Genomic DNA, 55,832 nt, shown 5'->3' on the forward strand with positions numbered 1-55,832 from the left:
CAGCACGCCGGCCCGGAGCGGCGCTCGCACGGGCGCGCCCGCGCGGTCGGGTGCCCGCGCGGCCGCGCCCGCTCGACCGGCCCGCGCGGCCTCCGGCACGGGCAAGGCCACCTACCGCCGTCGGCGGCTCCTCGCTCTGACCCTCCTGCTCGCGCTCGTCGTGGGCGTCGCCTTCGGGGTGCGGGCCGCGACCGACGCGCTCGCGGCGGCCGACGAGACGTTGCCCCGCCTCGTCAGCTCGACCCCGATCGCTGCCGAGGACCTCGAGGAGGCACCGCCCGGGCCTCCGACCGAGGAGGAGCTCGCGAACCCGGTCGACTGCCGCCCCAGCGCCATCGGCCTCACGGTCGATCTCGCCAGCACCACGGTGGCGGCCGGAGGCACCACCGCCATGCCCGTCACCGTGACCAACACGGGCCAGGTGCCCTGCCTCGTGGACGTCGGCGCCCAGCTGGTGCTGACGATCTACTCCGGGGAGGACATGGTGTGGACGTCGCAGCACTGCGCCTCCGCCGGCGCGCGACGCATCCTGCTGGACGTCGCGAGCGAGGACGTCACCAGCTTCCGCTGGACCGGGACCCGCAGCGCCTCCGGGTGCCCCGACGGGCAGCCGGTCGCGGCCGCCGGCACCTACCGCGCGGTCGTCACGCTGATGAGCGTCGACGAGGCGCCCGAGGTCGTCGCGACCGTGGAGCAGCCCTTCACGATCGTCTGAGCCGGTGGCTCAGGAGAAGCGCTCCAGCAGGCTCGACTCGGCCTGGCGGGACAGCCCCTCGCGGACGGAACGGGCGCGCTGGGTGCCCACGCCGTCGACGACCTCGAGGTCCTCGATGGTGGCCGAGAGCATGCGCTGCAGCGAGCCGAAGTGCGTGACCAGCGCCGTGACCACCGTGGAGGGCAGCCGGGGGATCCGCATCAGCATGCGGTAGCCGCGAGGAGCGATCGCCGAGTCGAGCGCCTCGCCCTGGCGCCCGCCCAGGCCCAGCACCCGCGAGATCAGGGACAGGTCGAGCAGCTGCGAGGAGTCGAGCGCCGCGAGGTCGCCCAGCACGTCCGCGAGCGTGCGTGCCGAGCGCTCGTCGAGGTAGTCGCGCACCACCAGCTCCAGCCCGGAGCCGATGCCGCCGCTCATCTCGTCGAACTGCAGCTCCAGCAGCCGGCCGTTGGTGCCCAGCTCGATGACGTAGTCGTCGATCTCGACCGAGATCCGGCGGACCATCTCCAGGCGCTGCACCACGGCGGCGACGTCGCGGACCGTGACGAGGTCCTCGATCTCCAGCGCCGAGAGGGTGCCGGCGACCTCGTCGAGGCGCTCCTTGTATCGCTCGAGCGTGGCGAGCGCCTGGTTCGCGCGGGACAGGATCGCGTCGGAGTCCTCGAGCACGTAGCGCTGGTCGCCGACGTAGAGCGCGACGATCCGCATCGACTGGCTCACCGAGATCACGGGGAAGCCGGTCTGCTTCGCGGCGCGCTCGGCGGTGCGGTGGCGGGTGCCGGACTCCGTGGTCTCGATCGCCGAGTCCGGGAGCAGCTGGACGGCGGCACGCAGGATCCGCGTGGCCTTCGCGTCCAGCACGATCGCGCCGTCCATCTTCGCGAGCTCGCGCAGCCGGGTCGAGGAGAACTCCACGTCGAGCTCGAAGCCACCGGTGCAGATGCTCTCGACGACGGAGTCGTACCCCAGCAGCATCAGCGCACCCGTGCGGCCGCGCAGGATCCGCTCCAGCCCGTCACGGAGCTCGGTGCCAGGGGCGACCCAGCCCAAGATCTCGCGCAGCGACGGCGTGGGCAACTCCGCACTTCCTTCCTGCGTCCAGCGGCTGGTCTGGGCGAGAGTCTAGGCGGGACTCCGAGCTGTGCCCTCCACCTCGTGGATGATCTCGCCTCAGCCCTTCGCCGCCAGCGCAGCCCCGACGGCGGCGCGCAGGTCGGGTGCCTCGGTCACCGACATCCCGGCGGGCGGGCCGCCGAGCAGCTCCGAGCGGGCGGGCACGATCGCGCGCGTGAAGCCGAGCCGCCGCGCCTCCGCCAGCCGCCGGCCGGTACCGACCACGGGCCGCAGCTCACCCGCCAGCCCGATCTCGCCGACGGCGACCAGGCCCTCGGCGAGCGGTTCGTCGCGGCGCGAGCTCACGACCGCGAGCGCCACCGCGAGGTCGACGGCGGGCTCCTGGGCCCGCGAGCCGCCGACGGTGGAGACGTAGGTGTCGAACCCCGAGGCGTCGAGACCGAGTCGGGCGGAGAGCACCGCGAGCGTCATCGCGACCCGTGAGGAGTCGAGCCCGTGCGTGGCGCGGCGGGGCTGCGGCGCCGTGGTCTTGGCGAGCAGGGCCTGCACCTCGATCGGCATCGGGCGCCGGCCGTCGAGGGTGACGGTGACACAGCTGCCCGGCACGGCGTCGCGCCCACCGGACAGGAACAGCCCCGAGGGATCGGGCAACCCGTGGATGCCGGCCTCGTCGAGCGAGAAGCAGCCGACCTCGTCGACCGACCCGAACCGGTTCTTGACGGCGCGGACCAGCCGCAGCTGGGCGTGCTTGTCGCCCTCGAACTGGCACACGACGTCGACGAGGTGCTCGAGCACGCGCGGCCCGGCGATCGCGCCATCCTTGGTCACGTGGCCCACCAGCACCACCGGGAGCGCGGTGCGCTTGGCCACCGAGATCAGCGCCGCCGCGACCTCCCGCACCTGCGAGACGCCCCCGGCCGACCCATCGACCTGGGCCGACGCGATCGTCTGCACCGAGTCCACGACCAGCAGCTCGGGCTGCTGCGCCTCGATGTGGCCGAGCACCCGACCCAGGTCGGTCTCGGCGGCCAGCATCAGCGTGGGCCGCAGCGCTCCGATGCGCTGGGCGCGGAGCCTGACCTGGGCCGCGCTCTCCTCGCCCGTGACGTACAAGACCTTCGCTCCGCCGTCGGCGGCTCGGGCGGCGACGTCGAGAAGGAGGGTCGACTTGCCCACGCCGGGCTCGCCGGCGAGCAGCACCACGGCGCCGGGCACGATGCCGCCCCCGAGCACCCGGTCGAACTCGCCGACGCCCGTGGGGCGGTAGGCGGCGGCGTGCGCATCCACGTCCGCGATCGCCTGCGCGGGTGCGCCCGGCCGGGTCGTCGCGGTGCGGGGGCCGGTGGCCTCAGGTCCGCCGGCCTCGACCAGCGTGCCCCACGCCTGGCACTCGCCGCAGCGACCCACCCACTTGGGCGCGTTCCAGCCGCACTCGGAGCAGGTGAAACCCGCACGGGCGGGCTTGGCAGCGGTCTTGGCACTCACCCGGCGAACCTACCCGCCGCCCCCGACAGGACTACTCGGCGAGCCAGGCGGCGAAGGCGTCGACCGAGTAGGGGCGGCCGAGGAAGTCCGCGACCAGCTCGGCGGCGTCCTTCTGACCACCGGGCGCCAGCACCACGTCGCGGTAGCGGTGGGCCACCTCGGGGTCGAACATGTTCGACCGGTCGAACGCCGAGAACAGGTCCTTGGCGATCACGAGCGACCACATGTACGTGTAGTAGCCCGAGGAGTAGCCGTCGAGGTGCCCGAACGAGGCGGCCATGTGGGTGCCATCGATGAACGGGAACAGCGAGTAGGCCTCCTGCAGCTCCTTGGTGCGCGCGGTGATGTCGGGCGTCTGCTCGGCGTGCAGGTAGTACGAGAGCGCCGCGTAGAACATCTGGGTACGGGCGTCGGAGCCCTTGCCGAAGTCGTTGGCGGTGCGCATGCGCGCCACCAGCTCGGCCGGGATCGGGTTGCCCTCGGCGTCGGTCGCGAACGAGCGCAGCACGTCGGCGTCCCAGGCCCACTCCTCCAGGAGCTGGCTCGGAGCCTCCACGAAGTCCCACTCGGTCGCGACGCCCGAGAAGCGCACGTACTGCCCACGCCCCGCCAGCACGTGGTGCACCAGGTGCCCGAACTCGTGGAACAGGGTCACGACGTCGTCGTGCTCGATCAGGCCCGTGCCCACGTTGCAGCCCAGCACGCCCTCGGCCAGCTGGCGGCCGGCGACACCCGGCTGCAGGTCGAACTGGGCGGCGTGCTTGTACTTGCCCTCGCGCGGGTGCAGGTCGAGATAGATCCGCCCGACGCGCTCGCCGTTCTCGGTCAGGTGCACGTCGTAGGCGTCGACGTCCTCGTGCCAGAGCACCGCGTCAGGTGCTGGCCGGTAGTCCAGCCCGAGCAGCCGCCCGGTCACCTCGAGCAGACCGTCCCGCACGCGCGTGAAGTCGAAGTAGCGCCGCACGTCCTGGGCGTCGACGTCGAACCGTTCCTTGCGGATCTTCTCGGTGTAGTAGCCGGCGTCGGCGCGGTCGATCGTGGTGGCCTCGGGGCGGTCCTGCTGCAACCGCTCCAGCAGCAGAGCCACGTCGCGCTTCCCGCTCTCGGCCGACGCCTCGGCGATCTGGTCGATGAACTCCGCGACGGCGGAGCCCGACCCGATCATCTTGACCTCGGTGTCGTAGTCGGGCCAGCTGGCGTACCCCACGAGCGCGGCGAACTCCCGGCGCAGCCCCAGCAGCTCCTGGAGCAGCGCGTCGTTGTCGGGCCACGCGCGGCTCAGGTAGGCGATCGAGAGCCGACGGCGGGACTCGGCGTCGTCGGCGAACATCATGAACGGCACGTAGTCGGGGTAGTCGGTCGTGACCTCGACAAGCCCGTCATCGCCGACAGGGTGCGCGTCGATCCAGTCCTGCGGCAGCCCGGCCAGCCGGTCCGGCGTCACCCGGATCGAGCGGACGTCGTCGCGGATGTTCTTTCCGAACTCCTGGCTCAGCTGCACCATGCGCTCAGAGATCTCGGTGACGCGGGCGCGGCTGGCCTCGTCGCCGTCGACGCCGGATCGGCGGAAGTCACGCACCACGCGCACGAGCAGTCGCGCCGCGAGCGGGTCCGTCGCCGCGACGGCCGCCGGGTCGAGGGCGCTGAACACCTCGAACAGGTCGCGATCGAGCGAGAGCTCGGTCCGCAGCCGCTCGACCTCCTGCACGGCGTCGTCACCACGCGCGCGGGTGGCCTCGTCCGGATGGAGCTCGGACATCGTGTGGGCCGGCGCCGCGAGGTTGGTCAGCGTCAGCTCGAGGTCGTTCCAGCGGGCCGCGGCCTCGGCGGGATCGGTGGGGCGGTCGCGCTTGAGCGCAGCGATGCCCTCGCGGGCCTGCGCGAGCAGGGTCGTGGTGCGCTCGGCCAGCCAGTCGGCCGCGCCCTCGGGGGCGGGGAGGTTCAGCGGTGCGGGTCCAGCGGGTGCGTCGGTCACGGCCGCAAGCCTATGCGCCCCATCCGACACCACTATCGTTGCCCGGGTGACCGATCCGTCCCCCCTCGATCCCGTCGACACCGGCGAGGAGGGCGAGACCAGTCGTCGATCCCGGCGCTCGCGCGCCGAGACCGACGGCGGAGCCTCGCCCGGCCTGTGGGGTCGCCGTCGTCTCGTGATCCTGCTGGGCGCGGCCGTGGCGGTGCTGGTGATCGTGGCTGCGGCGCTGCTGCTGACGCAGGGGCGCGGGCAGCAGGAGCCGCTGACGGTCGAGACGACCACCGTGGTGGGGCCGCCGCCGACCCCGGCGGAGGACCCGATCGAGCGCGACACCTCGACCGCGCTGCTCGCCGCGCTCCCGGGCGCGGTGCTCGGCTACGCCGTGAGCGAGCAGGTCGAGTCGGCGGCGATGCTCGAGCTGGAGGCGCTCGAGGGGTGGCAGCTGACCTACTCCAGCACGGGCTCGGAGGTCGTGCTCCAGGTGGGGCAGTGGTCCACGGCCGCGGAGAGCTCCGCCGCGGCGACCTCGCTCCTGGGCGATGCCACCGCCACCGAGTCCGGCGACGTGCTCGTGGCCGGCGAGGCCGTGGGCACGTTCACGACGGTCGCCGTCGACGAGACGACCGAGCGCACGATCTGGACCAACAGCACGCTGGCGTTCGTGATCGAGGGCCCGAGCGGGTCCACGCGCACGTTCTACGACGCGTTCCCGCTGTGAGCGCAGGACCGATGGCCGAGCGAGACCAGCCGACCGTCGCCCTCGTGGGCGCGGGCGTGATGGGTGAGGCCGTGCTGGGCTCGCTGGTGGCGGCGGTGGGCGCCGAGCGGGTCACCGTCACGGACGGACGCGAGGAGCACGGTCGCGCCGTCGCGCAGCGGCACGGCGTGCGGTGGGCGGCCGGCAACGCCGAGGCGGCTGCCGGCAGCGACGTCGTCGTGCTCGCCGTCAAGCCGAAGGACGTGCCCGGGGTCTGCGCCGACCTGGGCCAGACGTTGTCGCCGGACGCCCTGGTCGTCAGCGTCGCCGCCGGGATCACGACGGCGGATCTGGCCCGCCGGCTGCCCGCCGGCACCCGCGTGGTGCGGGTGATGCCCAACACCCCGGCGACGATCGGGCGCGGTATCGCGGCCCTCAGCGCCGGTGGCGCGGCGCAGCAGCGCGACCTCGATCTCGTGGCCGGCCTGCTCGCCGGGACCGGCGAGACGGTCCAGGTGCCCGAGGCGCAGCAGGACGTCGTCACCGCGGTGTCGGGCTCCGGGCCCGCGTACGTGTTCTACCTGCTCGAGGCGATGCGTGACGCCGGCGTCGCCGGAGGGCTCGAGCCCGAGCTCGCGCTCCGGCTCGCCCGGCACACGGTCGCAGGCGCGGCCGAGCTCGCGCTGGCGTCCGACCAGGATCCCACCGTGCTGCGTGAGCGGGTCACCTCACCAGGTGGCACGACCCTCGCCGCGATCACCGAGCTCGACGAGCGAGGGGTGCGTGACGCCGTCGGGCACGCCGTGCGCAAGGCGTGGGAGCGCGCGGCCGAGCTGGGCAGGACCGACCCCTCCTGACCTCAGGGGCGGCTCGCGAACTTCTCGAGCAGCGTGGTGTCGCCGGAGAGGATCAGGGTGTCCTCGGCGTCGATGCGGGTCTCCTGCGTGGCGTACTCGAACGGCTTGCCGGGGGCCTTCACGCCCACGACCATGATCCCGTAGCGCGACCGCAGGTGCAGGTCGCCGACGGTGAAGCCCCACGTCTCCTTCGGCGGGCGCATCTTGACGATCGTGAAGCCGTCCTCGAGCTCGATGAAGTCCAGCATCCGGCCCGAGACCAGGTGCGCCACCCGGGTGCCGGCGTCCCACTCGGGGTAGACCACGTGGTGCGCGCCGATGCGCTGCAGGATGCGGCCGTGCTCGGCGGAGATCGCCTTCGCCCAGATCAGCGGTGTGCCGAGGTCCACGAGGTTGCCGGTGATCAGCACGCTGGCCTCGATCGAGGTGCCGACGCCGACCACCGCCACCGGGAAGTCCTTCGCGCCCACCTGGATCAGCGCCTCGGGGTTGGAGGCGTCCGCCTCCACCAGCGGCAGCCGGTCGGACCACTGCTGGATCAGCTCGGCGTCCTTCTCGACGCCGAGCACGTCGCGGCCCAGCTTGTCGAGCGTGAGCGCGATCGCGGCACCGAAGCGGCCGAGGCCGATCACGAGCACGCCGGAGTCGGCGGTCGGCTCGGGGCCTTTCGTGGGGTTGCCGCGGGGGCGGTCGTCAGCCAATGATCGGCCTTTCCTCAGGCAGTCGGATCACGCGGCGCCGGTTGCGCAGCGCGAGCGCGGCCGCGAGTGTCATTGTTCCCGTGCGTCCCGCGAACATCAGCGCGATCAGCACGTACTTCGCCGAGTCCGGCAGCGACGCGGTGATACCCGTGCTCAGGCCGCATGTGGCGAACGCGGAGATCACCTCGAACAGGATCACATCCAGGTGCAGGTCGGTCAGGATCAGCAGTGCGAGCGCTGCCAGACCCACGAAGGTCGCCCCGATGAAGGCGACTGCGATCGCGAGCCGGACCACGCCGCCCTCGACCCGTCGCCCGAACGCCTCGATGTCGCGGTCGCCGCGCGCCTCCGCGAAGATCGCGAGCAGCATGACGGCGAACGTGGTCACCTTGATGCCGCCACCGGTCGAGGCCGAGCCACCTCCGATGAACATCAGCGCGTCCTGCATGAACCAGGTGGCCTCGCTCATGTCGGCGATGTCCACGGTCGAGAACCCGGAGGAGCGGGGCGTCATGCCGGCGACCATCGCGGCGAGCACGCGACCGTGCAGGGGGAGCCTGCCGAACGTCTCGGTGTTGTTCCACTCGAAGGCGCCGATCAGCAGGACGCCGAGCAGCCACAGCCCCAGGCTCGTGGCGATCGTGAGCTTGGCGTGCAACGACCACCGGCGCGGGTTCCGCCAGCTCGAGGCGACCGAGAGGATCACCGGGAACCCGACGGCGCCCACGAACGTGCCGACGATGATCGGCAGGCACATCCACCAGTCGCTGACGAACGGTTGCAGCCCGCCGTCGAGGATGAGGATGCCCGCGTTGTTGAACACCGACACCGCCATGAACCAGCCCTGCCACAGCGCCTCGCCCAGCCCGAAGCCCTCGGCGAGGAACCGGGGCACGAAGATCAGCCACAGCCCGAGGGTGAGGACCAGGCTGGCGCCGATGACCGCCCGCACCAGCGAGCCCACCTCGCCGAGCCGCGTGAGCTTGGTCTCGGCGGCGGCGAGGAGCTTCGTCGTCAGGCCCATGCGGCGCGAGACCGCCAGACCGAGGATCGAGGCCAGCGTCATCACGCCGAGACCGCCGACCATCATCCCGAACATGATCACGACGTGGCCGAACTCCGACCAGTACGTCGGCACGTCGGTCGTGACCAGACCCGTGACGCAGACGGCGGAGGTCGCCATGAACAGGGCCTCGACGAAGGGTGCGCGCTGGCCGGAGGAGGTCGCGATCGGCAGCGAGAGCAACGCCGTCTCGATCGCGACGACGCCGAGGAAGACGAGCAGCGTCAGCCGGGCGGGGGAGCGCCGGGCGACGGCGTCGATCGAGTCACGCACGCGCGAGACGAACGCCGGCAGCTCACGCGCCACCTCGTCCCCTCCCGCTCGACCCGACCGCGCCATCCACGCCGGGAGTTGTCGGGCATTACTGTGCCACCTCACCGGGGCGTCGGGGCGATAGCGTGGCCCGCATGGCGGCAGACGAGCGCGCGATGCTGCTGTGGACCCCGGAGCTGCTGAGCTACGACTTCGGTCCCGGCCACCCGATGTCTCCGCTGCGGCTGCGGCTGACGATGGAGCTGGTCTCCGCGTTCGGGCTGCTCGACCGGCTGGACGTGGTCGCCCCCGAACCGGTCGACGACGCCACGCTGCGCCTCGTCCACGAGCAGGAGTACATCGACCACGTCCGCGCCGAGGACGCCGGCGACCCGCCCTCGCGCTGGGGGTTGGGTGGGCCCGACAACCCGGTGTTCGCGCACATGCACGAGGCCAGCGCGCGGATCGTGGGCGGCACGGTCGCCGCCACCCGCGCGGTGTGGCGGGGTGAGAAGGTGCGCGCGGTCAACCCCGCCGGCGGCATGCACCACGCGATGGCGCGCTCGGCCTCGGGGTTCTGCGTCTACAACGACGTCGCGGTCGGGATCGCGGCCGCGCTGGCGGAGGGTGCTGAGCGGGTCCTCTACGTCGACGTCGACGCCCATCATGGCGACGGCGTCGAGCGCGCCTTCTGGGACGACCCGCGGGTGCTGACGATCTCGGTCCATCAGACCGGCCAGAGCGTCTTCCCGGGGACCGGGTACGCGCAGGACGCCGGGGGACCACGGGCGCGCGGCTTCGCCGTCAACGTGGCGCTGCCGCCGCGGACGGCGGACGCCGCGTGGCTGCGGACGATCGAGGCGATCGTCGAGCCGCTGGCGCAGGAGTGGCGACCACAGCTGGTCGTCAGCCAGCACGGGGCCGATGCGCACGGGCGCGACCCAATCACCGATCTCGACATCTCGGTCGACGCCCAGCGGGCTGCCGCCCTCATGGTGTGCGACCTCGCCGAGCGGTTCGCCGAGGGCCGCTGGGTCGCCACCGGGGGCGGCGGCTACGACCTCGTCAGCACGGTGCCGCGGGCCTGGACCCACCTGGTCGCGGTGGTCGCGGGGGCGCCGATCGACCCCGGGTCGCCGACACCGCCGGCATGGCTGGAGTACGTGGGGGACCTGCTCGGCCGTGACGGCCCGGCGACGATGACCGAGGGTCGCCCGGCGACCTTCCGGCCGTGGGAGGAGGGCTACGACCCCGAAGACCCGGTCGACCGGGCCATCCTGGCGACCAGGCGTTCGGTCTTCCCCGAGCACGGCCTGGACCCGCTGGTCCGGTAGGGTCGCAGGAAGCAGCACCCGCGAGATCGCCGTCGATCGCCGGAGCCAGGAGCCGTGGGCTTCCTGTTTGTCGGTGGCAGGCCCTAGAGTTCTGCTCACGTCGGGGACAGGGAGTGGCACGAACGAACGTGCCGTGGAGGGAGTGGACGCATGGCTCAGCCCGGTGCGCCGCGATTCCTCACCGTCGCCGAGGTCGCCCAGCTCGCCCGGGTCTCCCGCATGACGGTGTATCGCATGGTCCACGCAGGTGATCTCCCGGCGATCCGTGTCGGGAAGTCCTTCCGCGTCCCTGAGGCCGCTGTCGACGAGATGTTGTCCGAGGGTTTGCCGTTGCCGGAGTCCTCGGCAGAGGCTCGCTGAAGGCACCGGTAGACTGGTCCGCTGGTGGGCGGGCGTCTCGTCTGCGTCCGCCGTCCTAGTCATCTATGTCAGTGAGGTCCCCATGGGTTCCGTCATCAAGAAGCGCCGCAAGCGCATGGCGAAGAAGAAGCACCGCAAGCTGCTCCGCAAGACGCGCCACCAGCGCCGCAACAAGAAGTAGCCGTCCGCACGGAGCGTTCGCCGCTCCCGTGCTCACCCCGAAGGCCCGCGTGGTCGACCCCTGAGGTCACCTCGCCGTCGTCTCGGGGCTCGCTGAGGCCGGACCCGCCAGGGTCCGGCCTTTCGCATGCCGGCGGCCGCTGCCGCTGCCTGGCCCTCCGCCAGCACGCTGCCGCTGCCTGGCCTTGCCGCCAGCACGCTGCCGCTGCCTGGCCCTGCCGCCAGCATGCCGCCGCTGCCTGGCCTTGCCGCCAGCATGCCGCCGCACTGCTCCTTCCGCCCCGCGCCCTGCCGCCCTGCCCCTCCCTGCCCCGGCCGGATCATCCCCGCGGTTGCTGCCCTGCCCTCCCTCGGGCCCGATCCCTCCCGCGGAAAGCGCTTTGGGGTGGTCGCGGTCTACCGGATGGACCGAGGTGACCCCGAACCCCATCTCGGCTTCGGCGTCAAGCACTCTCCTCGTGCCCAGCTGGCCGTCGGTGCGCTGTGGGGTCACCTCGGTCCACGGGATGGCCCCAGCCGACCCCGAACCCGCGCCTGCTTCGGCGACAGCACATCACCCTCGTGCCCGGCTGGCCGTCGGTGCCACTGTGGGGTCACCTCGGTCCACGGGATGGCCCCAGCCGACCCCGAACCCGCGCCTGCTTCGGCGTCAGCACATCACCTCGTGCCCGGCCGGCCGTCGGGCCACTGTGGGGTCACCTCGGTCCACCGCATGGCCCCAGCCGACCCCAAAGCGCTTTCCGCGCGGGAGGGGCGGTGGCGGGAGGGCGGTGGCGGGGGATGGGGTCGGGGTCGGGTCGGGGGACGCGGGGGCGGGGAGTGGTGGGTTGTCGAGGGCACCGCGGCGCCTCGGGTCCCGGCCTTCGCACTGCCGCTGTCGTAAGGTCGGTCCCATGGCTGCTCGAGTCCAGCTCCTCGGCCGGCAGGGGTGCCACCTGTGCGACGCCGCACGACGGGTGGTCCGCTCGGTGTGCGACCCCGACGGGATCGCGTGGGAGGAGATCGACATCGACGCCGATCCCACGCTGCAGGCGCGCTACGGCGAGCTGGTGCCGGTGGTCCTCGTCGACAACGTCCAGATCGGGTACTGGCGCATCGACGCGGCGAAGGTCCGCGCCGCGTTGCGGTGAGCGAACGGGGCGAAACACACAAGTGCGGCAGCCCCCGGTCGGGGACTGCCGCACTGGGCGCTCAGCGGTTTGCTGGCGCGACCGTGGGGGCCGGTTCAGGCCTGCTTGACGGCCGCGACCTCGATCGAGATCTTGACGTTGTCGCCGACCAGGAGGCCGCCACCCTCGAGAGCGACGTTCCAGGTCAGGCCGTAGTCCTTGCGGGAGATCTGGGTGGTGGCCGAGAAGCCGACGCGCTGGGCGCCGTCGGGACCGGCAGCCGCACCGTTGTACTCGACCGCGAGCTCGACCGGCCTGGTCACGCCGTTGATGGTGAGATCGCCGTTCACGGTGAACGTCTCGGACTCGCCGTCGCCCTCGACCGAGGTCGAGGCGAAGGTCCAGGTCGGGTTGTTCGCGGCGTCCCAGAAGTCGGGGGAGACGAGGTGACCGTCGCGCTGGTCGTTGCCGGTGCTCACCGAGGCGGCGTCGATGGTGACGCTCACGTTCGAGCTCGTGAAGGGCTCGCCGATCGTGATGGCGCCCTCGACGCCCGTGAAGCGCCCGCGCACCTTGGCGATGCCGGTGTGACGCACGGTGAAGCCGAGCTCGGAGTGGACCGGGTCGATGTCGTAGGTGCCGACGGGGATGCTCATAGAGGTCTTCCTTCTGGTCGAGTGTGGTCTGCGTAGACAACTAGTACAACATTCAATTAGGATGGTGTCAAGGAGGTATCGATGACCCACTGGCTCGACCTGGAGCAGCAGCGTCACTGGCGTTCCCTGCTCACGGGCACCAGCGCGCTGTTCGCCGCGCTCAACCACGACCTGGAGGCAGGCTCCGACCTCGCCCTCAACGAGTACGAGGTGCTGGTCAGGCTCTCGGAGAGCCCGGACCGCACGCTGCGGATGTCGGTGCTCGCCGAAGGGCTCGTGCACTCACGCTCACGGATCACCCACACCGTCTCGCGGATGGAGCGGCGTGGTCTGGTCCGCCGCCAGGCCGCGTGCGACGACGGCCGTGGGGTCGACTGCACGATGACCGACGAGGGGTACGCGGCGCTGGTCGCGGCAGCGCACGTGCACGTCACCTCGGTGCGCGCACGCCTGGTCGACGTCCTCACGCCCGCTGAGCTCGCGGCCATCGGTGAGGGCTTCGAGAGGGTGACGGCCAGGATCGTCGAGGACCGACCCGTCTGACCCCTCAGGGCCCGACGGCGCAGCCCTGGTCATGCGGTCCCAGGAACCTTTGCGAGACTACGACCATGCCGGCAACCCGCGTCCACCTCGTGCGCCACGGCGAGGTCAACAACCCCCTGGGCGTCCTCTACGGGCGGCTCCCGGGGTACGGCCTGTCCGACCGTGGGCACCGGATGGCGGAGCGGCTGGCCGAGCACTTCTCCCGCGCGGACGTCACGCACCTGGTCGCCTCGCCGCTCCAGCGTGCGCAGGAGACCATGGCCCCGCTGGCGCAGACGCTCGACCTGCCCGTGCACACCGACGAGCGCGTGCTCGAGGCCGACAGCGTGTTCGAGGGCCTCGACCTCGGCCCGAACCCTGCGCAGCTCGCCCACCCCAGGTACTGGCGCCACCTCGTCAACCCGTTCAAGCCCTCCTGGGGTGAACCGAATCGCCAGATCGTCGCCCGCATGACCGAGGCGATCCGAGCCGCCCGCGCCGCCGCCGAGGGGCACGAGGCGGTCATCGTCTCCCACCAGAACCCGATCTGGACGACCCGGCTCGCGCTCGAGGGCCGCAGCTTCGTCCACGACCCGCGCCGCCGCCAGTGCACGCTGGCCTCGGTCACCACGCTGTCGTTCGACGGCGGCACCCTCGTGGGCCTCGACTACTCCGAGCCAGCGGGCGACCTGCTGCCGGGCGCGAAGGCGATCACGTGAGCGCCTCCCGCCGCGCGGTGCTGCTGGGCGCCGTCGGGCTGCTGGGCGCCGGCGCGCTCGCGGCCTGCAGCAGCGACGAGGCGCCAGAGGACTCCGACGGCGTCGACACCAGCTACGTCTCCGGTGACGGCACCGCCACCGAGTGGGCGCCCGACCAGCGCGAGGACCCGGTCGAGCTGGCCGGCCAGACCATGGCGGGGGACGCCGTCGACCTGGCCGACTGGCGCGGGGCGCCGGTCGTGCTGAACTTCTGGTACGCGACGTGCCCGCCCTGCCGCAAGGAGGCGCCGGACCTCGCCGCTCTCTCGACCGAGCTGGAGCCGGAGGGTGTGCGCTTCCTCGGCGTCAACCACACCGACGAACCTGCGACCGCGCTCGCCTTCGAGCGGACCTTCGCGATGCCGTACCCGACGCTGCACGACGCCGATGCCTCCGGCGTCGCCGCACTGCAGGGACTGGTGCCGTTGCAGGCGATGCCGAGCACCGTCGTGCTCGACGCCGAGGGTCGCGTGGCCGCCCGCATCATCGGGCTCGCGGAGAGCAGCACCCTGAAGGCGATGATCACCACGGTGCTGGCGGAGTCGTGACCTGGGTGACCAACCTCGGTGAGTGGTTCGCGAACACCGCGTTCTCGGGTCCGATGCTGGCCGCGATCCCGGTCGCGCTGCTGGCCGGGTTCGTCTCGTTCGCGTCCCCGTGCGTGCTGCCGCTGGTGCCCGGGTACCTCGGCTACATCGGAGGCATGGTCGGGAACGAGCAGTCGGCCCCGCAGGGCACGACGGCGACCCGCGCCACCCGTAGCCGTCTCGTCCTGGGCGTGGCGCTCTTCGTGCTCGGGTTCTCGCTGGTGTTCGTGCTCGTGACGGCGGTGTTCTCGTTCGGCGTGGCCATGCTCCAGTGGCAGGACGTGCTGTACCGCGTGCTCGGTGTGGTGGTCGCCGTGCTCGGGCTGGCGTTCATGGGGCTGATCCCGTTCCTGCAGCAGGAGCGCCGGATGCACCTGCGACCGCGCGCCGGGCTCTGGAGCGCGCCGATCCTCGGGATCACCTTCGGCCTGGGGTGGACGCCGTGCATCGGCCCGACCCTCGCGGCGGTCCTCGCCCTCGGTGCGTACGCCCCCGAGCGCAGCATCGCGCTCACGGTCTGCTACTGCCTCGGCCTCGGCCTCCCGTTCCTGCTGGTGGCCCTCGGGCTGCGGTCCTCGGAGCGGCTGCTGGGCTTCCTGCGCCGCCACCGCCTGGTCATCATGCGGGTCGGTGGAGCGCTGCTGGTGCTGATCGGGCTCGCGATGGTGAGCGGGCTGTGGGCGCGACTGATGAGCGCGTTGCAAGGTCTCGTCCTCGGCAGCACCACGGTGATCTGATGGCGCGCTACGTACCCGAGGGTCTGAAGCAGGAGGGGGCCGACGCGCCCGCCGCCTCCGAGGGGCCGCGCGGTCCTGCACTGGGCGTCCGCGGCTGGCTGCGCTGGGGCTGGCGGCAGCTGACGAGCATGCGGGTGGCGCTGATGCTGCTGCTGCTCCTGGCCGTGGTGGCCCTGCCCGGCTCGTTCTTCCCGCAGCGTCCGCAGAACCCCGAGGCGGTCGCCCAGTACCTGCAGACCAACCCCGACCTCGGCCCGTTCCTGGACCGGATCGGGATGTTCGACGTGTACGGCTCGCCCTGGTTCTCGGCCGTCTACCTGTTGCTGTTCATCTCGCTGATCGGCTGCATCGTGCCGCGCACGTTCGCGCACGCACAGGCGATGCGGACCGGCCCGAGCCGGGTGCCGCGCAACTTCTCGCGGTTCCCGGTGCGTGCGCGGCTGCGCACCTCGGCCCCGCTGAGCGCGGCCGTCACGGCTGCGGAGTCGGTGCTCGGACGCGGGTACAAGCGACAGACGACCGACCGCGACGGCGTCGTCGAGATCTCCGCCGAGCGCGGCTACGGCCGCGAGACCGGCAACCTCGTGTTCCACCTCGCGCTGGTCGGGCTGCTGGTCGTGACCGCGTGGGGTCAGCTCGTGCAGTACCGCGGCCAGGCGGTCGTGGTCGAGGGCGACAGCGCGGTCAACTCGGCCGTCGACTACGACTCGTTCACCTCGGGCGCCTGGTTCGACTCCGGCAGCCAGGAGCCGTTCCGGATCCGGCTGGAGGAGTTCACGTCCCGCTTCACCGACGCCGCGCGACCGGACGAGTTCATCGCCGACGTCACCCTCACCCGCGGCGACGGCGAGGTCTCGACGGCGCGGATCGAGCCCAACAGCCCGCTCAGCGTGGGCAGCGCCCGGGTGTACCTCACCGGCAACGGCTACGCCCCGGTGATCACCGTGACCGACGCGAGCGGCGAGGTCGCGTTCTCCGGGCCGGTGCTGTTCCTCCCGCAGGACACCGCCTACACCTCGACCGGTGTGATCCTCGTGCCCGACGCCAACCGCGGTGAGCCCCAGCTCGGCTTCTCGGGCCAGCTGTACCCCACGGCGCTGCGCGCCGAGGACGGCACGGTGCTCGGCTCGACCTTCCCGCTGCCGCAGGACCCGGTGCTCATCCTCAACCTGTGGACCGGTGACCTGGGGCTCGACGACGGAGCACCGCAGAACCTGTTCACGCTCGACATCGCCGGGCTCGAGCAGGCGATGGACGTCACAGCCGACGGCTCCGAGTTCCCGCTGGAGCTCGAGCTCGCCCCGGGGGACACGGTCGAGCTGCCCGACGGGCAGGGCGCGGTCACCTTCTCCGAGCTGCGCAGGTTCGCTGCCCTCGACGTGCGGTGGGACCCCTCGGTGCCGTGGATGGGCGTGTTCGCGGCGCTGGCGTTCCTCGGCCTCGCGGCGTCGTTGTTCATGCCCCGACGCCGGATCTGGCTGCGCATCGAGGAGGGCGCGAGCGGTACCGTGGTCCACGCCGCGGCGTTGGCGCGGGGCGACGACCCCGGCCTGCAGCGTGAGCTCGACCGGGTCACCGGCGCGTTCGGGAAGAGACGGACAACGGCGGAGGCCAAGAACGATGAGTGAGATCAGCACAGCTCTGGTGCTGGGTGCCGTGGTGGTCTACCTGATCGCGATGGTGAGCTTCGCCGTCGACATCTCGGGGCTGGGCCGCCGCGCCCCGCAGCGCCCGGTGCGCAAGGCCGCCAACATCGGCATGGCGCTGAGCTGGCTGGGCGTCGGCCTGCACGCGGCGGGGCTGGTGCTGCGCGGCCTGGCTGCCGGCCGCGTCCCGTGGGCGAACATGTACGAGTTCAGCCTGACGTTCGCGCTCGTCGCGGTGCTCGGCTTCCTGCTGATCCAGCGCAGCCGCGACATCCGTTATCTCGGTGTCTTCGTCACGTTCCTCGCCGTCGCGGTGCTCTACGTGGCGTTCTGGCACCTGTTCGTCGAGGCCGACGGTGTGCAGCCGATCCTCGACTCCTACTGGCTGATCATCCACGTCTCGGTCGCCGCAGCCTCGACCGGTGTGTTCTCGATCGCCGCCGGCGCATCGATCCTGCAGCTGGTCCAGCACCGGCAGTCTCGCCACGTTCCTGCTGCCCAGCAGCCGGTGCGGGTCGGGGCGGCCGGGGGTGCCGGTGACGCGGCGGTCGAGAGCGACGCGGTCGCCGAGCCCGCCCCTCCGTCCAGCTTCGTCGGCCGCGTGATGGCCCAGCTCCCGGGCGCCGAGTCGCTGGAGCGGTTCGCCTACCGGCTCAACGCCGTCGCCTTCGTCGGCTGGACGCTCACGGTGGTGGCGGGCGCGATCTGGGCCGAAGCCGCCTGGGGTCGGCCGTGGGGCTGGGACCCGAAGGAGACCTGGTCGCTGGTGATCTGGCTGATCTACGCCGCGTACCTGCACGTGCGCGCGACGGTCGGCTGGTCGATCAACCGGTTCGCGTGGTTCGCCCTGATCGGGTTCGTGGCGCTGCTGGCGAACTTCTACATCGTCAACGTGTTCATCCCGGGGAACCACTCCTACAGCGGGCTCTGAGCCCGAGCAGGTCCAGCGAGTCGGCCGAGCGAGGCTCGGCTCAGCGGGGCTCGGTGGGTCCGGGCTCGTCCTCGACGGCGTCGCCCGCGTCCGTGCTGTCGTCGGCCGGCTTCTGCTGGTTGTTCTGCTGAGCCGCGCGACGGCGTCGCTCGAGCTCACGCAGGAACTCCGGGTCGTCGTCGGGCGCGACGGGGCGGCTGCGAGGCACCTCGGGGCCGGGCTTGCCGAGCCGGGACACGACCAACCAGATCACGGTCCCGAAGAACGGCAGCAGGATCATCAGGGCCACCCACACCCAGAGCGGGAGGTTGCGGCGGGTGCGGGCGTCGGCCTGCGCGCAGTCGACGATCCCGTAGATCACGGTCGCGAGGACCAGCAGAGCGAGCACCTGACGCATGCCAAGAGCCTACGTCGTGCCCGCCCTGTCTCCGTACGGCGCGGGCCTCCGGGCGCCGGCTGACCGTCCCCGCCGGAGGCGTGGAGAGCCCCCGGGTGATGGACGACCTAGGCTGGCCGGGTGCCGTTGCTGATCTACACGCTGCTCCGCGTGCTGCTCGTCGTCGTGGCGGGCGGTGCGCTCTACCTGCTGGGGATGCGTGGCCTGCTGCTCGTCGTGGTGGCCGTCGTCGTGGGGGCGCTGCTGTCGTTCCTGCTGCTCAAGGGGCCGCGGGACCGTGCGGCCCAGACGTTGCAGGGGTTCGCCGAGCGCGAGCCGGCGCCGACCCGGCCCGATGCGGACTCGGTCGCGGAGGACGAGGACCTGGACAGGGGCTCAGCCGAGCCAGAGGACGAGTCCCAGCGCGACGCCGAACGCTAGCTCCAGCAGCCCGGTGCTCTTGAGCACCGCGATCAGGTCCGGGCCGGTGGCACCCCGCAGCACCTTCCGGCTCAGCAGCACCACCGGCGCGGCGAGCACCGCCAGGGCGGCCGCAGCGGCGCCGCCGTCGCCGGCCACCACGGCCGCGACCGCCAGCACCAGGGCCGCCCCGAGCATCAGGGCATAGCCGAGCCTGGCCCGCCGGTCGCCGAGACGGACCGCCAGCGTGCGCTTGCCGGAGGTGACGTCGGTGGCGATGTCGCGGATGTTGTTCGCCATCAGCAGCGCGCACGCGAGGAGTCCGATCGCCGATCCCGCGAGCACGGACGCCGCGGTGACCTGCAACGCCTGCGTGTAGGTGGTCCCGACCGTGGCGACCAGGCCGAAGAACACGAACACCGCGACCTCACCGAGCCCGCGGTAGCCGTAGGGGTTCTTGCCGCCGGTGTAGAACCACGCCGCGAGCACGCACAGGGCTCCGACGGCCAGCAGCCACCAGGTCCCCGCCCACAGGCACAGCGCCAGCCCGAGCACCCCGGCGACGCCGAACGCAGCGAACGCCGCCCGCTTCACGGCACCCGGCGCGACCGCTCCCGATGCGGTGAGCCGCTGCGGCCCCACCCGGTGGTCGTCGGTGCCGCGGATGCCGTCGGAGTAGTCGTTCGCGAAGTTGACCCCGACCTGCAGCGCCAGCGCGACGCCCGCGGCGAGCAGCGCACGGCCGACATGGGCGCCCCCGACGGCGGCCGCGGCCCCGGTCCCGGCCACCACCGGCGCGACCGCGGCCGGCAACGTCCGCACGCGCGCGCCGGTCAACCAGTCGCGCAGTCCCGGTCGGGTCGGTGACGAGGGTCCGGTCGGATCAGGCACCGCACGAGGCTACCCCCGGGCGGCACGCCCGATCCGTGTCCGGGCCGGGAGGCGGCGGTGACCTGGCGCCCACGCTGGCGGACGGGCGGTGACTTGGCGCCCACGCTGACGCACGGGCGGTGACTTGGCGCCCACGCTGGCGCACGGGCGGTGACTTACCGCCCACGCTGGCGCACGGGCGGTGGCTTGGCGCCCACGATTGCGCACCGGCGGTGGCTTAGCGCCCACGAGTGCGCACCGGCGGTGACCTAGCGCCCACGGTGTCGCGTCCTGTGGGCCCTATCTCACCGCCGGCGGCGTCAGGTGGGCCCTATCTCACCGCCGGCGGCGTCAGGTAGGCCCTATCCCACCGCCGGTGGGGGTGGGCCCCAACTCACCGCCGGTGGACTCCTGTGGGCGCTGTCTCACCGCCGCCAGGGCGGGGAGGGCGCTGTCTCACGCCGGCGACGTCGAGGCGTCCTGGTCACCGAGTGCGGCGGTGGCGAGGGTGAGGGCGGCGCGGCGGTCGGGCTTGCCGGGCCCGCGGGTGGGCAGGGCGTCGACGACCACGACCGCGCGGGGCGCGTCGGGGCCATGGCCGACGGCGTCGCGCAGCTCGCGCAGCGAGCACGGCCTGGTCACGACGGCGGTGAGCGAGGAACCCCACTCCGGGTCCGGCACGCCGACGACGATCACCTCGCCGACCACGGGCTGCAGCAGGCGCTCCACGTGCGCCGGGTGCACCTTGACGCCACCGCTGATGATGACGTCGTCGACGCGGCCGAGCACCGTGAGCCGCCCGTCCGGTGACATCTCGCCGGCGTCGGAGGTGAGGAACCAGCGGCCGTCGGCGTCGCGCTCGAAGGGCTGCGGGCCGTCGTCGAGGTAGCACTCGGCGAGGGTCGGGCCGCCGAGCAGCACCCTGTCGTCGCGGATCCGGACCCGGACCCCCTCCAGCGGGAGGCCGTCGTAGACGCAGCCGCCGCTGGTCTCCGTCATGCCGTAGGTGGTGACCACCGGGACACCGGCGGCCCGTGCCCGCGCGAGGTCGGTCGCGGACGCCGCCGCACCGCCCAGCAGCACGGCGGAGCACCGGGCCAGCGCCGCCAGCGCAGCCCCGCCGGCGGCGAGCACCCGGTGCAGCTGCGTGGGCACCAGCGAGAGGTACAGCGGGGCATCCATGGGTGCGGCCCGGAGCGTGGTCGCGAGCACCTCGGGCTCGAACGGCCCCGGCGGGACCACCACCGGCTCGAGCCCTGCGCGAACCGACCGCACCAGCACCTGCACCCCCGCCACGTGCACCGGCGGCAGGTTCAGCACCCAGCGTCCCGGACCGGACAACCGGCGGTGCGTCGCGTCCGCGCTCGCGAGCAACGCCTGCGCCGACAGCGCCACCGGCCGCCCCACGCCCGTGCTCGAGCCGGAGGTCCGCAGCACCAGCGCGACGCCGTCGGGGACCACGGCCCGGACTGGCTCGCCCAGCACGACCGGAGCTCCGCCGTCGAGCGCTGCGCTCAAGGACGCGCGCAGCGCGAGCGGGTCCGGGGTAGCCGACACGCGGTCACGGTAGCAACGCCGGCAGGGATGAAAGAGGCCCGGCAGCGTAGGGGATGCACCGCCGGGCCACCCGGCTCAGCCGGGGTTCGCCAGCTCGTCGGACTCGCAGGGGGGACTGTCGAAGATGAACGACTTTCAGTGCTGGCGAACAGCATGTGACGCTAGCAACGCCCCCTGGCCGGGTCAAGCAGATCGACGGCCCTGACGGCGACTTCTTCATCAACTGTCGGACATCTGGCGGACGCCCCCGACGAGGGGTCGGAGGCTCACGTCTACGATGGCCGCGTGAGACGGACGAGCGCGCGTACCCGCGCACTGACTGCGGTGGTCGCGGCGCTGTTGCTCCTGGTGGGCTGCTCGGCGCCGGCCGGCAACAAGGTCGTGGTGGTCAAGGTCTTCTCCTCGGAGCCCGTGGTCGTCGACAAGGGCGAGGCTCCCGAGCCCGCGATGCCGCTGACGTGGCCGCTGACGGGCGTGCCGACCGATGAGGTCGCCGCGCGACCCGCGATGAGCGTCAAGATCGAGAACTCCGCCGCCGCGCGCCCCCAGACCGGTCTCGGCGCAGCCGACGTGGTCTGGGAGGAGATGGTCGAGGGCGGCATCACGCGGTTCAACGCGGTCTTCCACTCGCAGGTCCCCGAGGTCCTCGGCCCGATCCGCTCGCTGCGTCCGATGGATGCCGCGATCTCGGCACCGTTCGGCGGCCTGTTCGTGTTCTCGGGCGGTCAGGCGCGGTTCGTCAGCCAGGTCGCCGACACCGGGCTCACGATGCTCTCGCACGACGGCGGCGACGCCGGCTTCTACCGGACCAGCGACCGGCGGGCGCCCCACAACGTCTACGGGGACACCGAGGCCTTCCTGGCCGCGGGCGCCGGGCAGAGCGCGCCGCCTCCGCAGTTCCAGTTCGGGCGCACCGCCGAGAACGCCAGCGCGCTCACGGGGACCCCGGTCAGCACGATCGCGGTCAACTTCCCCGCCGCCAGCCCCGGGTGGAGCTGGGACGGCGAGGTGTGGAACCGCAGCGAGGACGGCCGGGCCGCCACCACCGCCGACGGCGGCCAGATCACCGCCGTCAACGTGGTGGTGCTGCGCGTGCAGGTCCGCAACAGCGGCGCCCGCGACCCGGGCGGCAACCCGGTGCCGGAGACGATCCTCACCGGCACCGGCGAGGCCACCGTGTTCGCCGGCGGTCACCAGCTCGAGGCGACCTGGAGCAAGGAGGAGGTCGGCTCGGTCATGACGCTGACGACGGCGGACGGCGAGCCGGTGCTGCTCGCGCCCGGCAACGTCTGGGTCGAGCTGGTGCCGGTCTCCGGCTCCTCCGTCTCGACATCCTGACACCGCGGTCGCACGGCGCCACCGCCGGCCCGCCGAACGTAGGCTGGTCGTCATGACCTCTTCCGAGCGCCGCGTCCGCATCGCCGTCCAGCTCCAGCCCGAGCACGCACACGACTACGCCCTCATCAGGGACGCCGTGCTGCGCGCCGAGGATGCCGGCGTGGACGTCGCCTTCAACTGGGACCACTTCTACCCGCTCAACGGCGACCTCGACGGCGAGCACTTCGAGTGCTGGACGATGCTCGCTGCCTGGGCCGAGCAGACCGAGCAGATCGAGATCGGCGCGCTGGTGACCGGCGGCGGCTACCGCAACCCCGACCTGCTGGCCGACATGGCGCGCACCGTGGACCACATCAGCGGCGGACGCCTCATCCTCGGCATCGGTGCCGGCTGGAACCAGAAGGACTACGACAACTTCGGCTACGAGTTCGGCACGCCCGGCTCCCGCCTGAAGCTGCTGGGGGAGTACCTGCCCCGCATCGAGCACCGGCTCGCGGCCGGCAACCCGGCACCGCGTCGCGACATCCCGGTGCTCATCGGCGGTGGTGGCGAGAAGAAGACGCTCCGGCTGGTCGCGCAGCACGCGAACATCTGGCACGCCTTCGGCGACCTCGAGACCGTGACGCGCAAGTCGGCCATCCTCGCCGAGCACTGCGCCGCCGTCGGCACCGACCCTGCCTCGATCGAGCGCTCGACGTCGTGGCCCGGGGCTGAGGCGGCCCAGTCGTTCGTCGACGCCGGGGTCACGCTGTTCACCATCGGCACCCCCGGCCCGGACTACGACTTCAGCACGCTCACCGACGCGCTCGCCTGGCGCGACGCGCAGGGCTGAGACCGGTCACCGCGGCGGCGTCATCCCCCGGGTGGACGCCGCCGCGCCGGCTCATCCCGGGGGCGGGTGCGCGGTTCGGGCTACCGCCCGATGCGGTGAGCGCGGCGCGAGAGCAGTGTTGAGGCATGACCTCGATCACCGCTCACGCCATCGTCCGCCGCCCCCGTACCGCCGCCCCGGCTCGTCCGACCGAGGTGCCGGTCGAGGACAACCACCTCCCGACCAACGACGTCCCCGGTCCCGACGAGCGCACCCTCGCCCGGACCACCGCTGCGGTCGTCACCTCGCTCGTGCTGCTGATCGGCACCATGGTGGTCCTCGCCCTCGGCGTGGGCACCGTGGCGAACGCCGTCACCGAGTGGTTCCTCAGCCGCTGACACCACGCCTCAGAAGTAGTGCGGGAAGCCTGACCAGTCGGGCTCGCGCCGCTGCAGGAAGGCGTCGCGGCCCTCGACAGCCTCGTCGGTCATGTAGGCCAGCCGGGTCGCCTCGCCGGCGAACACCTGCTGGCCGGCCAGGCCGTCGTCGACGAGGTTGAACGCGAACTTCAGCATCCGGATCGCCTGCGGCGACTTGGTGGCGATGATCGCCGCGTAGTCCAGCGCCACGCTCTCCAGCTCGGCGTGGGGGACCGCCTCGTTGATCGCCCCCCAGCGCTCGGCCTGCTCGGCGGAGTACTCCCGGGCCAGGAAGAAGATCTCCCGGGCGCGCTTGTCGCCGACCTGACGGGCGAGCAGGCCCGATCCGTAGCCGGCGTCGAAGGAGCCGACGTTGGCGTCGGTCTGCTTGAACCGCGCGTGCTCGAGGCTGGCAATCGTGAGGTCGGCGACCACGTGGAGCGAGTGCCCGCCCCCGGCGGCCCACCCCGGCACGACGGCGATCACCGGCTTGGGCATCGTGCGCATCAGTCGCTGCACCTCGAGGATGTGGAGGCGGCCGGCGCGGGCGGGGTCGACGTCGTCCGCGGTCTCTCCCTCGGCGTAGCGGTAGCCGTCACGGCCGCGGATGCGCTGGTCGCCGCCGCTGCAGAACGCCCAGCCGCCGTCCTTGGGGCTCGGGCCGTTGCCGGTGAGGATGACCGCGGCGACGTCGCTGCTCATGCGCGCGTGGTCGAGCACCCGGTACAGCTCGTCGACCGTGTGCGGGCGGAAGGCGTTGCGCACCTCGGGCCGGTCGAACGCCACGCGCACCACCGGGAGGTCCTCCACTGTGTCGCCGCTGCGGCGGACGCCGCGGTGATAGGTCAGGTCGGTCAGGTCGAACCCGTCGATGTCGCGCCAGCGCTGCGGGTCGAAGATCTCCGAGACCTGCTCGGGTACCGGTACGTGGCTCACCGGGCCAGCGTAGGGCGCTGCGCGACGCGCGTGATCGTGCTCGGTAGGGTGCCGGCGTGGCCGACCGCATCGCGATCATCTCCGACGTCCACGGCAACCTGACCGCGCTGGAGGCCGTGCTCGCCGACATCGCCGACCGTGGCATCGAACGGATCCTCAATCTCGGCGACGTGGCAGGCAAGGGCCCGAGGGGGTCGGCCGCCGTCGACCGGTGCCGGGAGGTCTGCGAGGTGACGGTGCGCGGGAACTGGGACGAGTTCCTGCCCGCGATCGCCGACGATCGCGGACCCGATCTGGTGTGGTGGCGCGACGAGCTCCGGCAGGACCAGCGCGACTGGCTGGTCTCGCTGCCGCTGAGCCACGACCTGCTGGTCAGCGGGCGGCGGGTGCGGCTCTTCCACGCCTCCGCCCAGAGCCCGCACGTGCGGGTGCACGTCCGACACACCGACGACGAGTTCGACGGGATGTTCCTCGCGACTGAGATGACCGGCGCCGGACCCGGCCCCGATGTGGTGCTCTACGGCGACATCCACGCCGCCTACGCCCAGACCCGGGAGGGTCGCACCCTGGTGAACGTCGGCTCGGTGGGCAACCCGTTGGACGAGCCGACACCCAGCTACGGGGTGCTCGAGGGTGTGATCGACGGCGTGGACCCGGCACCGTTCGGGATCTCCTTCGTCCGCGTCCCCTACGACGTCGACGCCGAGGTCGCGGTGGCGCACGAGCGGGGGATGCCGACCGCCGACGTGTGGGAGGTCGAGCTCCGCACGGCCCGCTACCGCGGCCGGCAGTAGGTCAGGACTGCTCGCGGCTCTCGCCGCTGACGGCGCGCACGAACGTCTCGACCTCCGCGAACCGGCCCGGGTCGGCCTCCGTGCCGCCGTGGTACCACCACTCCGACGCCCAGGCGATCAGGTCGGCCCACTCCGGCAGCCGCGCCAGCCCCCAGGAGCCGGCCTGCCGCTTCGACACCTGGTCACCGACCTCGAGCAGGTGGAGCGCCCGGCACAGCGTGAGCACCGCGTACGCCTGCGCTCCGGGGCGTCCGCGGGCGTCCTGGACCCACTCCGGCCAGCTCGCGACGTGCTCCCGGACCACGGGGAACAGCACCGCCGCGGGGACGCGCGGGAGCAACGAGGCCAGGGCCGGGCCGTGCAGCGTCTGGCCGTCCTCACGTGCCGAGACGATGTTGATCAGATAGTGCCGCGTCCCTTCGAACAGGTGCAGCGGCTCACCCGGGCTGATCCGCATCATCGGGCCCGGCCGCTCGGTGAGGGTGCGGAGCGTCGTCAGCGAGAGGTAGTCCACCTCGATCCTGTCGGCCCAGCCGGGGTGCTCGACGGCGACGCCGGCGTGCAGCGGACGCACCAGCTCCAGGCTGGCTGGGTCCGGGTGCCGGTGCAGCACCGCGAGCAGGTCGAGGTCGCTCCGGGCCGGCTCGAAGTCGCCGGCCACGTACGAACCGTGCACGTACAGCCCCACCAGCTGGTTGCCCAGCGTGGTGACGATCGCCTCGGAGAGCTCGTGCAGCAGCAGGTCCGGTGGGGTCACGCCCCCAACCTAGGCAGATCGTGCCGGCGGCGCGGCTCGTTCGAGACCCTGCGCGGACGCGCCGCTGGGTGGGAAGGTGAGACATGGCCAGGTACGAGGTGAATCCGGACGCGGTCGAGCTCATCCGATCGAAGATCGCGGCCCGCCAGTACGTGCTCGACAGCGACTGGGGCGGCTCCCAGCCCGACGCGGAGGCGGAGAACGCGTTCCTGGAGCGCCACGGCTGGGACGCGTACGCCGCCTGGCACCTCGGCCTCACCGTGGGCGCCAACGACGGCACCAAGGCCAGGTACGCGTTCGTGGTCGGCGACTTCCGGCGGGTGCACCGATCAGGGCTGATCGCGTGCGTCTACCGCGCGTCGGAGTGGCGGCACAAGGCCGTGGAGCGCGCCGCCCACGACCTCCTGCAGGACCTCGACGAGCGCGCCGGCATCAGCTGAGCCGGAACCGGCTCAGCTCGCCCGACAGGTCACACGACCGGCGGCGGGTCCTGGCGGTCGGTGGTGCGCTGCTCGGTGATCCGCGAGCCGTCCGAGGCGGTGGTCGTGGCCGTCGTGGTGGACCTGCGCCGGGCGTTGGCCTGGATCGCCGTGATCAGCACGATGACGGCGCCGGCACCGGCCAGGATCCACCCGACGAGGGTGAGGTCGACCGCCTCGATGCGGTCCTGGACCGCCAGGGCGAGAATCAAGCCGGCGGCGATGAGGAAAACGCCGAGTCCGTATCCCATGTCTGCTGCTCCTTGTCGGGGCGACGGCCGTGTCGGCCACGCGGCGAGCCTAGGGGAACCGCGCGACCGCCGGGCGCCGAACGCGCCGGACCGGCCTGGCGCGGACTGACCGTAGGCTGACGTGCGTGTCCTCCCTGCCGCGTGCGTTCGTGTGGTCGACGCCGATGCGCTCCCGGTTCCGCGGGCTGCAGCAGCGTGATGGCGTGCTCGTGCGCGGCGCTGCGGGATGGGGCGAGTTCTCGCCGTTCTGGGACTACTCCGACGCCGAGGCGAGCCGCTGGTGGGCGGCGGCCCGGGAGGCGGCCGACGAGGGCTTCCCGGCGCCGGTGCGCGACCGGGTCCCGGTCAACGTCACCGTGCCCGCGGTCGGTCCCGACCGCGCCGCCGCGATCGTCCGGAGCTCCGGCGGCTGCACCACCGCCAAGGTGAAGGTCGCCGAGCCGGGCCAGTCGCTCGCCGAGGAGCAGGCCAGGCTCGAGGCCGTGCGCGAGGCGCTCGGACCGACCGGCAAGATCCGCGTCGACGCCAACGGCGCGTGGGACGTCGAGACCGCGCTCAGCCACCTCCGCCAGCTCGACCACGCCGCCGGTGGGCTGGAGTACGCCGAGCAGCCGTGTGCCGCGGTCGAGGAGCTGGCTGCGGTGCGGCGAGGCCTCGACGTCCCGATCGCTGCCGACGAGTCGATCCGCCGCGCCGAGGACCCGATGGCGGTGGTCCGCGCCGAGGCGGCGGACATCGTGGTGCTCAAGGTCCAGCCGCTCGGGGGCGTGCGGGCGGCCCTGCGCGTCGCCGAGGAGACCGGGCTCCCGGTCGTGGTGTCCTCAGCCCTCGAGAGCTCGGTGGGCATCGCCGCCGGGGTGGCGCTCGCCGCCGCCCTCCCCGAGCTGCCCTACGCGTGCGGGCTCGCGACCGTGCAGCTCGTCGAGCGCGACGTCACCGACGACCCGCTGCTGCCGGTCGACGGGCACCTCCCTGTGCGCGCCGTGACACCGAGCAGCTCGGCGCTCGCGGCCGTGGCCGCCGATGCCGACACCAGGCGCCGGTGGCATCGCCGCATCGAGGCCGTGAGCGGAGGCTGGTCGTGAGCGAGCACGCCGCCGCGCTCGCGGCCCGCGAGGTCGTCTCGGCGTTGGTCAGCCACGCGGTCCAGGACGTGGTCCTCGCCCCCGGCTCGCGCAGCGCCCCGCTCGCCTACGCGCTCGCGGCCGCCGAGCAGGGCGGCTGGCTACGCGTCCACGTCCGGATCGACGAGCGGGTGGCCGGGTTCGTCGCGCTCGGCATCGCCCGCGCCAACCGCCCCGCAGCCGTGGTCACCACCTCCGGCACCGCTGTCGCCAACCTGCATCCCGCGGTCCTGGAGGCGCACCACGCGCGACTGCCCCTGATCGTCGTGTCCGCCGACCGCCCGCACGAGCTGCGGGGCGTCGGTGCCAACCAGACCACGGACCAGCCCGGCATCTTCGGGGCGGCGGCGCGCTCCGCCGTCGAGATCCCCGCCTTCGACGGCACCCCGCGCGGCGTGCGCGCGATCGTCGGCAGGGCGGTCGCGGCGGCCACGGGGGTCCGCTCGGGCCACCCGGGACCCGTCCAGGTCAACGTGGCCTTCCGCGACCCGCTGACGCCCGCCGAGGCGTGGCAGCCGGGGGCGCCGCCGGAGCCGCGCCCGCGGCTGTCTGCACGCGCCCCGGCGGATGATCCTGTCGAGCTCGCCGGGCGTGCGCGCACCGTGGTCGTGGCCGGTGACGGCGCCGGCCCGGAGATCGCGCACCTCGCCGAGGCGGGCGGGTGGCCGCTGCTCGCCGAGCCCACCTCCGGTGCTCGGCAGGGTTCGACGGCGGTCCCCGGGTATCGGGGCGTGCTCGCCACCCTGGGGGCCGAGGTCGAGCGGGTCGTGGTCGCCGGCCGCCCGACCCTCAGCAGGCCGGTCTCGCAGCTTCTGGCACGCGAGGACGTCGAGGTGATCGTGCTCGAGCCCGGGCCGGACTGGGTGGACGTCGCGGGGACGGCGAGCACGATCGCCACACGGGCGGTGGTGACCGAGCCGAGCACCGACCCGACGTGGTTGTCCCGGTGGCGGGAGGCGGGCGCAGCCGCGCAGGCCGAGGCGCTCGCGTCGGCGACGCTCACGGGCCCGCAGGTCCTGCATGCCGTGCTCGGGCCGGACCGGCGAGGTCCGGTCGTGCTGGGCTCCTCGCTCACGATCCGGCACGCGGATCTGGCGGCCGGCGTCGGGGCGGGCTTCACGCCGGCGCGTGTGGTCGCCAACCGCGGGCTCGCCGGGATTGACGGCACGATCTCGACCGCCACCGGGTTCGCGCTCGCGACCGGCGAGCCGGTGCGGGTCGTCGTCGGGGACCTCACGTTCCTCCACGACGTCGGCGGCCTCGCCCACGGTGGCCACGAGCCGGAGGTCGATCTCCAGGTGATCGTCCTCGACGACGCCGGCGGCGGCATCTTCGGCACCCTCGAGCACGGCAGGCCGGAGCACGCGGACGTGTATCCGCGCTACTTCGGCACCGCCCAGCAGATCGACATCGGCGCGCTCGCGGCGGGTCTCGGAGCGACCCACCATCTCGTGCGCACGACGCCGGAGCTCAGCCGGGTGCTCGACGTCCCCGTGAGGGGTCGCTCCGTCGTCGAGATCTCGCTCGCACGGGATTGACCAGGACACGGGCAACCGCACGTTCGTCCGCGCACACGGGGTGCCACTGTGACAAGATGCTGGTGACTTCAACAATAAAGATCTCCACAACTATCTGATGCGTGCGCGCTGTCTCTGTGTTCGGTGAGGGTGCTGGTCAGTGAGCGTGGAGGGGGGTTTCGCTTGCAGAGGGTCACCGAGTGGTACCTCGCGGCGCTGCGTCGCCTTCACGCGCGCGGGGGCTTTGCGCGGTCAGCACCGCAGGCGGCCGTCGATCTCGTTGTCTGGCTGCTCGCGGTACCGCTGGCGGTCTGGCTCCGCTTCGATTTCGCAGTTCCCGCGTCGAGTGCTGCCGGAGTGGTGCTCGTGGTGCTCGCAGTGCTGGTCCTGCAGGTCGTCTTCGGCTTCTCGTTCTCGCTGTACCGGGGACGGTACAGCTATGGCAGCTTTGACGAGGTCATCGGGTTGACGCGCAGCGTTGCTGCCACCGCGATCGCTGTGGGTGTGCCGTTGCTCTTCCTCGGCCCGACCCTGAGCGTGCCACGCAGCACGATGATGATCGCCACGCCGCTCGCGTTCGTGTCGATGGCCGCCAGTCGTTACCTCAAGCGGCTGGCGTTCGAGCGGGGTCAGCGACCGGCGGACGATGCGGCGCCCACACTGGTGTACGGCGCCGGTCGCGTGGGGTCCCAGCTCGTCCGCAGCATGCGGACCGATCCCGGTGCGAGGTTTCGTGCGGTCGGGATCATCGACGACGCGCCAACGCTGCACGGTGCCGTCCGCCACGGCGTGCGGGTGCTGGGATCGTTGAACGATCTTGAGTTCGCGGTGGCGCTGACCGGGGCGACCCGTCTCGTGGTGGCGATCGCACGCGCCGAGGCGTGGCTGCTGCGTCTGGTCAACGACCGGGCGACGGCGTGCGGAATGCAGGTGCTGGTGATGCCGCCCTTCTCGGAGGTGCTCGAGGGCCGGTCAGGCATCACGGATCTGCGCTCCATCAGTATCGAGGATCTCGTCGGCAGGAACCCGGTCGAGACCGACGTCGCCTCGATCGCGGGATACCTGCGGGGCCGCCGTGTGCTGGTCACCGGGGCCGGTGGATCCATCGGTGCCGAGCTGTGCCGCCAGGTGGAGCGGTGGGCACCGAGCGAGCTGATCATGCTCGATCGTGACGAGAGCGCGTTGCAGCATGTGCAGCTGATCGTGCATGGGCACGGACTCCTCAGCACCCCGGATGTGGTGCTGGCAGACATCCGCGACGCCGAGGTGATCCGCTCGCTGTTCCTGGAGCGTCGGCCCGACGTGGTGTTCCACGCCGCGGCGCTGAAGCACCTCCCGATGCTGGAGCAATATCCGGCGGAGGCCTGGAAGACCAACGTGCTGGGTTCGTTGAACGTGCTGCGTGCCGCGGAGGCGGCGGGAGTGGAGACGTTTGTGAACATCTCCACCGACAAGGCCGCGAACCCGACGAGTGTGCTGGGGCACTCGAAGCGGGTGGCGGAGCGGTTGACGGCGAGCTTCGCGGAGTCGACCGGCCGTAGGTATCTGTCCGTGCGGTTCGGCAACGTGCTGGGCAGCCGCGGCTCGATGGTGCCGACCTTCGCCGCTCTGATCGAAGCGGGGGGGCCGCTCACGGTCACGCATCCGGACATCACTCGGTACTTCATGTCGATCCCTGAGGCCTGCCAGCTCGTGGTGCAGGCTGGCGCGATCGGCGATCCGAGCGAGGTGCTGATCTTGGATATGGGCGAACCGGTTCGGATCCTCGACATCGCGAAGAGGATGATCGCGATGTCGGGCAAGGAGATCCAGATCGTGTTCACGGGACTGCGCCCGCACGAGAAGCTGCACGAGGAGCTCATGAGCGTCGGCGAGGCTGCACAGGCGCGCGTGCATCCGAAGATCTCGCACGCCACCGTGCCGCCGCTGCCGCCCGCCGCGCTGGATCGGCAGTGGTGGGATGACCACTGGCGCCGCGAGCACACTTCGGATGCCTCCCGCCGGCGCAGCGATACGGGCGAGGCGACCGCCCCGATCGGGCCCCTCTTCGTGGCCAAGGCACCGGCCCGATGAGTAGCCGGATCTTTCTGTCGGCTCCGGACGTGGGGCAGGTAGAGCAAGAGGCCGTGCTGGCCGCCATGCAGTCGGGCTGGATCGCCCCGCTCGGGCCCGATGTGGATGCCTTCGAGGCCGAGATGGCAGCTCGAGTGGGCGTGGCGCACGGAGTCGCACTCTCCTCCGGCACGGCCGCGTTGCATCTGGGCCTGCTGGCGCTGGGTGTCGGCGTGGGTGACCTCGTGCTGACATCGACGATGACCTTCGCCGCCACGGCGAACGCCATCACCTATACCGGAGCGCAACCGGTCTTTGTGGACAGCGACCCGACCACCGGCAACATCGATGTGGTGCTGCTCGAAGAGGCCCTGGCGAACCTGGCCGCAGCTGGCACACCAGCAAGAGCGATCGTGCCTGTGGACCTGCTCGGCAAGGCGGTGGATTACACAGTGATCGAGGAGCTGGCTGCCCGGCACGAGGTGCCGGTACTGGCTGACGCGGCAGAATCGCTTGGTGCGACGCACCGGGGCCGCGCTGCAGGCTCGTTCGGCGCAGCCTCGATCGTGTCCTTCAACGGCAACAAGATCATGACCACCTCCGGCGGCGGCATGCTGTTGACGGACGACCGCGCGATCGCGGACCGGGTGCGCTACCTCTCCACCCAGGCGCGGCAGCCCGTGGTCCATTACGAGCACACCGAGGTGGGATTCAACTACCGGCTGTCGAACCTGCTGGCTGCGCTCGGGCGGGCGCAGCTGCGTCGACTGGACGACATGATCAGTCGGCGTCGTGACCATCGGGAGCGGTACCGAGCGTTGTTCGCCCAGGTCCCAGGAGTCACCCTTCTCGGGGGGCACGAGGACGTCGAGGACAACTGCTGGTTGACAGCCGTGTTGATCGATCCTGACATCGCCGGCTTCTCGGCCGCAGATTTGCGGCACGCTCTCGACGGGGACAACATCGAGTCCCGGCCACTGTGGAAGCCGATGCATCGACAACCGGCATTTGACGGGACGCGGCGGTTTATCACAGGCGCCAGCGATCAGCTCTTCCGTATTGGCGTGGTTCTGCCAAGTGGCTCCGTTCTCGACGACAGCGAGACCAACCGTGTCGTAGCGCAGATAGAGGAGTTCACGGGGTCCCAGAGGTGAGTAATCACTCGTCCGCCAGGCGATACGACGTGGTCAAACGGATCCTGGATGTCGCAGCTGCGGGTTCGGGACTGGTCCTCCTGTCGCCCGTACTCATGGGTGTCGCGATCGCGGTCCGCCTGAAACTGGGTCGACCCGTGTTGTTCCGTCAGCTACGGCCCGGCAAGGACTGCACGCCCTTCACGCTCCTGAAGTTCCGCAGCATGCATGGCGTGAATCATGTCAAGGGGCTCGTGTCTGATGCTCAGCGCCTGACGCCTTTCGGCAGGGCATTGCGAGCCGCCAGCCTCGACGAGTTGCCGACTCTATGGAACGTGCTCTGTGGCGACATGAGCATGGTGGGCCCCAGGCCGTTACTCATGGAGTACGTAGAGCGGTACACGCCCGAGCAGGCCCGGCGGCACGAGGTGCGACCAGGCATCACAGGGCTTGCGCAGGTTTCCGGCCGCAACCGTCTTCCCTGGCAGGAACGCCTCATCCTCGACGCTCGCTACGTCAGTGAGCGGTCGCTCCTCCTGGATGCGTGGATCATCTTCAAGACTGTCGGCGTCGTCATCAGACGCGAGGGCTCGTCCGAGCCTGGCCACGTCACCTCAAGCATCTTCAACGGGAACACCACGACATGACCGATCTCGTCGTTGTAGGCGCCGGTGGGTTCGGTCGTGAGGTGCTCGACGTGGCGTACGCATGCGGACTGACAGACTGCGTTGTCGTCGACGACGCCCCCAGCGCGGACAACATCGAGCGCCTGGGCCGGATGGGCGCCCGCCACCTCGGAACCATCGATGACTGGCTGACCGCCGATATCCGTGCGCCGTATCTGATCGGCGTAGGTCATCCCACGACGCGCTCCAAGATCGCCCAGCGCATTGGTGGCCGGGCGAGTGCCGCGACACTTGTCCACCCGAGCGCGACGATCGGCCGCGCGACGATCCTCGGAGCCGGATCAGTCGTCTGCGCCGGTGCTGCGCTGTCCAACAACGTGGAGCTCGGACGGCACGTCCACGTCAACCCGAACGCCACGATAGGACACGACACGGTGTTGGGGGACATGGTCTCTGTGAACCCGGGCGCGGTCGTCTCAGGTGCATGCACGGTCGACACTGGTGTCCTGCTCGGTGCCGGCTCGGTCGTGCTCCAGGACGTGGTCGTCGGCCGGTTCGCCACGGTGGGTGCTGCCGCCTGCGTGGTCAGGGACGTGCCACCGCGCGCCGTCGTCAAGGGGGTTCCGGCGCGGTGAGCGACCGCCGCCCCCGGCGCCCGGACGCCCCGAGCCGAGCCCACGCTCCAAGGCGCGAGTCAGGCGAGGCGCCTGACGTCGCCGGACCACATGACCAGGTCATCGAGTCACTTCCCGACGGTGCTCGCGCTATCGCGCGGGTCAGCCTGACTCGCTACCTCACGATGGCGCTGTCGGTGGTGATCGGTGTCGTGCTTGCGCGGTCGTTGGACCCGGCCGAACGCGGTGTGTATGCCGTGGCGCTCACACTGACAGCGGTACCGGCGATCGTCGCGAGCGCTGGCCTCGAGACGGCGGCCCTGCGCACCGCGAAGTGCGATCAGGTCGCCGACGTGCTCGGACTCGTCGTACGGCGTCTCGTCGTGGTCACGGGCGTCGTACTCGCGCTGGTCGTCGTAGTCCTCCTCGCTCCGATCGCCGTGCTGGGGCTCAGTGGCCCGCAACTGATCATCTGTCTCGTCTCGATCCCGCCCGTGGTCGCCGTCCAGCTCTACGGCAACGCGATCCTGGGCCTTCAGCACTGGTGGGTCTGGGTAGCCGCAACCATCACGAACGCCGTGACCTACCTCACGGTGACCGTGGTGCTCGCGACCACGGGATGGGCTGGCGTCGCCAGCTATCAGCTGGCGTTTCTCGCTGGCTACCTGGTCGCTCTGGTCTGCCTCTTACGGGCGGTCCGCGGCCACCCGCACAACCTGCGCGCCGGCCGCACGTCCGCTGTGGCGAACACGGCCTCCCGAGCCCGCTCGATCACCATCTCGCAGGCGTTCTTCATGCGTGTACAAGTGCCGCTCCTGCAACTGCTGTCGAGTACCACAGCCGTTGGGCTCTTCGCGGTGGCATCACCCGTGGCCGATCTTCTGCTCGTTCTGCCGGTCGCAGCGGGGACCATTCTCCTACCCCGGTACTACAGCGTCGAGACGACACCGGCCGCCGTTCGCCGCAACGGGCTCCGCATCGCGGTGCTCACCGCGGCCGTCGGCACGCTCACTGCGCTTCTGGCCCCATGGCTCGTCCCGCTGCTGTACGGAGCCGACTACTTCGGCGCGGTGCTGGTGCTGCAGATCATGGTGCCGGGCGTCGTGCTCTTCGCCTACGCGCGGGTCATGCAGAGCTATCTCATCTCCCGATCGCGGTACTCGCCCGTACTGTGGGCGAGCGTGCTCGCGGTGGTCGTCAGCGTCGGCGTGCAGCTCGCTGCAACCCCGGCTCTGGGAGCCGTCGGCGCCGCGCTCGCCGTCTCCGCAGGTTTCGCGACGATGTTCGCCGTCATCTGCTCCGTGCGAGTACGCGATGAGAAGTGCGAATGAGCGTCGCCACGGAGCCGCTGCGCGGATCGCGTTCGCTGCCACGGCTTCTTCCGATCGTCCTCGTGATGGCGACGGCAACGATCGCCGGGAACTCTACGGCTGGCCCCTATCTGGCAGCCGGTCTGCTCGTGGCGGCCGGTCTCGGTATGGCGCTGGCCTCGCGCCCCAAACCTGCCATCAAGCCGCGGATGCAGGTCGTCGTTCTTCATATTCTGGTGCCGCTGCAGATCATGGTGACCGCCTACCTGGCTCCCGCCGATCTCGACGTGCTCGTGCTCCTTGGGGTCACGGTGCTCACTGCCTGGATCACCACCACCGAGGTCGCGCGCCGTCTCTGCCCGCGCAGCGTCGAGCGCGCGCTGTTGGTCGCCACTGCGACGCTTGCCGTCGCCTATATCTCCTACGCACTGCCGCGGCTCGGGGCGCAGCCGGGGTATGCCTGGGTGGGCGTGTCGGCGGGTGGCCAATGGCTCAATGCGAACGCTCTCGCTCTGCTCTTCCTCGTGGGTCTCGCGGTCGCCCTCGCCGGGGCGTTCTCGAAGACCTCGTCAGTCCTGCACCTGGCCGCTGGCGGTTTGGCCGCGGGAGCCTTGCTGCTGACCTTCTCCCGCAGCGGATACTTGGCTCTCGGGGCTATGCTCCTTGTCCTCACGGTGGTGAGACGCAGGGCAGTCATCGCAGTCGGAGCCCTCGTAGCGCTGTTGCTGACGGTTGTACCCGGCTTCGTGCGCGACCGCATCGAGTTCACTACCGCAGGCGGTCTAGACCCTTCCTCATCCGTCAGGCTCAACCTGTGGGAGTCTTCGCTCGGCGTCATCTCCGACCACCCCCTACTTGGCAGCGGGATACATGCTCTGTCGTCCGCCATCGAGCAGCAGGGTGGACCGACCGGGTACACGTTTGTGCACAACACCTATCTGTCTCTGCTCGCCGGCTTCGGTCTCCCGATCGGCCTCTTGGTCCTCGGCACGGTCGTGGCTGCATCTCTTCGCCGCATCCGAGCCGCGTACCGCGGAGGCTCCAGCTCTGATCTTGCCGTCGTACTGGCGCTCACCGCGACCGCCGTCTGCTCGATCTTCGGCGAACCGCTCCTGACGCCGGTGACGATCGTCCCGCTTGCGACCCTGTTGGGCGTGCGCGAGCACCAACGAACGGAGGTCCTGCCATGATCCGGCTGCTCCAGGTATGTGGGTCGGCCGATGGCGCATCGTGGTTCGTCGACCAGGTCACCGAACTCGCGCGTCGCGGCTACCACATCGACGTCGTGGTACCGGGCGAGGGTAGCGTCAAGCAGCGGCTGACAGAGTCCGGCATCTCGGTACACATCATTCCGTTCCGTGGTTACCACCCGAGAGAGTGGCGCCGGCACGTGCGTGCCTTTCGTGACCTGCGAACCCTGATGCGCGACGGGTCGTGGGACATCGTGCACGCCCACCTGTTCAAGTCCTTCATCCTCGCGCGCATGATCCTGCGGGGACGTCGTTCGCCGCGACTGGTGACACAGGTCGCAGGCACCGTGCACCTCCAGAGCCGGCCCCTCGCGGCGATCGACCGGGCCACGCTTCGATGGGACACGATCCTCGTCGGATCCTGCACAGAGTTCGCCGATACCTATGCCAAGCGGGGCTCTCGGCACACCGCCGTCAGTTTCTACGGCTGCCACACCGAACGGTTCGAACCCGCCACCCCGGCCGACACCTTCCGCGACCAGTACGGGATGACGCCAACAGATGTCGCCGTCGGGCTCGTCGCGCACATGTACCCCACGCGCCTGAAGTCATTCAGGGAGGTCGGGGTCAAGGGCCACGAGGTGTTCATCGACGCAGCCCTCGCGCTGGCCCAGCAGGACGCCCGTCTACAGTTCTTCGTGGTAGGCGACGAGTTCGTCGGCGACGGGAGCTACCGGCGAGAGCTGGAGCAGCGCGCCGAGCCACTGATCCGTGGCGGTCGGATGCACTTCCTCGGACATCGCACCGACATGCCGGATGTCATCGCCGGCCTCGACATCCTTGTCAACCCCTCCCTGAGCGAGTCAGCGTCGTACACGATGGTGGAGGCCTCGCTCATGTGCCGGCCCGTGATCGGGAGCCGAGTCGGCGGCCTCCCCGACACCATCATCGACGGACGCACCGGACTGCTCGTCCCGCCGGGCGATCAGGGCGCCCTCGCTCATGCTGTTCGTCACCTCGCCGACGACCCAGAGCTTCGCCGGCGTATGGGACAGGCCGGGCGCACGCACGTGCTCGAGATGTTCGACATCACCAAGACCGTTTCCACACTCGAAGCGATCTATCTCAAGGCAATGGACCTCTGATGACGCGACTTGGCCACCTCATCCGGCGGGGTCTCACCGCGGGCACGCAGTACAAGGTATTGCCACGATCGCGATGGGACGCGCTGTACCCCATCGACTGCACGGTGTTCGGGCCGCAGCCGACTGATGGTGTGCTCGCAGTCTGGAAGCCTGCTGATGAGCGCACGGCATTCCTCCACCCGGTGGCCACCTGCTTCCGGGTACTCGCACGGTTGCAGCTCGACGAGGGCGTGACGGAGACCAACCGGAGCGCCGTGGCCGCTGCCATACGGGAGTTGCTTGCGGCTCAGCAGGAGGACGGTTCCTGGCGCTATCCGATCCGTGTGGCGCGCTACGACGTAGCTCCCGGATGGTCTTCAGCAATGGCACAGGGCCTCGCGGTGTCCACGCTGCTGAGGAGCGTGGAGGCGTTGCCGATGATCGAGTCGGCGACCGTGCGGCAGCGCATCGATGCGGCGATCGCGCATCTCTTACGGTCCGTCGAGCACGGTGGCTGCTCCATCTACGACGCCGACGGCGCGGCGTTTCCGGAGGAGTGCCCTGCAACACCAGCGCCGTACATCCTCAACGGTGCGTGCTTCGCGTTGCTCGGTCTGCACGATTACGAACGCGTTCTCGGCGGTGATACGGGGATGAGCGTCGCCCTGCGGTTGAACGACCTGCTGCCACGATGGGATATCGGCTACTACTCGCGATATGACCTGCTCGGTCGGGCGCCGAGTTCGCCCGACTATCACCGGTTGCACATCGTGCTGCTGACCGTCCTCGAGACCCTCTACGGCATGGACTTCGGTGCCTTCGCCCGACGGTTCGATGAGTACGAGCGGCGAGTTCGGTCCCGGTTGCGCGCCCGCGTGCTGCTCGTCGTCGACCGGCTGCTCATCACTAGAGTCTAGTGATGGAGGTCGGCGCCGGCACCGTCCGCATCGTAGGGCCGCAGTCGTCGGCCCACACCGTGCTGTGGGTCGAGGAGTTCCGCAAGCGTGGCTGGGATGTCCGCACGGTCGGGCTCAGCACGTCGAGCAGCCCGGTCTCACGCCACCACCTCCTGTCGCGTGTGATTGCCGAACGGTGGCGTACTCGCCCTGCGGTCTCCGTCGTTCACTCGCTGGGCACCCACGGACTGCTGGGTGCGTTGCTTCCACGCGCGCACCGGACGATCGTGGTCCCGTGGGGCAGCGAGGTCGAGGCGGCGACGCGATCTGTCGTCCGGCACCGTGCGGCCGCCTTCGTACTCCGTCAGGCGGATCTGGTGCTGGCGACATCGCGCGCCATGGCGAGGACGATCGCGCAGGGCTGGCCGGCGATCAGTGTCGATACTGCTGTCCGCTCGTGGGGTGTGGCGCAGGCCGCGCTCGCTGAGCGCGGCGATGGGGTCCGGGCTGCGGTCCGCGCTCGTCTGGGCCTGTCTGAAGAGCACCTGATCGTTCTCGCGCCACGCGGTCTCGGCGCGGTGTACCGGCACGATGAGGTCCGCCGTGCGTTCGTCGCCGCTCAAGCCACTCGGACGCAGCTCCGCCTCGTCGAGATCGACACCGCGGCAGACGATCGCAGTCGCAGCGTGCAATGCCGCGCCGGTGCCACAGTCACGCTGTCACGTCAGCCGCACGACCAGTTGCTGGACTTGTTCGCGGCAGCCGACGCTGTGGTCTCGGTGCCGCGTGCTGATCAGCGCTCGACGACGGTCGTCGAAGCGATCGCATCCGGTGTGCCCGTGCTGCTCGCGGACGTGCCTGCCTATCGCGAGCTTGCTGAAGACGGCGCGGCCGTCACTCTGCTGGGGGAGCCAGTGCTGGAGTCGCTCACCGCTGCCCTGGCGGCGCCCGGAACGGTGGGGGCCCGGATAGGGGGTAACCGGCACTGGGCACGAGAGGTGGAGGATCGAGACTCACTGTTCGACGCGATCGTACGCCTGTGCACCGGAGCAAGCCGATGAGGATCGTCGTCGTCAACCAGTACGTCGTACCGCCCGAAGCCGGCGGTGGGACACGGCACCTGGACCTCGCGTCGCGCTGGGCTGCGGCCGGGCACCATGTCGTGGTGCTCTCTGGCTCGTTCAACCACTTCGCTGGTGGCCCCGGGTCGGAGCGGATCACTGAGCGCCGTATCGCCGGGGTGTGGCTGCGCCCGTTATGGACGCCTGGGTACAGCGGCAACGGGGTAGCTCGCGCTGTGGATATGGCTGCGTTCGCGGCGCAGGTCTGGCGCGAGCGGAGGCTGATCGCTGCCAGCGATGTCGTGCTCGCCTCGACGCCCCACCCGGGTGGTGTGCTCGCCGCACTGTGGGCTACACGACGATCCCCGGCCAAGGTCGCCGTGGAGATCCGAGATCTGTGGCCGCAGACGCTCGTCGATCTTGGTGGCATCGACGGAGAGGGAGTGGCAGCGAGACTGCTATACCGCCTGGAACGCCATGTGGTGTCGACCGCCGAGTTGACGGTCGGCGTGCCTCCGCGCACCCATGACTACTTCGCTGAGCGTGGTCTGGCGCCACGCCGGTACCTGCACATACCCAACGGCATCGGAGTAGGCAAGGTCACGGGACGAGCGACCAGTCACGAGGTGATCGACCGCATAGACGCGATGGTCGCAACCGGCACCGACGTCTTTCTCTACGCTGGCTCGCTGGGATCGGCCAACGCGCTAGACGCCGTCGTCGAAGCTGCCGCGCGACGCCGTGCGGCCGGCAGCCACCTCATGGTGTTGGGTGACGGGCCTCAGCGAGCCGCTCTGGTGGCCCTGGCTGGGCGAGTCGGCGCGGACAACGTCACGTTCACCGGACAGTTGCCGAAGGACGTCGCCCGCACCGCGATGAGCCGGGCGACAGCGAATGTGTTCCACTTGCTCGACGCGCCGGTCTTCCGGTACGGCCTCAGTCCGAACAAGCTGGTCGAGTACCTTGCCGCCGGGGTTCCGCTCATCTATGCCGGTCCGGCCGTCGAGAACCCAGCGACCTCATCGGGTGCCGTCGTTGAAGCACGACCAGGTGACGCTAGCTCGATCGCCAGCGCTATGCAGCGCGTCAGCGCCATGTCTCGTAAACACCGGGCGGAGACCGCAGCACGTACTCAGACCTATGCGACCAACCATCATGATCTGGATCGGCTCGCGCACCAGTTGCTACAAGCGCTGGAATCGCTCTGAGAGCGAAGATGCCTCGCCGGTCTTCTGGGAGTGTCGAGCTGGTTCGTATCCGTCGTCTGCCCGCCCAGATCTCGTCCCAGCAGGTCTGACGGAGGTGCCCACACGTTCTGCGTCGTCACCGGGAGGATGCTCTGGGGCGAGCATGCGTCCGACGGCGCTGCGCCTGACGAACTGCGCTGGCCGGCGAACCGCGACGGTCTCGCTCTCCGTATCCGTATCCGTATCCATATCCGTACTCGCTGCCTCTGCCGGCAGCCATCGTCAGGACTACTCCCGAAATCGGCGCACCGACCGTCTCGAGCAGGTCAAGTGACGATTCGAGTTGATGCTCGGTTGTTCGCCCGGCAGCCACAGCGACGATCACGCCGGATGCCTGACCGGCAAGCACCGCCGCGTCTGTGACCGGCAGCAACGGCGGAGCATCGATGATAATCCATTCGAACTCCGGCCGAAGTAGTTCGAGCATCGAAGCCATGCTCTTAGATCCGAGCAATTCGCTGGGATTAGGGGGTATCCGGCCCGCTGGCAAGACGTAGAGCTGGTCCGGCCCCCACTGCTGAACTGCGTCGTTGACCCGCGCCCGCCCGATGAGGACATCTGTGAGGCCAACGGATCCCTCAATGCCGAGGTACTGATCCAACCGCGGCCGCCGCAGATCCGCATCTATCAAGAGCACGGTCTGCTCGGCGCTGGCCAAAGCCAGGGCGAGATTGGCGCTCGTTGTGCTCTTGCCTTCCTCTGAGAGCGACGATGTCACCACAAAAATGCGATCGCCCCCGTCGACCTGCACGAATTGCAGATTTGTTCGCAAGGTTCGGTACGCTTCTGCGCGGGCACTCGTCGGATCCGTGTGCACCACCAGATGCTGTTGCTTCGACTTCGGATCGAAGGCTATGGACCCGAGAATCGGATGTCGGGTCGCCGCCTCGAGGTCACGGGTCGACCGAATACGGGTATCGAGGACTTCTCGCAGGATCGCGAGCCCCAGGCCGATAGCGAGACCGAATATGGCGCCGAGGGCCAGATTCAGGGTGGTCCGCGGGCTGACCGGGGCCTCCGGTGTGCGTGCGCTCTGGATCGTCGTGAGTTGGACGGGGCTCGGCTGCCCTCGGACCGTCTCAACCTCGTCTACAGCGACCGCCAGGCTGATCGCCGTCTCATTCGCGATCTGGGCGGCGAGCTCTGGGTCTGTGCTAGTGCCAGTGATCTCAATGATTGTCGTGTCCGCGACGGTTGTCGCTGCCACCTGCCGTGCCAGGTCATAAGGCTCAACGTCGAGGTCCAAGGCATCAACGACACCGTCGAGCACCCGCTCGCTCGTAGCCATCTCGGCGTAGGTCTTGACCCGGGACAACGTGTAGGTGTTGCCCTGTGCGAGCTCGGCGCTCGTGTCCCCCGCCTGTGTGGACACGAAGACTCTCGTCGTGGCCGAGTACTGGGGGGTCTGGAGAAGCGAGTACGTCAGCGCCGCGCCGATGCCAAGGAACGTGATCACGATGATCGCGATCCAGTTCTTCCGGATGATCCGCAGGTAATCGGTGAGTTCCACGCTGCTTCTCAGGCTCGGGGGCGGCGATCTTCGGTGCTCGACGCGTCATGCTCTCACGTGAGGGTCGCCAACGGCGCGGAAGCAGCTGTGTGCACGCGTTCGCGCATCACGTGTTCAGGAACCCGCCAGGGCTCCGAGCCGCCTGACGATCGAGTCCACGGCGGCCTCGATCGCACCCGCCGAGCGCCGGTAGGCCCTCGTCTCGCGCTGATACGGGTCCTCGATGTCGTAGTTGATGCTCTGCGAAGCCGCGACGCCACCGCGCGCTGCTGTCGCTGCCGCCACCACGTCGGCCAAGAATGCCTGCAGGACCGCTCCATGGCCAGGCACGGGCACGTCCTGCGCGGGAACCAGCGTCTCCAGCACGGCCGCGAACTCGGTCAGCGTGAACGCCCGCCGGTTGGCCGAGGGATCCAGCTCCACCGCGGCGCCCCGATGGGCACGCTCCAGGCCGAGCACCAGGTCGGCGCGCTCGACCAACGAGCGCGTAAGCTGCCTGGCCCGGTGAGCATCGACGTCGAACACACCCATCCGGACGGCCTCGCCGGCTGCCTGATCATCCAGCGGTGAACCCTCGAGGCCGCGCGTGCCGGCGCTCTCGATCGTGAGCAGGTCGGTGACGTCCGGACCCAGCAGCAGAGGCAGGCGAGCGCGCAACAGACCAGCAGCCTGCGGCGACCGGCAGACGTTCCCGGTGCACACCGTCAGGATCCTGAACCGACCCTGGACGAGCCGCGGCCTATCGACATCACTGGGCAACGGCACCTGCCCAGGCTAAGGCAGTCACCTAGCGCCTGACCACGCGCCGACGGCCGCCCGGTCTGGGGTGGGGACGTCTATCATGGTCGGACAGGGGGTGGACAGTGGGCGACAACGACGACGCCGCCGAGCAGACTACTGACGCTCCCACTGCTGCAGAGAAGACCAGCGAAGAGCGCGCCGTTCGGCGACCACGCCGCCGCAGCCGCGTCATCGCGTTGCTTGCCTGCGTGCTGATCGTCGTGATCGCCGGAGGCTTGGCGATCGCCGGGCTGGTCGTGCAGTCCCAGATCAAGGGCGAGATCGAGTACATAGACGACCCGTTCGAGTCCCTGACCGACCGCCCAGACAGTGCCGGGCGTGAAGCAAGCGTCCCCGATCCCATCAACATTCTGGTGCTCGGTTCCGACAGCAGAATCCACATCGGGAATCCTGATCAGTGGGAGCTCGGTGCCGAACGTACGGATGCAATACTGCTTGTCCACGTGCCGGGTGACCGGCAGTCCGCTCAGGTCATCTCGATTCCCCGCGATACGTGGGTCGACATACCCGGTTGGGGCATGAACAAGGTCAACGCTGCGTTCAGCTTCGGTGGACCCACGTTGCTGATTCAGACTCTCGAACAGCTCACCGGGATCCACATCGACCACTTCGCGGTCACCGATTTCGAATCCTTCGCCGCGGTTACTGACAACCTCGGCGGTGTAGATATCCACCTGCCAAACGGCATGGACAGTGGCGACGTACACCTGGAACCCGGTACGCACACGCTCACGGGCGCGCAGGCGCTGGCCTATGTGCGGCAGCGGTACGGGCTCATAGGTGGTGACTTCGACCGCGTGCAACGTCAGCAGAACTGGATGCGCGCGATCTATGTAGCCGCCATCCGCGCCGGTGTCTTTCGCGACCCGATCGAGCTCACGTCGTTCTTGCGCACTGTGGCCGGTTCGGTTGCTGTCGATGAAGGATTCACCATCGCGAAGATGCGCAGTCTCGCCCTGAGCCTCCGAGACGTGCTGCCCTCCGATCTCACATTCATGACGGTGCCCGTGGCGGGAACAGACACGAGCAGTGACGGGCAGTCGATCGTCGTGCTCGACCAAGGACCGTTCGACGCTCTCATGGATGTCATCGCTTCCGACGACGACGTGGCTCAGTACATTGCGGACAACCCTGATCTCACCGTTCTCGGTAGCACTGTCTCCTAGGACGCTCGATCACGAGCGTCATCCGGGCACGAGCGCGTCCTGACGCGGTTCGGGCTCGTGCCAGCGCTCCACGGTCTGGGTGATCCAGAAGCCGAGGAACTGGGCGATGAGCGCGGCCTCGAGCACGAAGATCCATTGCTCGAGGAGCGGGCGGACCACCAGCACGATCAGGGCCGCCGAGACGATCATCCCGAGGAAGCCGTAGGTGTAGCGGTTGAGCCAGCGGGTCCGGGTCGAGTGGCCTGCCTCCTGCCGGGCGCGCGCCATCGCGACGCCGTTGACGCCGACCACGCCCACGATTCCCAGGAACAGCACGATCGCGGCGAGCCCGTGCCCCCACTCGAGGAACGAGCGGCGAGCGAGCAGGAAGAACAGCAGCAGGCCGAGGTAGGCGAGCGCGCTGAACACGAGCGCGGCGCGGCCGCTGCGGGTGTGGGTGGACCGCTCGCGCTGGGGCAGCACCGCTATCTCGACGACGAACGCGACCGCCCCGATGATGAGGATCGCCCAGGTGTTGTTGATGACGGCGTCGACGACGTCGTCCGGCATCGCGGCGACGCCGTCGCGTGCGGTCGGCACGAAGGCGACGAAGAACGCCAGGTAGCCCGAGAAGTTGAGCAGCACGTCCTCGAGGTCGCTCCGGCCGCGGTGGATCACCATGCAGGCCCCGACGGCGCAGAGGCTCGCCACGAACACGCCGCGCGCGGGTGTGTAGTAGTAGGCGCTCACCGACGGCAGCACCGCACCGCCGTCGGAGAGGATCTGGAGGCAGACGGCGGTGCCGAGGAGCAAGGTCAGCAGGATGATCGCCAGCCTCAGGTACCGGTAGGTCGCCTGCAGCTCGAGGCGGTAGCTGTCCTCCTCGGCGGGGGCTTCGGGTGCGGCGGTGCTCATCGGCTCTCCTGTGCTCGCGGGCGCTCCACCTACGAGGAGCAGCGGAACGCCGGTCTGAGACAAGCATGTGACACGGTCGTGGGGACAGTGTCCGAGACACCGGCCCGGCCGACCTCCTAGGCTGGCTCCCAGCGTGACTGAGACCTCCGACAGCCGACCCATCGCCTGGGCGGCTCAGATGCGAACCGTGCACGAGCGGCTCCGCGAGGCGCTGGAGCTCGCCGAGGACGGGCTCGAGGACGCCGGTACCCCGGAGGGGGTCGACGTGCTCCTCTACTGCTGGGGCTTCTGCGCCGCTCTCACCGGCCACCACGGTGCCGAGGACGAGACGCTGTTCCCCGCGGTGCTCCGCGACCGGCCGGACCTGACGGAGGCGGTCGGCCGGCTGCGACAGGACCACAGCATGATCGAGCACCTCCTCAACGGCCTGCGCGACGCCGTCGGGACGGGCGCCAGCCCGGATGTCCTGCGGCAGCATCTCGACGGCGTGGGTGCCGTCATGGAGTCGCACTTCCGTTACGAGCAGCGCGAGCTGCTCGGTCCGCTCGGGTACCTGGAGCTGGACGTGGAGCCGCAGCGGGCACTCGGGCCGCTGGCCTGACTGCGGCTCCGGGACTCCCAGGAAACCCTCAGGATTCCTGGAGAGCTGTCGAAGGTTGGCGCGGTGTCATGGGGTTCATCAGCACTCGCCCCAGGAGGCATCGATGACCACCACGACACAGCCAGAGCAGGGCGCCGGACGCGCGAGCTCGGCCCCGCCGCCAGGATGGCAGTCGCCCGGCTCGCCGGCCGGGGTCCGACCGCCGTCGAGCCCGAGCCCGAACCCGTACGCGGGCTACGGCCCCGGTCCCTTCGGGTCCTTCGGCACCGGACAGCAGCCGCCGGCTCCGCCGACCCCACCCATCCAGCAGCCGGCGCCGAACGCTCCGCGGCCGCGCAGGCCGCGCACGGCGCTGACCGCCGTCACGGCGGCGCTGCTGGCGGCCACGCTGGCCTCCGGGGGTACGGCGTACCTGCTCCGTGACGACGCTGCTCCCGGGACCGCGAGCGGAGATCCTCAGATCACGCAGGTCCAGGGCGTCTCGGCGGCGGTCGACGGCAGCCCGGACTGGGAGGCGGTCGCGGCCGCGGCGCGGCCCAGCGTGGTCGCGATCGACGTGCGGGCGGCCCAGGGAGAGGCGGCCGGCTCGGGGGTCATCCTCGACAGCGAGGGGCACGTCCTCACCAACAACCACGTGGTCGAGGGGGCCACGTCCGCCCAGGTGATGCTGTGGGACGGACGCCTCTACGAGGCCAGGGTGGTCGGCACCGACCCCACGACCGACCTGGCGGTGCTGCAGATCGCCGAACCGCCCGAGGACCTGACGCCCGCGACGCTGGGCACCTCGGGTGACCTGGGTGTCGGCGAGTCGGTGATGGCGGTAGGGAACCCGCTGGGACTGGACAGCACGGTGACGACCGGCATCATCTCGGCACTGGACCGCCCGGTGGCCGCGTCCTCGCAGAGCTCGAGCAGCACGTCGGTGACCAACGCGATCCAGATCGACGCCGCGATCAACCCGGGCAACTCCGGCGGACCGCTCTTCGACGAGCAGGGCCTGGTCATCGGGATCACGTCCTCGATAGCCACCCTCTCGGGTGGTGGCGCCTCCGGCAGCATCGGCCTCGGTTTCGCGATCCCGATCGACCTCGCGACCACCATCGCCGACCAGCTCATCGCCGACGGCCGGGCCGAGCACGCCTACCTCGGCGTCACGCTCCAGGAGGGCGAGGGCAGTGCCGACGGCGTCACGCGGCAGGGCGCTCAGGTCGTCGAGGTGATGCCGGACACCCCGGCCGCAGGCGCCGGGCTCGAGCCGGGCGACGTGGTCGTCGGTATCGACGACCATGCGGTCGGCAGCGCGGAGTCGCTCACCGGTTTCGTGCGGCAGTACTCCTCGGGGGACGAGGTCACGCTGACCGTCATCCGCGGCGGGGAGAGCCTCGATCTGACCGTCACGCTGGCGACACGGGCAGAGGAGTAGCGCGACCGGGCACCTGCTGCTGCGCCCTCACCCGCCGCGGGCCTTCGAGCCTGCGGCGGGTTCGTCGTGTCGGCTGCGGACGACGCCGCCATGAGACCCGCGAACCGTCTCGCGTCGTACCGGGTCGTGTCGTGTCGTCTCGAGCCCGTCGAGGCCGAGACGTCAGGCTGCGCCCGGCGGTGCGGTGCGGACGATCTCGAGGACGGGTTGGCGCCGCGTGCTCACGATGGTGCGAAACGACTCCTGGGGTGGCGCCCAGCTGCCTGGTGGTGCGGGCGGTGACGTGAGATAGGTGTGGCCGGTCGGGGTGGTGATGGTGACCTGGTGGCCGGCCTCGTCCGATCGCGCTGCCGTGGACCAGTTGAGGGCGTCCTTGGCGTAGTTGCAGGCTTCGCAGAGGCCTTGCCCGTTGCCGAACGAGGTCAGTCCGTGGTCGCTCGATCGCCGTGCGTGGTCGGTGTGCCTGATCGGCGCTCGGCACCAGGGGTTGCGGCAGTACTGATCTCGGAACCGGATGAGGCGTTGGAGCCCGCGTGGGAAGCGCCGGCGCCGGGAGTCCATCGCGACGAGCTCACCGTTGCCGGGGTGCTGGTAGAGGCGCCGGACCGAGACCCGGTCCGCCGGGGTGAGGGCCGCGAGCTGCCGGGCCAGGTCGGCGTCGATGTGGGCGAGGCCACCGGCGGGTCCGCCGATCAGCACCTCGCCCTCGCTGGCGGCTCCGATGCCGAACAGCTGGCGCTCGCTCATGATCAGGTTGAGGACCACCTCGGTGCCCGCAGGCGCCCCGGTGTGCTCTGCGCCTTCCGGTGCCACGCCTGCGTCGCCCACGCCGCCTCGGGCCTCACCGCGGTCTCCGACGTCGCGAGCCGTACCGGCCGTTGCGGCCCCGAGCACCGCGTCACGGAGCGCGTCGGCCATCACCTGGCCGCGAGCACGCGGCGCGCCCGTGGCGCGAGCGGTGTCGGCTGCTCTGGTGAGCGCGGCGTAGACGGCGACCCCGTCGGCGACAGGCATCAGCGCCGTCAGGTAGGTCATGCTGTCGGGTGCGGGCCGCAGGCTCACGCAGCGATCGCTCTCGGCTCGGCGACGTCGCTCCACGACCGAGGCGGGGTCGAGCCGATAAGCGGCCTTCGCCGCCTCGACCTGGATGCCTCGTTCACCCAGGCGCTGCGCCTGGACCGGGTCGCCGGCGATCTCGTGATCGATGACTGCGCGATCCTCGACGGAGACGCACGCGGTGCCCTGCGCCATGAGCGTGGCGGCGTACTCGGTGATCTGACCGGCCCGGAGCGCGGCGTAGGTGGCGGGCAGCTCGGTGCGCAGGATCCGCGCCAGCGACAGGTGCCGCCGGCCGCGGTGCGGTGAGACGCGCCGGGCGAGCGCCAGCTGGCTCGCCACGCCCTGCCCGACCTTCTCGGCCGGCACGCCGGCCGCAACCTGCTGCGCCCGCTGCGATCGGTCCAGCTCCTCCGCGACGCCGACCTGCAGACCCGCGGCCGCATTCTTCAGGTCCTCGAGCGCCCGGATCAGCTCGACCCGCTCGACGTCGATCTCAGCGCCGACGCCCTGCGGCCCGGTACCCGTGGCCAGGGTGGCCACCATCGCTTGTACCGCGGCAGCCTCAGGCGCCGAGGGTGTCGGTCCCTCGTGCGATGCCGACCGCGATACGAACATGTGTTCTATTTTACTCTGGCTGTAGTGACACCGCAAGGGTTCAGGACAGCTGATTTCTGGCGATACGCCGCGTGTCGCCTCGGCCAGACCGGGGACCCGCCGACCATGGACGGAGCGCCGGTCGACACCGACGCGCGGAAGCGCTCCGACCTCGCCAGGGCCTGTGCTGACCCGGGTGCGCCACCCACCGGCGGGTAGGCGGCCGGCCTACTTCGAGGGCGGGCTCAGCCCAAGGGCCGGCTCAGCTCAGCGCGTCCCGCATGGGCGCGAGCTTGGCCTCCGACTCGGCGAGCTCGGCCGCGGGGTCGGAGGCGGCGACGATGCCGCAACCGGCGAACAAGCGCAACGAGGTGGGGCCGGTCACGGCGGCTGACCGGAGCGCGATGCCCCACTCCCCGTCGCCGTCGGCGCCCATCCATCCCACCGGGGCGGCGTAGCGGCCGCGGTCCATGCGCTCGTGCTCGGCGATGACCTCGGCGGCGTCGAGCGTCGGGGTGCCGCACACGGCCGCCGTCGGGTGCAGGGCAGCCGCCACGGCGAGCGAGCTCATCTGCGCGTGCGCGGGGTCGAGCACCGCCGTGACGTCGGTCGCGAGATGCATGACGTTCGGCAGGTGCAGCACCGACGGCGTCTCGGGGGCCGACGTCGAGGCCACGAACGGGCGCAGCGACGCCGTGAGCGAGTCGACCGCGAACTCGTGCTCCTCCAGGTCCTTCGACGAGCGCGCCAGCGCTCCGGCGCGTGCGAGGTCGCGCGCGTCGTCACCCGTCCGCTGGATGGTCCCGGCCAGCACCCGTGACGACAGCAGCCCGCGCTCCCGGCGCACCAGCAGCTCGGGGGTGGCGCCGATCATGCCGTCGACGGCGAACGTCCAGCAGCTCTGGTACTCGGCGGCGAGCCAACCCAGCACCCGTCGGGCGTCAGGTTCGCCGTCCAGGTCCGCGATCACGTCCCGTGCCATCACGACCTTGCCGACGGCGCCCGACCGGATCACGTCGATGACCTCGCGGACGCTGTCCTGCCAGTCGGCGGCGGCGAGCGCGCCGTCGCTGAACCTCACCCGGGTCGGGGCACGCAACGGCTCGACGGCGGGCAGCAGGTCCGCGGCATCGCCCGAGGGCGGCAAGGCGCCGGTGCTCATGGTGGTGACCCAGCTGACACCGTTCCGGCGCCCGATCACGATCTCGGGAACCACCACGACGCCGCCGGCGCGCGATCGCCGGGAGAACGCGAAGGAGCCGAAGCACACGGGGCCGGTCCCGGGCAGCCCGACCGTGTCCCGGACCACCGCACCGGCGACCATGTCGGACCAGGCGGCGTCCGCGTCGGCGAACCGGCTCTCGCCGGAGGTCTCGAACCGGGCGAGCTCGCCGAGCCCGATCAGCCCGTCACCACGGCGGACCCACGACAGCGCGCGGCCCAGTCCCGCGGTCGGCAGCCGCTCGAGCAGGTCGCCGACATCAGGCACCTCCACGGTGCGTGCGACAAGCGTGTGGGCGAGCGGCAGAGACATCGCGCTCAGGGTATGTCGCAGCGCGACGCCCGGCGAAACCGGGCCCGACGTTCCTCACCGCGGCCGGGTCGGCACGGCATACTCACCGGGATGAGCACGCGAGCGCACCCGTGAACCGCTCCGCCCTGCTGACCGGCGCCCTCGTGGCCGGGGCGCTCGGCATCAGCGGCCTGGTGGTCGGCGCGATCTGGCCGTGGCTGACAGCTCCCGCCGGCGTGATCGGTGACCTTCCCGCCCCCTCGCTGCTCTGGCTGGCCGTGCTGGCGGCCGGCGCCGGGTTCATGCTCGGTCTGCTCGGCGTCCGGCCGCTCGGGATGCTGCTGCCCGTCCTGGTCGCCGTCGTCGCCGTGGTGGTGGCCGCGCTGACGACCGACCCGAGCTGGATGTGCGTGGACGGCTTCGACGACGAGGGCAACATGGTCGGTGGCTGCGAGGAGGACGAGTGGACCCTCGCGCCGGTCGCCTCCGCCGCCGGCCTGGCGCTCAGCTCCGTCGGCACGGCCCTCGCCGGGGTGTGGGCGCGACGTCAGCCGCGCTGATCCGCCAGCGACACCGTGAGCAGACCATCGCCGCGCGGTGAGGCCTGCACGATCTCGGCCCCGGGGTGCAGGCCCGGATCGGATCGATAGCGCTCCAGCAGCGCGGCCTCCGCGTCGAGGTCGCCCGCGTCGGAGGCGAGCAGCAGCGCCGCGACCTCGTCGGCCCACGCCGCGTCCTCCTCGGTGACCGGGGTGCCCGGGACGCCGATCCGGCCCCACCCGTCCCACAGCAACAGCTCGTCGCCGAACCGGTGGGCCACCTCGAAGATCACCTCGTCGAACACGAACCGCTCGCCGCGCAGCAGCGTGTCGTGGGGGTCGACGCCATAGCGATCGGCATCCACCGTGCCCGCTCGGTGCCCGGCCCACACCTGCGCAGCGGTGACGAACCCGGTCGAGCCCAGCTCCGCCGTCGGGATGTCCGTGGGGTGGGGGAGCGCGGCGAAGTCGCTCCCGATCTCGGGGTCGAAGCGGCGCCAGCGGCCGTCGAGCCACGCCTCCGCCACCACGTGGTCCGCGTGCCATCCCGGATGGAAGTAGCCCGCGTAGCCGACGCGCGACCGCGCCGGCACCCCGTGCGTCCGCAGCGCCGCCACGCACAGCAACGTGTGGTCGCGGCAGCACCCCTGCAACCGCGCGGTCTCCGCTCGTGGCTCCGCGAGCGGGGTGCCGTGCCGCTCCTGGTCGGTGGCGAGCATCCGCTCGACCCATCGCAGGTTGATGTCGTCCTCGGTCTCGGCCGGCAGGTCGAGGCCCTCGGAGCGGTAGTGGACGATCACGTTCCGCGCGACCGCCGAGAGCTCGGCGAGATCCGTGGGGAGCGCCTCCAGCAGCCCCGCGTGCGCGCCCGGATCCGAGTACGGCGTGTGCTCTGCGTGGTCGACGACGGCGTGCGGGCTGGTCATGGATCCCACCTTCGCGCACGCCCGCTCCGGGCGCACGCGGTTATCCCCCGAGGGGGTGCCGGTGCTGTCGGCACCCGCGGTGCGGAACAATGGCCGCCATGTCCCGCGCCCACCTCGACAAGGATCCCGCCGCCGTCTCCGGCATGTTCGACGGGGTCGCGAAGAACTACGACCTCACCAACGACGTGCTGACCTTCGGACTCGACCGCCACTGGCGTCGCGAGACCGTCAAGGCGATCGACGCGCTCCCGGGTGAGCGGGTCCTCGACCTGGCCGCAGGGACGGGCACCTCGAGCGAGCCGCTCGCCGACGCGGGTGTCGACGTCGTTCCCTGCGACTTCTCGCCGGGCATGGTCGAGGTGGGGCGACGACGTCGACCCGACCTGCCGTTCGTCGTCGGCGACGCGACCGACCTGCCGTTCTCCGACGGCGAGTTCGACGCCGTCACGATCTCGTTCGGGTTGCGCAACGTCGTCGACACCGACAAGGCGCTCAGCGAGATGCTCCGGGTGACCAAGCCGGGGGGCCGGCTGGTGATCTGCGAGTTCTCCACGCCCCCGAACGCGCTCTGGCGCGCCGGCTACCGCTTCTACAACACGAACGTGCTGCCGCTGGTCGCCCGCGCGGTGTCCTCGAACACCGACGCCTACGACTACCTCAACGAGTCGATCGCCGCCTGGCCCGACCAGCGCGCGCTGGCGCGCAAGATCGCCGCCGCCGGCTGGATCAAGGTCGGCTACCGCAACCTCTTCGGCGGTGTCGTGGCCCTCCACCGGGCCAGCAGGCCCACAGCCTGAGGCGCCCGGGAAGGAACGCGGCAGACCTCGAGCCGGAGCGCAGCGCGACGGCCGGGCGGCAACGCCCGGACGGCGGATCGCGGGACGTGATCTGCGTCACCGACCACCAGCGCTCAGCCCGTTCTGGGGCGCCGGAACGCGGGGGAGCGGGCGCTTCGCGATGCAAGAGCAGCGGCGGATCGGCGCTAAGGTCGGGAGGCGTGCGCGTTCGGTGCAGGAACCGTGACCGACTCGCGCAATAACAGGGATTTTAGCAACTTCGAGATGCTGGAAATGGCAGGTGCTGACGTGGTCCGGACCATGGACGACGACGCCGACGTGATCGTCGTCGGCGCCGGTCCAGCAGGTTCCTCGGCCGCGCACTACCTGGCCGCGGCGGGGCGGTCGGTGATCCTCCTCGAGAAGGCCACCTTCCCGCGCGACAAGGTGTGCGGCGACGGCCTCACCCCACGTGCGGTCTCCGAGCTCGTCCGGATGGGCGTGCCGATGCGCCCCGAGGACGGCTGGATGCGCAACAAGGGTCTGCGCGTCATCGGTGGCGGTCACACCCTGCACCTGCCCTGGCCCGAGATCGAGCGGTACCCCTCGTACGGGCTCGCCAAGGCACGCACCGGCCTGGACCAGACGCTCGCCCACCACGCTCGCGCGACCGGCGCGAAGCTGATGGAGGGCGTCAGCGTCACCGGACCGGTCATGGACGACAGGACCGGCCGGATCGTGGGCGTCACCGCGCGCAAGGTCGATGCCCGCGGTCGCAAGATCGCCGGAGACGAGGGCGCGAGCCCCGACCTGGTGCTGCGCGCACCGGTCGTGATCGCGGCCGACGGCGTCTCGGCGCGCCTGGCCACCTCGATGGGCATCACCAAGAGCGACAACCGCCCGATGGGCGTGGCCGTGCGCACCTACTTCCGCACGCCTCGTCACGACGACGAGTGGATGGAGTCCCACCTCGAGCTCTGGGAGGGCGAGCCACGCAAGTCGGCGCTGCTGCCCGGCTACGGCTGGATCTTCCCGCTCGGTGACGGCACCGCGAACGTGGGCCTGGGCTCGGTCTCCTCGACCGCCAGGGCCACCCAGCTCGACTACCGATCGCTGCTGGAGACCTGGATGCGGAACGCGCCGGCGGAGTGGGAGTTCACGCCCGAGAACCAGATCGGTCCGGTGCGCGGCGCGGCGCTGCCGATGGCGTTCAACCGCAAGCCGCTGTACCGGCGCGGGCTGGTCCTCGTCGGTGACTCCGGCGGCATGGTCTCCCCGTTCAACGGCGAGGGCATCGCGTACGGGCTGCAGGCGGGCAGGATCGCCGCCGACGTGATCGGCCAGGCGCTGGCGCGGGAGACCGCAGCGGAGCGCGAGCGCACGCTCGCGACGTACGCGAGCCGCATGGCCGACGACGTCGGTGGGTACTTCCAGCTGGGGCGGGCGTTCGTCAAGGTGATCGAGCGTCCCGAGGTGATGCGCATCTGCACCACCTACGGGCTGCCGCGCAAGCACCTGATGCGGTTCGTCCTCAAGCTTCTCTCCGACAGCTACGACACCCGCGGCGGGGACGCCTCCGACCGCATCATCACCGCGCTGACCAAGATCGTGCCGGCAGCATGACGGCACCAGCGAGGAAGATCCGAGGAACCCGATGACCAACCCCTTCATCCCGATCCTGGTGATGGCAGCGCTCGCGCTGCTCATGGCCATCGGTGGCGTCGCCGCGTCCGCCGTCATCGGTCCGAAGCGCTACAACAAGGTGAAGGTCGACGCCTACGAGTGCGGCATCCAGCCGAGCCCGCACGCGATGGGCATGGGCAGGTTCCCGATCAAGTACTACCTCGTCGCGATGACCTTCATCATCTTCGACATCGAGGTGGTCTTCATGTACCCGTGGGCGGTCGCCTTCACGGAGCTGGCCATGTTCGGGCTGATCGCGATGCTCGGCTTTTTGTTCCTGATCACGGTGCCCTTCATCTATGAGTGGCGCCGTGGCGGACTGGACTGGGACTGAGGTGTGCCATGAGCTTTGACGAGAAGAGCCCGGCAGGATTCGCGCTGGCCAAGGTCGAGGACTTCGTGGGCTGGGCCCACAGCGCCTCGCTGTGGCCCGTGACGATGGGCCTGGCGTGCTGTGCGATCGAGATGATGGCCTTCGGCACCCCGCGCTTCGACGGCTCCCGTTTCGGCATGGAGGTCTTCCGCGCCTCGCCGCGGCAGGCGGACCTGATGATCGTGTCCGGGCGCGTGAGCCACAAGATGGCGCCGGTCGTGCGGACCGTCTACGACCAGATGGCCGACCCGAAGTGGGTCATCTCGATGGGCGTGTGCGCCAGCTCGGGCGGCATGTTCAACAACTACGCGATCGTGCAGGGCGTCGACCACGTGCTGCCGGTCGACATCTACCTGCCCGGCTGCCCGCCGCGCCCGGAGATGCTGATCCACGCGATCCTCGAGCTGCAGAAGCACGTGATCAAGGGGCAGGCCTTCGGCCCGCACCGCAAGGAGATCGCGCGCAAGGCCGAGGAGGCCGCCCTCAACGCCACCCCGACCCACGAGATGAAGGGTCTGCTGGCATGACCGAGGAGAACGTCCAGGCCGATGGCGACGGCCAGCCGGAGCAGGTGCAGGAGGTCGCACGAGCCAAGCGTGCACCGCTCGACCTCGTCGACGTCCGCACCGGCATGTTCGGTGCGGCAGGCACCGGGGACACCTCCGGCTTCGGCGGGCTGGTGCGCACCATCGCGATGCCCGGGCCGAGCGAGCGGCCCTACGGCAGCTACTTCGACGAGATCGTGGACCTCCTCGCGGAGGTCCTCGGCGAGCAGGGGATCGCGTTCGACGACGCGATCGAGAAGGTCGTCGTGTTCCGGGACGAGCTCAGCCTGTTCGTGGCGCGCGAGCACCTGCCTGCGGTCGCGCGGGCGCTGCGGGACGACCAGGACCTGCGGTTCGAGCTGTGCCTGGGCGTCTCGGGCGTGCACTACCCCCACGACACCGGGCGTGAGCTGCACTGCATCTACCCGCTCAACTCGGTGACGCACAACCGCACCGTCCGGCTCGAGGTCGCCGCACCCGACGCCGACCCGCACATCCCCTCCCTCGTCGAGATCTACCCGGCCAACGACTGGCACGAGCGCGAGGCCTACGACTTCTTCGGCGTGATCTTCGACGGCCACCCCGCCCTGACCCGCATCGAGATGCCGGACGACTGGGTAGGCCACCCGCAGCGCAAGGACTACCCCCTCGGCGGCATCGAGGTGGAGTTCAAGGGCGCGACGATCCCGGCACCCGACAACCGCAGGAGCTATTCATGAGCGCTCCGACCAACGCCCCGCGCGCGACCGCCGGAGCCGGCGCCGCCGGCACCGAGGGCGTCCACGAGTTCACCGCGGTCGGCGGCGACTGGGACGCGATCGCCGCCGACGCGGCTCGCCTCGGTGACGAGCGCGTCGTCGTCAACATGGGTCCGCAGCACCCCTCGAC

59 protein-coding genes (1 of these 59 running past the window's edge) are annotated in these 55,832 nt (G+C 70.8%); 41 read left to right on the forward strand and 18 right to left on the reverse strand.

The features are described from left to right. On the forward strand, window positions 1-715 hold a 715-nt coding region (locus tag GPA04_RS21000; RefSeq protein ID WP_162458580.1), incomplete at its 5' end, for a hypothetical protein. 9 nt (window positions 716-724) lie between these two features. Here the strand turns inward: GPA04_RS21000 and disA are convergent. The 3 genes from disA to GPA04_RS09880 form a co-directional block, all read right to left on the reverse strand. After that, window positions 725-1,792: a DNA integrity scanning diadenylate cyclase DisA gene (gene disA / locus GPA04_RS09870; protein WP_156223936.1), complete on the reverse strand. Its 1,068-nt coding sequence runs from the start codon at window positions 1,790-1,792 to the stop codon at window positions 725-727. A 93-nt stretch (window positions 1,793-1,885) separates the two neighbouring features. Next, a complete protein-coding gene (radA, locus tag GPA04_RS09875; protein WP_156223937.1) occupies window positions 1,886-3,274 on the reverse strand; it encodes a DNA repair protein RadA in 1,389 nt (462 codons plus the stop codon). A 31-nt stretch (window positions 3,275-3,305) separates the two neighbouring features. Beyond that, on the reverse strand, window positions 3,306-5,249 hold the full coding sequence (locus GPA04_RS09880) for a M3 family metallopeptidase (protein ID WP_156223938.1): 1,944 nt from the start codon (window positions 5,247-5,249) through the stop codon (window positions 3,306-3,308). A gap of 46 nt (window positions 5,250-5,295) precedes the next feature. Here GPA04_RS09880 and GPA04_RS09885 point away from each other — a divergent pair, with 46 nt between their 5' ends. After that, entirely contained in the window at window positions 5,296-5,967 is a 672-nt protein-coding gene (locus GPA04_RS09885) for a hypothetical protein (RefSeq protein ID WP_156223939.1), read from the forward strand. A gap of 11 nt (window positions 5,968-5,978) precedes the next feature. Continuing rightward, entirely contained in the window at window positions 5,979-6,803 is an 825-nt protein-coding gene (gene proC / locus GPA04_RS09890; RefSeq protein ID WP_156223940.1) for a pyrroline-5-carboxylate reductase, read from the forward strand. A gap of 2 nt (window positions 6,804-6,805) precedes the next feature. Here the strand turns inward: proC and GPA04_RS09895 are convergent, their stop codons facing one another. Continuing rightward, window positions 6,806-7,504: a potassium channel family protein gene (locus GPA04_RS09895; protein ID WP_156223941.1), complete on the reverse strand. Its 699-nt coding sequence runs from the start codon at window positions 7,502-7,504 to the stop codon at window positions 6,806-6,808. Continuing rightward, complete coding sequence (locus GPA04_RS09900; protein WP_241680716.1) at window positions 7,497-8,873, reverse strand: TrkH family potassium uptake protein; 1,377 nt, start codon at window positions 8,871-8,873, stop codon at window positions 7,497-7,499. Before GPA04_RS09900 ends, GPA04_RS09895 begins: the two co-directional genes overlap by 8 nt. A 101-nt stretch (window positions 8,874-8,974) precedes the next feature. Here GPA04_RS09900 and GPA04_RS09905 point away from each other — a divergent pair, with 101 nt between their 5' ends. The 4 genes from GPA04_RS09905 (at window position 8,975) to GPA04_RS09920 (ending at window position 11,823) form a co-directional block, all read left to right on the forward strand. Continuing rightward, window positions 8,975-10,153, forward strand: a complete 1,179-nt coding sequence (locus GPA04_RS09905; RefSeq protein ID WP_156223943.1) for an acetoin utilization protein AcuC — start codon at window positions 8,975-8,977, stop codon at window positions 10,151-10,153. A gap of 150 nt (window positions 10,154-10,303) precedes the next feature. Further along, window positions 10,304-10,513 (forward strand): helix-turn-helix domain-containing protein, encoded by a 210-nt coding sequence (locus GPA04_RS09910; protein ID WP_156223944.1) that lies wholly within the window; start codon window positions 10,304-10,306, stop codon window positions 10,511-10,513. Window positions 10,514-10,595: 82 nt separating this feature from the next. Then, window positions 10,596-10,694 (forward strand): 30S ribosomal protein bS22, encoded by a 99-nt coding sequence (locus GPA04_RS09915; protein ID WP_003792170.1) that lies wholly within the window; start codon window positions 10,596-10,598, stop codon window positions 10,692-10,694. Between the two features lie 892 nt (window positions 10,695-11,586). Continuing rightward, window positions 11,587-11,823 (forward strand): glutaredoxin family protein, encoded by a 237-nt coding sequence (locus GPA04_RS09920; protein WP_156223945.1) that lies wholly within the window; start codon window positions 11,587-11,589, stop codon window positions 11,821-11,823. Window positions 11,824-11,918: 95 nt separating this feature from the next. On the opposite strand, the gene GPA04_RS09925 is transcribed toward GPA04_RS09920, so the two are convergent. Then, complete coding sequence (locus GPA04_RS09925) at window positions 11,919-12,458, reverse strand: YceI family protein (protein ID WP_156223946.1); 540 nt, start codon at window positions 12,456-12,458, stop codon at window positions 11,919-11,921. A gap of 81 nt (window positions 12,459-12,539) precedes the next feature. Here GPA04_RS09925 and GPA04_RS09930 point away from each other — a divergent pair, with 81 nt between their 5' ends. The 6 genes from GPA04_RS09930 to ccsB all read left to right on the forward strand — a co-directional run bounded on the left by GPA04_RS09930 (window position 12,540) and on the right by ccsB (window position 17,639). After that, entirely contained in the window at window positions 12,540-13,001 is a 462-nt protein-coding gene (locus GPA04_RS09930; protein WP_156223947.1) for a MarR family winged helix-turn-helix transcriptional regulator, read from the forward strand. A gap of 65 nt (window positions 13,002-13,066) precedes the next feature. Beyond that, window positions 13,067-13,699, forward strand: a complete 633-nt coding sequence (locus GPA04_RS09935) for a histidine phosphatase family protein (RefSeq protein ID WP_156223948.1) — start codon at window positions 13,067-13,069, stop codon at window positions 13,697-13,699. Next, the gene (locus GPA04_RS09940; RefSeq protein ID WP_241680717.1) at window positions 13,696-14,286 is read left to right on the forward strand and encodes a TlpA family protein disulfide reductase; all 591 of its coding nucleotides are present in this window, start codon (window positions 13,696-13,698) and stop codon (window positions 14,284-14,286) included. Before GPA04_RS09935 ends, GPA04_RS09940 begins: the two co-directional genes overlap by 4 nt. Before the next feature lie 53 nt (window positions 14,287-14,339). After that, entirely contained in the window at window positions 14,340-15,062 is a 723-nt protein-coding gene (locus GPA04_RS09945) for a cytochrome c biogenesis CcdA family protein (protein WP_156224107.1), read from the forward strand. After that, on the forward strand, window positions 15,062-16,690 hold the full coding sequence (gene resB, locus GPA04_RS09950; protein ID WP_156223949.1) for a cytochrome c biogenesis protein ResB: 1,629 nt from the start codon (window positions 15,062-15,064) through the stop codon (window positions 16,688-16,690). The genes GPA04_RS09945 and resB overlap by 1 nt, the downstream gene beginning before the upstream one ends. Beyond that, entirely contained in the window at window positions 16,683-17,639 is a 957-nt protein-coding gene (gene ccsB, locus GPA04_RS09955; RefSeq protein WP_156223950.1) for a c-type cytochrome biogenesis protein CcsB, read from the forward strand. The genes resB and ccsB overlap by 8 nt, the downstream gene beginning before the upstream one ends. A 40-nt stretch (window positions 17,640-17,679) precedes the next feature. Here ccsB and GPA04_RS09960 read toward each other — a convergent pair whose 3' ends face one another. Then, the gene (locus GPA04_RS09960; RefSeq protein ID WP_156223951.1) at window positions 17,680-18,036 is read right to left on the reverse strand and encodes a PLD nuclease N-terminal domain-containing protein; all 357 of its coding nucleotides are present in this window, start codon (window positions 18,034-18,036) and stop codon (window positions 17,680-17,682) included. Window positions 18,037-18,156: 120 nt separating this feature from the next. Between GPA04_RS09960 and GPA04_RS09965 the strand changes: the two genes are divergently transcribed. Further along, window positions 18,157-18,456 (forward strand): DUF4229 domain-containing protein, encoded by a 300-nt coding sequence (locus tag GPA04_RS09965; RefSeq protein ID WP_156223952.1) that lies wholly within the window; start codon window positions 18,157-18,159, stop codon window positions 18,454-18,456. On the opposite strand, the gene GPA04_RS09970 is transcribed toward GPA04_RS09965, so the two are convergent. Both GPA04_RS09970 and GPA04_RS09975 read right to left on the reverse strand, forming a co-directional pair. After that, a complete protein-coding gene (locus tag GPA04_RS09970) occupies window positions 18,412-19,326 on the reverse strand; it encodes a 1,4-dihydroxy-2-naphthoate polyprenyltransferase (RefSeq protein ID WP_241680718.1) in 915 nt (304 codons plus the stop codon). The genes GPA04_RS09965 and GPA04_RS09970 overlap by 45 nt on opposite strands. A 435-nt stretch (window positions 19,327-19,761) precedes the next feature. Beyond that, window positions 19,762-20,862 (reverse strand): AMP-binding protein, encoded by a 1,101-nt coding sequence (locus GPA04_RS09975; protein WP_170299354.1) that lies wholly within the window; start codon window positions 20,860-20,862, stop codon window positions 19,762-19,764. Window positions 20,863-21,147: 285 nt separating this feature from the next. Between GPA04_RS09975 and GPA04_RS09980 the strand changes: the two genes are divergently transcribed. From GPA04_RS09980 to GPA04_RS09990, 3 genes are all read left to right on the forward strand, one after another. Continuing rightward, on the forward strand, window positions 21,148-22,200 hold the full coding sequence (locus GPA04_RS09980) for a DUF3048 domain-containing protein (RefSeq protein WP_241680719.1): 1,053 nt from the start codon (window positions 21,148-21,150) through the stop codon (window positions 22,198-22,200). Between the two features lie 52 nt (window positions 22,201-22,252). Continuing rightward, window positions 22,253-23,032 (forward strand): LLM class F420-dependent oxidoreductase, encoded by a 780-nt coding sequence (locus GPA04_RS09985; protein ID WP_156223953.1) that lies wholly within the window; start codon window positions 22,253-22,255, stop codon window positions 23,030-23,032. Window positions 23,033-23,157: 125 nt separating this feature from the next. Beyond that, window positions 23,158-23,409 (forward strand): hypothetical protein, encoded by a 252-nt coding sequence (locus tag GPA04_RS09990; protein ID WP_156223954.1) that lies wholly within the window; start codon window positions 23,158-23,160, stop codon window positions 23,407-23,409. 9 nt (window positions 23,410-23,418) lie between these two features. Here the strand turns inward: GPA04_RS09990 and GPA04_RS09995 are convergent, their stop codons facing one another. Further along, window positions 23,419-24,366, reverse strand: a complete 948-nt coding sequence (locus GPA04_RS09995) for a 1,4-dihydroxy-2-naphthoyl-CoA synthase (RefSeq protein WP_156223955.1) — start codon at window positions 24,364-24,366, stop codon at window positions 23,419-23,421. A gap of 56 nt (window positions 24,367-24,422) precedes the next feature. Between GPA04_RS09995 and GPA04_RS10000 the strand changes: the two genes are divergently transcribed. Further along, window positions 24,423-25,160, forward strand: coding sequence for a metallophosphoesterase family protein (locus GPA04_RS10000; RefSeq protein WP_241680720.1), 738 nt, complete (start codon window positions 24,423-24,425; stop codon window positions 25,158-25,160). A gap of 1 nt (window position 25,161) precedes the next feature. Here the strand turns inward: GPA04_RS10000 and GPA04_RS10005 are convergent, their stop codons facing one another. Next, window positions 25,162-25,917 carry a nucleotidyltransferase domain-containing protein gene (locus GPA04_RS10005; protein WP_156223956.1) on the reverse strand — a complete coding sequence of 252 codons (756 nt, stop codon included), beginning with the start codon at window positions 25,915-25,917 and terminating at the stop codon, window positions 25,162-25,164. Window positions 25,918-26,000: 83 nt separating this feature from the next. Between GPA04_RS10005 and GPA04_RS10010 the strand changes: the two genes are divergently transcribed. Beyond that, window positions 26,001-26,357: a hypothetical protein gene (locus GPA04_RS10010; RefSeq protein WP_156223957.1), complete on the forward strand. Its 357-nt coding sequence runs from the start codon at window positions 26,001-26,003 to the stop codon at window positions 26,355-26,357. A gap of 29 nt (window positions 26,358-26,386) precedes the next feature. Here GPA04_RS10010 and GPA04_RS10015 read toward each other — a convergent pair whose 3' ends face one another. Further along, a complete protein-coding gene (locus GPA04_RS10015; protein WP_156223958.1) occupies window positions 26,387-26,647 on the reverse strand; it encodes a DUF6458 family protein in 261 nt (86 codons plus the stop codon). A 125-nt stretch (window positions 26,648-26,772) separates the two neighbouring features. On the opposite strand from GPA04_RS10015, the gene GPA04_RS10020 reads away from it, so the two are divergent. The 12 genes from GPA04_RS10020 (at window position 26,773) to GPA04_RS10075 (ending at window position 40,502) form a co-directional block, all read left to right on the forward strand. Further along, complete coding sequence (locus GPA04_RS10020; RefSeq protein ID WP_277754297.1) at window positions 26,773-27,732, forward strand: o-succinylbenzoate synthase; 960 nt, start codon at window positions 26,773-26,775, stop codon at window positions 27,730-27,732. Further along, window positions 27,729-29,309 (forward strand): 2-succinyl-5-enolpyruvyl-6-hydroxy-3-cyclohexene-1-carboxylic-acid synthase, encoded by a 1,581-nt coding sequence (gene menD / locus GPA04_RS10025; RefSeq protein ID WP_206674188.1) that lies wholly within the window; start codon window positions 27,729-27,731, stop codon window positions 29,307-29,309. Before GPA04_RS10020 ends, menD begins: the two co-directional genes overlap by 4 nt. A gap of 123 nt (window positions 29,310-29,432) precedes the next feature. Further along, the gene (locus tag GPA04_RS10030; protein ID WP_241680721.1) at window positions 29,433-31,361 is read left to right on the forward strand and encodes a polysaccharide biosynthesis protein; all 1,929 of its coding nucleotides are present in this window, start codon (window positions 29,433-29,435) and stop codon (window positions 31,359-31,361) included. Beyond that, the gene (locus tag GPA04_RS10035) at window positions 31,358-32,494 is read left to right on the forward strand and encodes a DegT/DnrJ/EryC1/StrS family aminotransferase (RefSeq protein WP_156223959.1); all 1,137 of its coding nucleotides are present in this window, start codon (window positions 31,358-31,360) and stop codon (window positions 32,492-32,494) included. The genes GPA04_RS10030 and GPA04_RS10035 overlap by 4 nt, the downstream gene beginning before the upstream one ends. Before the next feature lie 29 nt (window positions 32,495-32,523). After that, window positions 32,524-33,120, forward strand: a complete 597-nt coding sequence (locus GPA04_RS10040; RefSeq protein ID WP_156223960.1) for a sugar transferase — start codon at window positions 32,524-32,526, stop codon at window positions 33,118-33,120. Continuing rightward, window positions 33,117-33,734 (forward strand): NeuD/PglB/VioB family sugar acetyltransferase, encoded by a 618-nt coding sequence (locus tag GPA04_RS10045; RefSeq protein WP_156223961.1) that lies wholly within the window; start codon window positions 33,117-33,119, stop codon window positions 33,732-33,734. The genes GPA04_RS10040 and GPA04_RS10045 overlap by 4 nt, the downstream gene beginning before the upstream one ends. Before the next feature lie 164 nt (window positions 33,735-33,898). Next, a complete protein-coding gene (locus GPA04_RS10050; protein WP_156223962.1) occupies window positions 33,899-35,044 on the forward strand; it encodes a lipopolysaccharide biosynthesis protein in 1,146 nt (381 codons plus the stop codon). After that, window positions 35,041-36,213 carry an O-antigen ligase family protein gene (locus GPA04_RS10055; protein WP_156223963.1) on the forward strand — a complete coding sequence of 391 codons (1,173 nt, stop codon included), beginning with the start codon at window positions 35,041-35,043 and terminating at the stop codon, window positions 36,211-36,213. The genes GPA04_RS10050 and GPA04_RS10055 overlap by 4 nt, the downstream gene beginning before the upstream one ends. After that, complete coding sequence (locus GPA04_RS10060; RefSeq protein WP_156223964.1) at window positions 36,210-37,358, forward strand: glycosyltransferase family 4 protein; 1,149 nt, start codon at window positions 36,210-36,212, stop codon at window positions 37,356-37,358. The genes GPA04_RS10055 and GPA04_RS10060 overlap by 4 nt, the downstream gene beginning before the upstream one ends. Beyond that, window positions 37,358-38,254, forward strand: a complete 897-nt coding sequence (locus tag GPA04_RS10065; RefSeq protein ID WP_156223965.1) for a D-glucuronyl C5-epimerase family protein — start codon at window positions 37,358-37,360, stop codon at window positions 38,252-38,254. The genes GPA04_RS10060 and GPA04_RS10065 overlap by 1 nt, the downstream gene beginning before the upstream one ends. 2 nt (window positions 38,255-38,256) lie before the next feature. Further along, entirely contained in the window at window positions 38,257-39,294 is a 1,038-nt protein-coding gene (locus GPA04_RS10070) for a glycosyltransferase (protein WP_156223966.1), read from the forward strand. Then, on the forward strand, window positions 39,291-40,502 hold the full coding sequence (locus GPA04_RS10075; protein WP_156223967.1) for a glycosyltransferase family 4 protein: 1,212 nt from the start codon (window positions 39,291-39,293) through the stop codon (window positions 40,500-40,502). The genes GPA04_RS10070 and GPA04_RS10075 overlap by 4 nt, the downstream gene beginning before the upstream one ends. Before the next feature lie 115 nt (window positions 40,503-40,617). On the opposite strand, the gene GPA04_RS10080 is transcribed toward GPA04_RS10075, so the two are convergent. Next, window positions 40,618-42,051: a tyrosine-protein kinase domain-containing protein gene (locus tag GPA04_RS10080; protein WP_156223968.1), complete on the reverse strand. Its 1,434-nt coding sequence runs from the start codon at window positions 42,049-42,051 to the stop codon at window positions 40,618-40,620. 114 nt (window positions 42,052-42,165) lie between these two features. After that, window positions 42,166-42,816, reverse strand: a complete 651-nt coding sequence (locus GPA04_RS10085; protein WP_156223969.1) for an arsenate reductase/protein-tyrosine-phosphatase family protein — start codon at window positions 42,814-42,816, stop codon at window positions 42,166-42,168. Window positions 42,817-42,914: 98 nt separating this feature from the next. On the opposite strand from GPA04_RS10085, the gene GPA04_RS10090 reads away from it, so the two are divergent. Next, window positions 42,915-44,018 (forward strand): LCP family protein, encoded by a 1,104-nt coding sequence (locus GPA04_RS10090; protein WP_206674189.1) that lies wholly within the window; start codon window positions 42,915-42,917, stop codon window positions 44,016-44,018. An 18-nt stretch (window positions 44,019-44,036) separates the two neighbouring features. Here the strand turns inward: GPA04_RS10090 and GPA04_RS10095 are convergent, their stop codons facing one another. Further along, the gene (locus GPA04_RS10095; protein ID WP_156223970.1) at window positions 44,037-44,912 is read right to left on the reverse strand and encodes a hypothetical protein; all 876 of its coding nucleotides are present in this window, start codon (window positions 44,910-44,912) and stop codon (window positions 44,037-44,039) included. Between the two features lie 133 nt (window positions 44,913-45,045). Here GPA04_RS10095 and GPA04_RS10100 point away from each other — a divergent pair, with 133 nt between their 5' ends. Beyond that, on the forward strand, window positions 45,046-45,513 hold the full coding sequence (locus GPA04_RS10100; protein ID WP_206674190.1) for a hemerythrin domain-containing protein: 468 nt from the start codon (window positions 45,046-45,048) through the stop codon (window positions 45,511-45,513). A 103-nt stretch (window positions 45,514-45,616) separates the two neighbouring features. Beyond that, on the forward strand, window positions 45,617-46,936 hold the full coding sequence (locus tag GPA04_RS10105) for a S1C family serine protease (protein ID WP_194238949.1): 1,320 nt from the start codon (window positions 45,617-45,619) through the stop codon (window positions 46,934-46,936). A gap of 162 nt (window positions 46,937-47,098) precedes the next feature. Here the strand turns inward: GPA04_RS10105 and GPA04_RS10110 are convergent, their stop codons facing one another. Both GPA04_RS10110 and GPA04_RS10115 read right to left on the reverse strand, forming a co-directional pair. Beyond that, complete coding sequence (locus GPA04_RS10110; protein WP_156223971.1) at window positions 47,099-48,538, reverse strand: HNH endonuclease; 1,440 nt, start codon at window positions 48,536-48,538, stop codon at window positions 47,099-47,101. A gap of 313 nt (window positions 48,539-48,851) precedes the next feature. Beyond that, the gene (locus GPA04_RS10115; RefSeq protein WP_156223972.1) at window positions 48,852-50,123 is read right to left on the reverse strand and encodes an isochorismate synthase; all 1,272 of its coding nucleotides are present in this window, start codon (window positions 50,121-50,123) and stop codon (window positions 48,852-48,854) included. Between the two features lie 110 nt (window positions 50,124-50,233). On the opposite strand from GPA04_RS10115, the gene GPA04_RS10120 reads away from it, so the two are divergent. Continuing rightward, window positions 50,234-50,662, forward strand: coding sequence for a hypothetical protein (locus GPA04_RS10120; RefSeq protein ID WP_156223973.1), 429 nt, complete (start codon window positions 50,234-50,236; stop codon window positions 50,660-50,662). Here the strand turns inward: GPA04_RS10120 and GPA04_RS10125 are convergent. Continuing rightward, the gene (locus GPA04_RS10125) at window positions 50,650-51,567 is read right to left on the reverse strand and encodes a transglutaminase domain-containing protein (RefSeq protein WP_156223974.1); all 918 of its coding nucleotides are present in this window, start codon (window positions 51,565-51,567) and stop codon (window positions 50,650-50,652) included. The two genes, GPA04_RS10120 and GPA04_RS10125, sit on opposite strands and share 13 nt — an antisense overlap. A gap of 98 nt (window positions 51,568-51,665) precedes the next feature. Between GPA04_RS10125 and GPA04_RS10130 the strand changes: the two genes are divergently transcribed. The 6 genes from GPA04_RS10130 to GPA04_RS10155 form a co-directional block, all read left to right on the forward strand. Next, window positions 51,666-52,364 (forward strand): demethylmenaquinone methyltransferase, encoded by a 699-nt coding sequence (locus GPA04_RS10130; RefSeq protein WP_156223975.1) that lies wholly within the window; start codon window positions 51,666-51,668, stop codon window positions 52,362-52,364. A gap of 264 nt (window positions 52,365-52,628) precedes the next feature. Beyond that, window positions 52,629-53,966, forward strand: a complete 1,338-nt coding sequence (locus tag GPA04_RS10135; protein WP_494546206.1) for a geranylgeranyl reductase family protein — start codon at window positions 52,629-52,631, stop codon at window positions 53,964-53,966. A gap of 31 nt (window positions 53,967-53,997) precedes the next feature. Next, the gene (locus tag GPA04_RS10140; RefSeq protein WP_156223976.1) at window positions 53,998-54,360 is read left to right on the forward strand and encodes an NADH-quinone oxidoreductase subunit A; all 363 of its coding nucleotides are present in this window, start codon (window positions 53,998-54,000) and stop codon (window positions 54,358-54,360) included. Window positions 54,361-54,368: 8 nt separating this feature from the next. Then, a complete protein-coding gene (locus tag GPA04_RS10145) occupies window positions 54,369-54,926 on the forward strand; it encodes an NADH-quinone oxidoreductase subunit B (RefSeq protein ID WP_156223977.1) in 558 nt (185 codons plus the stop codon). Next, on the forward strand, window positions 54,923-55,663 hold the full coding sequence (locus GPA04_RS10150) for an NADH-quinone oxidoreductase subunit C (RefSeq protein WP_156223978.1): 741 nt from the start codon (window positions 54,923-54,925) through the stop codon (window positions 55,661-55,663). The genes GPA04_RS10145 and GPA04_RS10150 overlap by 4 nt, the downstream gene beginning before the upstream one ends. After that, a protein-coding gene (locus tag GPA04_RS10155; protein ID WP_156223979.1) for an NADH-quinone oxidoreductase subunit D crosses the window boundary here: on the forward strand, window positions 55,660-55,832 show its 5' portion. The gene runs 1,192 nt beyond the window's last position; the window shows 173 of its 1,365 coding nt (coding positions 1-173); the start codon lies at window positions 55,660-55,662; its stop codon lies off the right edge, out of view. The genes GPA04_RS10150 and GPA04_RS10155 overlap by 4 nt, the downstream gene beginning before the upstream one ends.

The organism is Pseudactinotalea suaedae (assembly GCF_009733815.1).
Lineage (GTDB): Bacteria > Actinomycetota > Actinomycetes > Actinomycetales > Beutenbergiaceae > Pseudactinotalea > Pseudactinotalea suaedae.

Coding starts and splice junctions, on each gene's coding strand:
- GPA04_RS10110 (WP_156223971.1), bottom strand. CDS start 48,538: ATGGTGGCCACCCTGGCCACGGGTACCGGGCCGCAGGGCGTCGGCGCT.
- GPA04_RS10115 (WP_156223972.1), bottom strand. CDS start 50,123: ATGTCTCTGCCGCTCGCCCACACGCTTGTCGCACGCACCGTGGAGGTG.
- GPA04_RS09925 (WP_156223946.1), bottom strand. CDS start 12,458: ATGAGCATCCCCGTCGGCACCTACGACATCGACCCGGTCCACTCCGAG.
- GPA04_RS10070 (WP_156223966.1), top strand. CDS start 38,257: ATGGAGGTCGGCGCCGGCACCGTCCGCATCGTAGGGCCGCAGTCGTCG.
- GPA04_RS10105 (WP_194238949.1), top strand. CDS start 45,617: ATGACCACCACGACACAGCCAGAGCAGGGCGCCGGACGCGCGAGCTCG.
- GPA04_RS10035 (WP_156223959.1), top strand. CDS start 31,358: ATGAGTAGCCGGATCTTTCTGTCGGCTCCGGACGTGGGGCAGGTAGAG.
- GPA04_RS10140 (WP_156223976.1), top strand. CDS start 53,998: ATGACCAACCCCTTCATCCCGATCCTGGTGATGGCAGCGCTCGCGCTG.
- GPA04_RS09920 (WP_156223945.1), top strand. CDS start 11,587: ATGGCTGCTCGAGTCCAGCTCCTCGGCCGGCAGGGGTGCCACCTGTGC.
- GPA04_RS10050 (WP_156223962.1), top strand. CDS start 33,899: ATGGCGCTGTCGGTGGTGATCGGTGTCGTGCTTGCGCGGTCGTTGGAC.
- GPA04_RS10055 (WP_156223963.1), top strand. CDS start 35,041: ATGAGCGTCGCCACGGAGCCGCTGCGCGGATCGCGTTCGCTGCCACGG.
- resB (WP_156223949.1), top strand. CDS start 15,062: ATGGCGCGCTACGTACCCGAGGGTCTGAAGCAGGAGGGGGCCGACGCG.
- GPA04_RS09910 (WP_156223944.1), top strand. CDS start 10,304: ATGGCTCAGCCCGGTGCGCCGCGATTCCTCACCGTCGCCGAGGTCGCC.
- proC (WP_156223940.1), top strand. CDS start 5,979: ATGGCCGAGCGAGACCAGCCGACCGTCGCCCTCGTGGGCGCGGGCGTG.
- GPA04_RS10075 (WP_156223967.1), top strand. CDS start 39,291: ATGAGGATCGTCGTCGTCAACCAGTACGTCGTACCGCCCGAAGCCGGC.
- GPA04_RS09905 (WP_156223943.1), top strand. CDS start 8,975: ATGGCGGCAGACGAGCGCGCGATGCTGCTGTGGACCCCGGAGCTGCTG.
- ccsB (WP_156223950.1), top strand. CDS start 16,683: ATGAGTGAGATCAGCACAGCTCTGGTGCTGGGTGCCGTGGTGGTCTAC.
- GPA04_RS10130 (WP_156223975.1), top strand. CDS start 51,666: ATGTCCCGCGCCCACCTCGACAAGGATCCCGCCGCCGTCTCCGGCATG.
- GPA04_RS09935 (WP_156223948.1), top strand. CDS start 13,067: ATGCCGGCAACCCGCGTCCACCTCGTGCGCCACGGCGAGGTCAACAAC.
- GPA04_RS10125 (WP_156223974.1), bottom strand. CDS start 51,567: ATGACCAGCCCGCACGCCGTCGTCGACCACGCAGAGCACACGCCGTAC.
- GPA04_RS09915 (WP_003792170.1), top strand. CDS start 10,596: ATGGGTTCCGTCATCAAGAAGCGCCGCAAGCGCATGGCGAAGAAGAAG.
- GPA04_RS09990 (WP_156223954.1), top strand. CDS start 23,158: ATGACCTCGATCACCGCTCACGCCATCGTCCGCCGCCCCCGTACCGCC.
- GPA04_RS10015 (WP_156223958.1), bottom strand. CDS start 26,647: ATGGGATACGGACTCGGCGTTTTCCTCATCGCCGCCGGCTTGATTCTC.
- GPA04_RS09945 (WP_156224107.1), top strand. CDS start 14,340: ATGCTGGCCGCGATCCCGGTCGCGCTGCTGGCCGGGTTCGTCTCGTTC.
- GPA04_RS10135 (WP_494546206.1), top strand. CDS start 52,629: ATGCTGGAAATGGCAGGTGCTGACGTGGTCCGGACCATGGACGACGAC.
- GPA04_RS10145 (WP_156223977.1), top strand. CDS start 54,369: ATGAGCTTTGACGAGAAGAGCCCGGCAGGATTCGCGCTGGCCAAGGTC.
- GPA04_RS09960 (WP_156223951.1), bottom strand. CDS start 18,036: ATGCGTCAGGTGCTCGCTCTGCTGGTCCTCGCGACCGTGATCTACGGG.
- GPA04_RS10010 (WP_156223957.1), top strand. CDS start 26,001: ATGGCCAGGTACGAGGTGAATCCGGACGCGGTCGAGCTCATCCGATCG.
- GPA04_RS10065 (WP_156223965.1), top strand. CDS start 37,358: ATGACGCGACTTGGCCACCTCATCCGGCGGGGTCTCACCGCGGGCACG.
- GPA04_RS10060 (WP_156223964.1), top strand. CDS start 36,210: ATGATCCGGCTGCTCCAGGTATGTGGGTCGGCCGATGGCGCATCGTGG.
- GPA04_RS09930 (WP_156223947.1), top strand. CDS start 12,540: ATGACCCACTGGCTCGACCTGGAGCAGCAGCGTCACTGGCGTTCCCTG.
- GPA04_RS10045 (WP_156223961.1), top strand. CDS start 33,117: ATGACCGATCTCGTCGTTGTAGGCGCCGGTGGGTTCGGTCGTGAGGTG.
- GPA04_RS10095 (WP_156223970.1), bottom strand. CDS start 44,912: ATGAGCACCGCCGCACCCGAAGCCCCCGCCGAGGAGGACAGCTACCGC.
- GPA04_RS09985 (WP_156223953.1), top strand. CDS start 22,253: ATGACCTCTTCCGAGCGCCGCGTCCGCATCGCCGTCCAGCTCCAGCCC.
- GPA04_RS10150 (WP_156223978.1), top strand. CDS start 54,923: ATGACCGAGGAGAACGTCCAGGCCGATGGCGACGGCCAGCCGGAGCAG.